At 45.6% G+C, this 57,671-nt stretch carries 53 protein-coding genes and 1 tRNA gene (2 of these 54 running past the window's edge); 33 read left to right on the top strand and 21 right to left on the bottom strand.

Annotated features, from left to right (window positions below; all coding sequences use genetic code 11):
* On the top strand, positions 1–1,165 hold the 3' portion of the coding sequence (locus HWN40_RS09320; RefSeq protein WP_176966363.1) for a type I restriction-modification system subunit M. 335 nt of this gene lie to the left of the window's left edge; the window shows 1,165 of its 1,500 coding nt (coding positions 336–1,500); its start codon lies beyond the left edge, outside the window; its stop codon occupies positions 1,163–1,165.
* A 634-nt stretch (positions 1,166–1,799) separates the two neighbouring features.
* Positions 1,800–2,744 (top strand): NADP-dependent oxidoreductase, encoded by a 945-nt coding sequence (locus HWN40_RS09315; protein WP_176965477.1) that lies wholly within the window; start codon positions 1,800–1,802, stop codon positions 2,742–2,744.
* Between the two features lie 58 nt (positions 2,745–2,802).
* On the opposite strand, the gene HWN40_RS09310 is transcribed toward HWN40_RS09315, so the two are convergent.
* On the bottom strand, positions 2,803–4,311 hold the full coding sequence (locus tag HWN40_RS09310; protein WP_176966362.1) for a serine--tRNA ligase: 1,509 nt from the start codon (positions 4,309–4,311) through the stop codon (positions 2,803–2,805).
* Positions 4,312–4,603: 292 nt separating this feature from the next.
* On the opposite strand from HWN40_RS09310, the gene HWN40_RS09305 reads away from it, so the two are divergent.
* Entirely contained in the window at positions 4,604–5,212 is a 609-nt protein-coding gene (locus tag HWN40_RS09305; protein ID WP_343044081.1) for a uracil-DNA glycosylase, read from the top strand.
* A 2-nt stretch (positions 5,213–5,214) separates the two neighbouring features.
* Here the strand turns inward: HWN40_RS09305 and HWN40_RS09300 are convergent, their stop codons facing one another.
* The 12 genes from HWN40_RS09300 to hisS all read right to left on the bottom strand — a co-directional run bounded on the left by HWN40_RS09300 (position 5,215) and on the right by hisS (position 17,326).
* On the bottom strand, positions 5,215–5,448 hold the full coding sequence (locus HWN40_RS09300; protein ID WP_176965476.1) for a KEOPS complex subunit Pcc1: 234 nt from the start codon (positions 5,446–5,448) through the stop codon (positions 5,215–5,217).
* A 1-nt stretch (position 5,449) separates the two neighbouring features.
* Positions 5,450–6,784 (bottom strand): RecJ family nuclease, encoded by a 1,335-nt coding sequence (gene recJ, locus HWN40_RS09295; RefSeq protein ID WP_246275886.1) that lies wholly within the window; start codon positions 6,782–6,784, stop codon positions 5,450–5,452.
* 40 nt (positions 6,785–6,824) lie between these two features.
* Complete coding sequence (glmU, locus tag HWN40_RS09290) at positions 6,825–8,027, bottom strand: bifunctional sugar-1-phosphate nucleotidylyltransferase/acetyltransferase (RefSeq protein WP_176965475.1); 1,203 nt, start codon at positions 8,025–8,027, stop codon at positions 6,825–6,827.
* Complete coding sequence (gene glmM, locus HWN40_RS09285; protein ID WP_176965474.1) at positions 8,024–9,325, bottom strand: phosphoglucosamine mutase; 1,302 nt, start codon at positions 9,323–9,325, stop codon at positions 8,024–8,026. Before glmM ends, glmU (HWN40_RS09290) begins: the two co-directional genes overlap by 4 nt.
* 35 nt (positions 9,326–9,360) lie before the next feature.
* On the bottom strand, positions 9,361–11,193 hold the full coding sequence (glmS, locus tag HWN40_RS09280) for a glutamine--fructose-6-phosphate transaminase (isomerizing) (protein ID WP_176965473.1): 1,833 nt from the start codon (positions 11,191–11,193) through the stop codon (positions 9,361–9,363).
* Positions 11,194–11,205: 12 nt separating this feature from the next.
* Positions 11,206–12,423 carry a bifunctional sugar-1-phosphate nucleotidylyltransferase/acetyltransferase gene (gene glmU, locus HWN40_RS09275; RefSeq protein WP_176965472.1) on the bottom strand — a complete coding sequence of 406 codons (1,218 nt, stop codon included), beginning with the start codon at positions 12,421–12,423 and terminating at the stop codon, positions 11,206–11,208.
* A 161-nt stretch (positions 12,424–12,584) separates the two neighbouring features.
* On the bottom strand, positions 12,585–13,043 hold the full coding sequence (locus tag HWN40_RS09270; RefSeq protein WP_176965471.1) for a 30S ribosomal protein S15: 459 nt from the start codon (positions 13,041–13,043) through the stop codon (positions 12,585–12,587).
* Between the two features lie 202 nt (positions 13,044–13,245).
* Positions 13,246–14,424 (bottom strand): DUF7284 family protein, encoded by a 1,179-nt coding sequence (locus HWN40_RS09265; RefSeq protein WP_176965470.1) that lies wholly within the window; start codon positions 14,422–14,424, stop codon positions 13,246–13,248.
* A gap of 25 nt (positions 14,425–14,449) precedes the next feature.
* Positions 14,450–14,956, bottom strand: coding sequence for a hypothetical protein (locus HWN40_RS09260; protein ID WP_176965469.1), 507 nt, complete (start codon positions 14,954–14,956; stop codon positions 14,450–14,452).
* Positions 14,931–15,593: a hypothetical protein gene (locus HWN40_RS09255; protein ID WP_176965468.1), complete on the bottom strand. Its 663-nt coding sequence runs from the start codon at positions 15,591–15,593 to the stop codon at positions 14,931–14,933. Before HWN40_RS09255 ends, HWN40_RS09260 begins: the two co-directional genes overlap by 26 nt.
* Positions 15,583–16,083: a hypothetical protein gene (locus HWN40_RS09250; protein WP_176965467.1), complete on the bottom strand. Its 501-nt coding sequence runs from the start codon at positions 16,081–16,083 to the stop codon at positions 15,583–15,585. The genes HWN40_RS09255 and HWN40_RS09250 overlap by 11 nt, the downstream gene beginning before the upstream one ends.
* Before the next feature lie 10 nt (positions 16,084–16,093).
* A complete protein-coding gene (hisS, locus tag HWN40_RS09245; RefSeq protein ID WP_176965466.1) occupies positions 16,094–17,326 on the bottom strand; it encodes a histidine--tRNA ligase in 1,233 nt (410 codons plus the stop codon).
* Between the two features lie 283 nt (positions 17,327–17,609).
* Between hisS and HWN40_RS09240 the strand changes: the two genes are divergently transcribed.
* From HWN40_RS09240 to HWN40_RS09230, 3 genes are all read left to right on the top strand, one after another.
* Positions 17,610–21,668, top strand: a complete 4,059-nt coding sequence (locus HWN40_RS09240) for a DUF7286 family protein (protein ID WP_176965465.1) — start codon at positions 17,610–17,612, stop codon at positions 21,666–21,668.
* A gap of 9 nt (positions 21,669–21,677) precedes the next feature.
* Positions 21,678–22,289, top strand: a complete 612-nt coding sequence (locus HWN40_RS09235) for a sarcinarray family MAST domain-containing protein (protein ID WP_176965464.1) — start codon at positions 21,678–21,680, stop codon at positions 22,287–22,289.
* 187 nt (positions 22,290–22,476) lie between these two features.
* Positions 22,477–23,775, top strand: coding sequence for a TrpB-like pyridoxal phosphate-dependent enzyme (locus HWN40_RS09230; RefSeq protein WP_176965463.1), 1,299 nt, complete (start codon positions 22,477–22,479; stop codon positions 23,773–23,775).
* Positions 23,776–23,869: 94 nt separating this feature from the next.
* Here HWN40_RS09230 and HWN40_RS09225 read toward each other — a convergent pair whose 3' ends face one another.
* The 3 genes from HWN40_RS09225 to mpgP form a co-directional block, all read right to left on the bottom strand.
* A complete protein-coding gene (locus HWN40_RS09225) occupies positions 23,870–25,093 on the bottom strand; it encodes a glycoside hydrolase family 15 protein (protein WP_176965462.1) in 1,224 nt (407 codons plus the stop codon).
* 5 nt (positions 25,094–25,098) lie between these two features.
* Positions 25,099–25,626 (bottom strand): hypothetical protein, encoded by a 528-nt coding sequence (locus HWN40_RS09220; protein ID WP_176965461.1) that lies wholly within the window; start codon positions 25,624–25,626, stop codon positions 25,099–25,101.
* A 186-nt stretch (positions 25,627–25,812) separates the two neighbouring features.
* On the bottom strand, positions 25,813–26,616 hold the full coding sequence (gene mpgP / locus HWN40_RS09215; RefSeq protein WP_176965460.1) for a mannosyl-3-phosphoglycerate phosphatase: 804 nt from the start codon (positions 26,614–26,616) through the stop codon (positions 25,813–25,815).
* Between the two features lie 465 nt (positions 26,617–27,081).
* On the opposite strand from mpgP, the gene HWN40_RS09210 reads away from it, so the two are divergent.
* The gene (locus tag HWN40_RS09210) at positions 27,082–28,557 is read left to right on the top strand and encodes a DUF2193 domain-containing protein (protein WP_176965459.1); all 1,476 of its coding nucleotides are present in this window, start codon (positions 27,082–27,084) and stop codon (positions 28,555–28,557) included.
* 49 nt (positions 28,558–28,606) lie between these two features.
* Complete coding sequence (locus tag HWN40_RS09205; RefSeq protein WP_176965458.1) at positions 28,607–29,356, top strand: MIP/aquaporin family protein; 750 nt, start codon at positions 28,607–28,609, stop codon at positions 29,354–29,356.
* Positions 29,357–29,424: 68 nt separating this feature from the next.
* Here HWN40_RS09205 and HWN40_RS09200 read toward each other — a convergent pair whose 3' ends face one another.
* Positions 29,425–29,913: an AraC family transcriptional regulator gene (locus tag HWN40_RS09200; protein ID WP_176965457.1), complete on the bottom strand. Its 489-nt coding sequence runs from the start codon at positions 29,911–29,913 to the stop codon at positions 29,425–29,427.
* A gap of 174 nt (positions 29,914–30,087) precedes the next feature.
* Here HWN40_RS09200 and HWN40_RS09195 point away from each other — a divergent pair, with 174 nt between their 5' ends.
* From HWN40_RS09195 to HWN40_RS09180, 4 genes are all read left to right on the top strand, one after another.
* A complete protein-coding gene (locus tag HWN40_RS09195) occupies positions 30,088–32,319 on the top strand; it encodes an ATP-dependent DNA helicase (RefSeq protein WP_176965456.1) in 2,232 nt (743 codons plus the stop codon).
* A gap of 155 nt (positions 32,320–32,474) precedes the next feature.
* On the top strand, positions 32,475–33,755 hold the full coding sequence (gene hisD / locus HWN40_RS09190; RefSeq protein ID WP_176965455.1) for a histidinol dehydrogenase: 1,281 nt from the start codon (positions 32,475–32,477) through the stop codon (positions 33,753–33,755).
* Between the two features lie 104 nt (positions 33,756–33,859).
* Positions 33,860–34,258 carry a DUF1699 family protein gene (locus HWN40_RS09185; RefSeq protein ID WP_176965454.1) on the top strand — a complete coding sequence of 133 codons (399 nt, stop codon included), beginning with the start codon at positions 33,860–33,862 and terminating at the stop codon, positions 34,256–34,258.
* Positions 34,259–34,592: 334 nt separating this feature from the next.
* Positions 34,593–35,840 (top strand): cation:proton antiporter, encoded by a 1,248-nt coding sequence (locus HWN40_RS09180; protein ID WP_176965453.1) that lies wholly within the window; start codon positions 34,593–34,595, stop codon positions 35,838–35,840.
* A 17-nt stretch (positions 35,841–35,857) separates the two neighbouring features.
* Here the strand turns inward: HWN40_RS09180 and gpgS are convergent, their stop codons facing one another.
* Positions 35,858–37,069, bottom strand: coding sequence for a glucosyl-3-phosphoglycerate synthase (gene gpgS, locus HWN40_RS09175; RefSeq protein WP_176965452.1), 1,212 nt, complete (start codon positions 37,067–37,069; stop codon positions 35,858–35,860).
* Between the two features lie 167 nt (positions 37,070–37,236).
* Here gpgS and cobA point away from each other — a divergent pair, with 167 nt between their 5' ends.
* The 3 genes from cobA to ahbC all read left to right on the top strand — a co-directional run bounded on the left by cobA (position 37,237) and on the right by ahbC (position 40,174).
* Entirely contained in the window at positions 37,237–38,007 is a 771-nt protein-coding gene (cobA, locus tag HWN40_RS09170) for a uroporphyrinogen-III C-methyltransferase (protein WP_176965451.1), read from the top strand.
* A gap of 18 nt (positions 38,008–38,025) precedes the next feature.
* A complete protein-coding gene (locus tag HWN40_RS09165) occupies positions 38,026–38,814 on the top strand; it encodes a uroporphyrinogen-III synthase (protein WP_176966359.1) in 789 nt (262 codons plus the stop codon).
* A 157-nt stretch (positions 38,815–38,971) separates the two neighbouring features.
* On the top strand, positions 38,972–40,174 hold the full coding sequence (gene ahbC, locus HWN40_RS09160; RefSeq protein WP_176965450.1) for a 12,18-didecarboxysiroheme deacetylase: 1,203 nt from the start codon (positions 38,972–38,974) through the stop codon (positions 40,172–40,174).
* A gap of 233 nt (positions 40,175–40,407) precedes the next feature.
* Here ahbC and HWN40_RS09155 read toward each other — a convergent pair whose 3' ends face one another.
* On the bottom strand, positions 40,408–40,758 hold the full coding sequence (locus HWN40_RS09155) for a desulfoferrodoxin family protein (protein ID WP_176965449.1): 351 nt from the start codon (positions 40,756–40,758) through the stop codon (positions 40,408–40,410).
* An 18-nt stretch (positions 40,759–40,776) separates the two neighbouring features.
* Positions 40,777–41,289, bottom strand: coding sequence for a ferritin (locus tag HWN40_RS09150; RefSeq protein WP_176965448.1), 513 nt, complete (start codon positions 41,287–41,289; stop codon positions 40,777–40,779).
* Between the two features lie 766 nt (positions 41,290–42,055).
* On the opposite strand from HWN40_RS09150, the gene HWN40_RS09145 reads away from it, so the two are divergent.
* The 9 genes from HWN40_RS09145 to HWN40_RS09105 all read left to right on the top strand — a co-directional run bounded on the left by HWN40_RS09145 (position 42,056) and on the right by HWN40_RS09105 (position 51,227).
* Positions 42,056–44,647, top strand: a complete 2,592-nt coding sequence (locus tag HWN40_RS09145; protein ID WP_176965447.1) for a valine--tRNA ligase — start codon at positions 42,056–42,058, stop codon at positions 44,645–44,647.
* Positions 44,648–44,760: 113 nt separating this feature from the next.
* Complete coding sequence (locus HWN40_RS09140; RefSeq protein ID WP_176965446.1) at positions 44,761–45,243, top strand: RNA-binding protein; 483 nt, start codon at positions 44,761–44,763, stop codon at positions 45,241–45,243.
* 130 nt (positions 45,244–45,373) lie between these two features.
* Positions 45,374–45,754 (top strand): cell division protein SepF, encoded by a 381-nt coding sequence (locus tag HWN40_RS09135; RefSeq protein WP_176965445.1) that lies wholly within the window; start codon positions 45,374–45,376, stop codon positions 45,752–45,754.
* Entirely contained in the window at positions 45,751–46,395 is a 645-nt protein-coding gene (locus HWN40_RS09130; RefSeq protein WP_176965444.1) for a ZPR1 zinc finger domain-containing protein, read from the top strand. The genes HWN40_RS09135 and HWN40_RS09130 overlap by 4 nt, the downstream gene beginning before the upstream one ends.
* Positions 46,396–46,572: 177 nt before the next feature.
* Entirely contained in the window at positions 46,573–47,298 is a 726-nt protein-coding gene (locus HWN40_RS09125) for a redoxin domain-containing protein (RefSeq protein WP_176966358.1), read from the top strand.
* 118 nt (positions 47,299–47,416) lie between these two features.
* Positions 47,417–48,850 carry a proline--tRNA ligase gene (gene proS, locus HWN40_RS09120; protein WP_176965443.1) on the top strand — a complete coding sequence of 478 codons (1,434 nt, stop codon included), beginning with the start codon at positions 47,417–47,419 and terminating at the stop codon, positions 48,848–48,850.
* Positions 48,851–48,911: 61 nt separating this feature from the next.
* The gene (gene cobT, locus HWN40_RS09115; protein ID WP_176965442.1) at positions 48,912–49,988 is read left to right on the top strand and encodes a nicotinate mononucleotide-dependent phosphoribosyltransferase CobT; all 1,077 of its coding nucleotides are present in this window, start codon (positions 48,912–48,914) and stop codon (positions 49,986–49,988) included.
* Positions 49,989–50,080: 92 nt separating this feature from the next.
* Positions 50,081–50,275 (top strand) — tRNA-Trp (locus HWN40_RS09110).
* 190 nt (positions 50,276–50,465) lie between these two features.
* Positions 50,466–51,227, top strand: coding sequence for a response regulator (locus tag HWN40_RS09105; protein WP_176965441.1), 762 nt, complete (start codon positions 50,466–50,468; stop codon positions 51,225–51,227).
* 34 nt (positions 51,228–51,261) lie between these two features.
* Here the strand turns inward: HWN40_RS09105 and HWN40_RS09100 are convergent, their stop codons facing one another.
* The gene (locus HWN40_RS09100; protein WP_176965440.1) at positions 51,262–51,564 is read right to left on the bottom strand and encodes a DUF4405 domain-containing protein; all 303 of its coding nucleotides are present in this window, start codon (positions 51,562–51,564) and stop codon (positions 51,262–51,264) included.
* 173 nt (positions 51,565–51,737) lie between these two features.
* Between HWN40_RS09100 and HWN40_RS09095 the strand changes: the two genes are divergently transcribed.
* The 9 genes from HWN40_RS09095 to rrp42 all read left to right on the top strand — a co-directional run.
* Positions 51,738–52,328 (top strand): 50S ribosomal protein L15e, encoded by a 591-nt coding sequence (locus tag HWN40_RS09095; protein WP_176965439.1) that lies wholly within the window; start codon positions 51,738–51,740, stop codon positions 52,326–52,328.
* Positions 52,325–52,780, top strand: a complete 456-nt coding sequence (locus tag HWN40_RS09090) for an RNA-binding protein (RefSeq protein WP_176965438.1) — start codon at positions 52,325–52,327, stop codon at positions 52,778–52,780. Before HWN40_RS09095 ends, HWN40_RS09090 begins: the two co-directional genes overlap by 4 nt.
* Positions 52,773–53,513, top strand: a complete 741-nt coding sequence (gene rnp3, locus HWN40_RS09085) for a ribonuclease P protein component 3 (RefSeq protein WP_176965437.1) — start codon at positions 52,773–52,775, stop codon at positions 53,511–53,513. Before HWN40_RS09090 ends, rnp3 begins: the two co-directional genes overlap by 8 nt.
* Positions 53,510–53,884, top strand: a complete 375-nt coding sequence (locus tag HWN40_RS09080) for an Rpp14/Pop5 family protein (protein ID WP_176965436.1) — start codon at positions 53,510–53,512, stop codon at positions 53,882–53,884. The genes rnp3 and HWN40_RS09080 overlap by 4 nt, the downstream gene beginning before the upstream one ends.
* A 68-nt stretch (positions 53,885–53,952) precedes the next feature.
* Positions 53,953–54,753, top strand: coding sequence for an archaeal proteasome endopeptidase complex subunit alpha (gene psmA, locus HWN40_RS09075; RefSeq protein ID WP_176965435.1), 801 nt, complete (start codon positions 53,953–53,955; stop codon positions 54,751–54,753).
* A gap of 33 nt (positions 54,754–54,786) precedes the next feature.
* Entirely contained in the window at positions 54,787–55,479 is a 693-nt protein-coding gene (locus HWN40_RS09070) for a ribosome assembly factor SBDS (protein ID WP_176965434.1), read from the top strand.
* A 9-nt stretch (positions 55,480–55,488) separates the two neighbouring features.
* Positions 55,489–56,253 carry an exosome complex RNA-binding protein Rrp4 gene (rrp4, locus tag HWN40_RS09065; RefSeq protein WP_176965433.1) on the top strand — a complete coding sequence of 255 codons (765 nt, stop codon included), beginning with the start codon at positions 55,489–55,491 and terminating at the stop codon, positions 56,251–56,253.
* A gap of 60 nt (positions 56,254–56,313) precedes the next feature.
* A complete protein-coding gene (rrp41, locus tag HWN40_RS09060; protein ID WP_176965432.1) occupies positions 56,314–57,270 on the top strand; it encodes an exosome complex exonuclease Rrp41 in 957 nt (318 codons plus the stop codon).
* Between the two features lie 4 nt (positions 57,271–57,274).
* Positions 57,275–57,671, top strand: partial view of an exosome complex protein Rrp42 gene (rrp42, locus tag HWN40_RS09055; RefSeq protein WP_246276024.1) — the 5' portion only. Its footprint extends 377 nt past the window's final position; only the first 397 of its 774 coding nucleotides appear in the window; it begins with the start codon at positions 57,275–57,277; the stop codon falls past the right edge of the window.

The raw sequence follows: 57,671 nt of genomic DNA, 5'->3' as shown, positions 1-57,671 counted from the left end.
TGACATGATCGATAAGGAAAGCTGGGTCATGATGGGTGTTGATACCAAGGGCGAGATATACGAAGGACTCCTGCAGAAGAACGCCGAGGACACAAAAAGCGGAGCAGGGCAGTATTTCACACCCCGACCGCTCATCAAGGTCATGGTCGAATGTGTGCGTCCCGAACCCATGAAGACCATAGGCGACCCCTGTTGTGGTACAGGCGGTTTCTTCCTTGCAGCCTATGATTTCCTGACATCCCCGGAATCAGGTTACCAGCTTGACAAAGAGCAGAATCGTTTCCTGAAAGACAAGACATTCGGAGGTAACGAGATAGTTCCGGGAACCCGCAGGCTGGCTCTTATGAACCTCTTTTTGCATAACATCGGAGAGATCGATGGCGAACCGCTCATATCCATTTCGGATGCCCTCATAGCCGACCCCGGAGACCGATATGACTACGTGCTCACCAACCCGCCTTTCGGTAAAAAGAGCAGCATGACCTTCACCAACGAGAAAGGTGAGATCGAAAAAGAGGACCTGACATACAACCGTCAGGACTTCTGGGTAACTACCAGCAACAAACAGCTCAACTTCGTTCAGCACATCCATACCATTCTCAGAACAGGTGGTCAGGCTGCTGTGGTGCTGCCTGATAATGTCCTCTTTGAAGGTGGAGCCGGGGAGACCGTGCGTAAAAAGCTCCTTGAGACCACCGATCTGCACACCATACTTAGGCTTCCAACAGGCATATTCTATGCTCATGGTGTAAAGGCTAACGTGCTGTTCTTCGAGGCAAAAGAAGCATCAAAAGATCCCTGGACAAAAGAAGTCTGGATATATGATTATCGTACCAACGTTCACCATACCCTCAAGAAAAATCCCCTGAAATATGCCGATCTTGAGGATTTCATAAAATGCTACAATCCTGAAGATCGGCACAACCGTAAAGAAACCTGGAGCGAAGATAATCCTGACGGAAGGTTCCGCAAATTCAGCTATGAGGAAATTGTGGCACGGGACAAGACCAACCTTGATATTTTCTGGCTCAAAGATGCAAGTCTTGCTGATCTCGATAACTTGCCTGATCCTGATGTTTTAGCAAATGAGATCGTGGAAAATATCGAAGCTTCACTGGAGAGTTTCAGGGAAGTTTTGGGAATTATCAACGGAAATGGTGAATAGGATGCCCATAAGCAATAATATTGAAAAAAACCCTCGGCTATCATTTCCAGAACAAAGATCTACTGGAACAGGCACTTAAATACAAAGGCTATTCCAATGAGCATCATTGCAAGGGACAGAATGAGTTTCACACTCTTGTGACGCTGTTCTAAATTTTTTTAACAAAATTGCTGATTGGAGATTACCACAAAACGGGAGCTGAAACCACCCCTGAAAGGGTTGAAATAGAAAAAAGGGCTTGCCAACACTGCCAGATAAATTGGATTGAATCTTTCATAAAGCCTGGAAACGGGCAAATAATACAAAATCACTGAATAGTGACCATGTGCTTGCTGAAACGCTGTAAGCGATTGCCGGTATTATGTAACATGAAAGAGGATTTGATGATACTAAGAACGTGCTGAAAAAGTGATTTGAAGATTATACAAGTCTTCTTAACCAGATACTTCTAAGATATCTCTATCTATTTGGGTAATTTTAGCCTTCAGCTTATTTTAGTCACCTTATAGAAGCCGTCCTTTATAGTTTGTCCACAAAAAAACATATAAGCTCCGATAACTTAGTTTTCTAAGTTGATATATACTGAAATGTCAATATGAAAAATAATCATTGTTCATGAGTGGAGGGAATAATCATGAAAGCTGTCAGGCTTAAAGAATATGGTGACGACATTAATAAAGTAGTAGGGATAGACCAGGATGTTGAGGTACCTGAACTTTCTCCGGGCAAGGTTCTGGTAAAGGTGCATGCTGCAGCCGTAAATCCTATAGACTGGAAGATCACGCAAGGTTACACCAGTCAGGGAAAAGACCTTGAATCTCCTGTGACACTGGGTGGTGATTTCACAGGTACGGTCGCAGATATTGGTGAATGTGTAACAGAATATGGAAAAGGTGATGATGTCTATGGCACTGCCATTTTCCTGGCCGGAGGATCCGGGGCCTATGCACAATATCTGTCCACCGATACTAAGATGATAGCAAAGAAACCTGAAAATGCAAACAATCTTGAAGCTGCCGCTCTGCCTCTTGTGGGTGTGAGTGCACTGGATGTGATCACCAAAAAGATAAAGCTTCAGGAGGGTCAGAAGATTCTCATACACGGTGGTTCGGGTGGTATCGGTTCCATGGCAATCCAGATCGCAAAACATCTAGGTGCATATGTTGCGACCACTGCCAGAGCTGACAAGACCGACTACCTCAGGGAGCTCGGGGCAGACAAGATAATAGACTACAAAAATGAGAAATTTGAGGATAAACTGAGCGATTATGATGCAGTTTTTGATACGGTAGGCGGAGATACCTACAAAAGATCCTACCAGGTGCTTAAAAAAGGAGGTATCATCGTATCAATGCTCGAGAGTCCTGATGAGGAACTTATGAACAAATATCAGGTAAATGCCGAGGGTCAGTTCACACAGATCAGTACCGATAGCCTGCAGAAGCTTGCAGAACTTTATGATAGAGGTGTTGTTACAGTAAATGTTGACAGGGCCTTTCCCATGGATAAGGCAGTGGATGCCATGGCCTATCAGCGTGATAGCAGTGTGAAGGGCAAAGTTGTGATAGAAATAGATTAAGGAAACCCCTTTTCTGAATTTCAGGTTTCCTTGGAAAAAATAATATTGCAGGGCAGCTTCAGAGGAAGCTGATTCCCTGTGGTATTTCCCCTGCTCTTTTTCTGAATTCCTCAGGCCAGTTTTCAGGGTCCAGTCCCTTCTGTGCAAAGAAAGCTGATGCCCATCTCTCAAGTCCCACGCCTGAACATCCGGACCAGAGTTCCTCACCGGACTGGCATTTGACGTTGAAGCCGGATGGATACTTGTTTCCGTTTACACTGACATTCTGGAATTCCAGCCATTCGCCGTCCTCTCCGCGGTATGGCAGAACTGCTTCATAGTCGGTGGTCCCGGCCTCGGTCTGTTCGGAAACACCGGTAAGTCCTTCCTGTGCCATGAACCATGGTGTGACCCATGCCTTTCTCCATTCAAGGTCGAGTATCTCGTTGAAAATGTGCATGTATCTGTCATGCAGCCTTGAAGCAGCATCAAGTACCTGTTGCTTGGTTCCAACCCAGAGAATCTCTATCCTGTGGAACTCGTCCACACGTTCCATACCATGGATTCCTCCACTCTCATACCTGTGTGAGGTTCCCGACCTGTCGAATACCTTGAGGGGGAATTCATCTGTGGGTATGGTTTCACCCTGAAGATAGGTCCAGAAAGGAGGACACTGTGCATAGCACATTCCGCCTATGGGATCACCGATCTTCTCCTTGATCAGTGATGTCGGGACCTCATGTGTGACCTTGTAATGGTCGATGACCTCTTCCCAGAATTCGGGATCACGGGTCTTTGGAGGACACACATAGTAGATCTCAGGATAAACACCCTTTGCATGTCCGGATTTCTGCCATACTTCCCATGGGACAAGTTTCGGGAATATCATTTCCCTGTATCCAAGAGGCTCAAGCAGTTCTTCAAGCACAATTTTCTCAAAGGTCCTGAACATCCTGGTAGACTGCGGACCATGTATCCACTGACCCCTGCTGGCACCTCTTTTCAGCCAGCCTGCTTCCATCATAGCCTTGGTGGGATCTTCGGTGAACTTGTGCTCCTTTGGTTCGCTCTGCCAGAGAATATGCCAGTGCTCGGTCTTTCCGCCATAAGACTGCTGCTCTATCTTGTCCTCCATCAGGGAAAGTATCCTGTCAGGCACACGGTTTGACATGGCCGCTTCATCCACATCCAGCTCAAGTCTGATGGTACAGTCCTCATATTTCATTTCACTGACATAGGGAATCTTCATCTGTGGAAGTTCCTTCTCGGATGGTACTTCAATCGTATATGAATCGACTTCTATTCCGCGAATTCCGATCTTGAACCCTTTACCGAGCTTCCCTGCAAGAGGTTTTCTCATACGGAGCAGAGCATCATGTACACGAACGTGCCTTCCTGATTCAATGGTGAGCTTTATCCTGTCTCCCTCGACATTCCATGCAGTGACCTTTGCTCCCTGTCCCTCAGGTGCGCCCTTTGTGAGTATGGTATTGTTTGCCTCATCGATATATTCGCCAATGACATCTTCCGCTTTTGTGGCATCGGCACTGGTCTTTAGTGAACATTCCAGTTTGAACTTGAAATCTATCAATTCTCCGTTTCCTGGCTTATCGTCTGAAGGGCAACATCCGGCACTTTTCTTCGAATTCATTGTAACTTCATTCCTGTTATTATGATATGGGTATGTAAGTAGCGATAGATTGTTTCACAAATACTTTTCTTTGTCAGGTTACTTTATGCTTGATGTACTTTTTGCTAATTAAGGCCTTCTCTTTTCACAATGGCCTTGAGGCTCTGTTCCTGTAGTTAGCCTTTTATCGGGAAAACCAGTATTATTCCACAGATTCAGGAAAGAAGTTAAGAAAAGATGGTGAATGATCTTGGCAAAGGATAGAGACCGGAAAATAGAAAAAAACCCGGACCACGAGTCCATGATACAGGAACTGATCAACGGAGGATTCGAACATATCGAAAAGGAGATCAGGCAATGTGCCAACTGCTCCCTCCACGAGGGTGCTACAAACCCTGTCATCATGAAGGGCTCCCGTGACCCGAAGGTCCTTTTTATCGGAGAGGCTCCCGGTAAGACCGAAGATATGACCGGCATTCCCTTTAGCGGCAGGGCCGGAAAGAAACTCGATGAGATGATCGAATATATGGATCTCTCAGACAAAGATTACGCTGTGATCAATGTTCTCAAATGCCGTCCCCCGAACAATCGCAAACCCCGCAAAACTGAGGTCGAGCAATGCAAGCCTTTCCTGATGGCACAGATCGAGTTTCTGGATCCGAAAGTGATCATACTGTTGGGAAATACTGCAGATGAAGCTTTCTGGGGTCGGAAAAATATGCAGTGGGGTGTCCCGGTAGTAGATGAGGATGGCAGAAATATTCTGAAGATATACCATCCTGCAGCTATGATCTACCAGAGATCAAGGATTGAAGAACAGAAGGAACTGATAGACAAGAACAGGAATCTCTGGGAGTAAGCTCACTCTTCAAGTTCCTCAAGCACCTCTTCTGCCACCTTTGCATTCATTAGCAGGTCGTCAAGGGTGGCTATAAGTGAAGTGATCTTTTCCGTGGAGATATGTATCTTTGCACTTTTCTTTGTTATCTCAGTATGCATGCTGGTAAGGTTATCCGGTGCAAGTGACCTTGCAACTCTTTCGGCAATCTCTCCCGCATCCTCGTCCCTGAACTCCACGGTGGTCTTAATCTTCATTTCAATCCTCACCGCTTTCAAGCTGGGAACCCACTATCTCATCCACCTTGCTGATGAACTCTTCTGCAGTTCCGGGAGGTATGGAAGCTCCTGATGCTACATTGTGTCCTCCTCCCTGACCTCCTACCTCTGCTGAAGCTTCCCGGAGTGCAAATGCAAGGTCCAGTCCCTTTGCGACCAGTGCCCTTGTACCTCTTGCAGAGACTTTCACAAGCTCATCCACCTGATTGACAGCTATAAAGGGCATATCCGGATTGATGAAGCGGACCATGGTGCTTGCAACCATTCCGGTGGATTCCATGTCCTGCGTGATAAGATAGCCGATATTGTTTCCTATCTGTAGTTCGTCAAGTGCTTTGTTTATGTTTTCAACAATCGAGCGCTGGTACTCGATGGCCATTTCTTTTGCTTCTTCAAGATGTTCCCGGTCATGCATGCATATGGAAAGTGCCATACCGGCCTTTTCCATACGGCCACATGTATTGAGTATGGCTACCATATCGTAAACATTGTTGACGATTTCCCGGTCCAGATGGTATACATCACCAATGGACGCATCGATTGCTTCGGGACTTGCCTTTTTAGCAAGTTTGAGGGCTATGGCCGATGTAAGCTTTTTCAGTTCTTCGGCAGAAAGCTCGCTGATGCTTCCTTTAAGGTCCAGGATATCAAGGAAATCCTCTATTTTTTCCCTGTCACCGGTAATATCAAGATATGGTTCGGGTGTGTATTCAAGCACATCGGCGATATCACCGTCTCCTATCTTCAGACCTTTGCGTGTGGATATGACACCTGCTTCCTCAGCTTCTTCCAGGATCGTACCATTGACGGTGTCCATGAGTTGTTTATCACCTACGGCTCCTGCAATTGCCAGTCCTGCAAGTTCTACATTGCTCTCATCCAGCGCCTTTGCCACAAGATATGTGGTCCCGGAAGCCGACAGGTGCATTGCTCCGTCGATCCCTACAAGATGAGGATTTACAAGTACCTTTGCAGGAGATTCTCCCACAGGTACATGGTGATCCAGGACAACGATATCCTGGCTGATACGTGAGATCATATCAGACTGCCCGCTTCCCATATCGCAGAAGAGGACAAGGTCATCTTCTCCTGCACTCTCGATGACAGTGTCCACTACAGTCTCATCCAGCCTTGGTACTATTGTGGTGTGAAAACGAATTCCTTTTTTCATGAGTGCACGGCATATGATGCCTGCCGATGTCAGTCCGTCTGCATCGTTATGTGATATCACCCGGACATAATCCTGCTCATCTATGACATCAGCTGCCTGCCGTGCCAGATCTTTAAGTTTTTGGATCTCGACATTGAAGTTCAATTATATCACTCGACAATGGAAAAAGGCTAAAGTGCTTTAATTAGTTTTTCTTTTGTGGCATGACAACTTCTCCCGGAAGGCTATAGCTTCCGGCCTCCATGACCGTGCCTACATTTATGCTTGTATTGATACCGGTATGTACATCGTCGCCCATAATGACACCAAGTTTCCTCCTGCCGGAATCAACGACTTCTCCTTTTACAGGACACTTGATGTTCTTCCCATCATGACGCAGGTTGGCAACCTTTGTACCCGCACCGAAATTACAGTTAAAACCAATAATACTGTCTCCAAGGTAGCTGAGATGTCCGATCTTGGTACCATCCATTATGATGCTGTTCTTCACTTCAACAGCATTGCCGATATGTACACTATCACCTATTGCAGTGGATGGTCGGATAAAGCAATTTGGGCCGATATCACAATGATCTCCGATGGTCACGGGCCCTATAATATATGCTCCGTTGCGTATTATAGTACCTTTGCCTACAGTGACATCACCTTTAAGGGTTGCATAAGGCTCCACAGTGCCATATATCTCTCCTTTCATCTTTCCCAGAAGTACCTTGTTGGCATCAAGCAGGTCCCAGGGTCTGCCTATGTCTATCCACTCGCTCTTTAGCACCTGATAGCCGACATTGCCTCCTGCCTCGATCAACATCTGCAGGGAGTCGGTTATTTCCAGCTCACCTCTTGGGGAAAGCTCGGTCCGGTCAATGAAATCAAAAATGGTGTCTCTGAAAAGATATATTCCAGCATTGGCAAGATTGCTTGGAGGGTTTGCCGGTTTTTCTATGATCTTTGTAACCCTGTCTTCGTCGGTCTCTATCACCCCGAAATGGGAAGGATCGTCAACTTCCTTTACGGTGATCACAGCATCCCTGTCAGAGGATATGAGCTCTCTGATGTGTTCCGCACTTATCAGCATGTCTCCGTTGAGCACTACGAAACTGCCCTCAACATGGCCTTTTGCACAACCTATGGCATCGGCGGTACCAAGTTGCTGTTCTTGGTGTACGTACTCTATGCTGATACCATTGTCACAGTTTCCGAAATAGTCTTTGAGTGCATCTTCATGATATCCGGTTATAAGTACGAAATCCCTGATGCCGGCGGCAACTGCAGCATCAATGGTATGCTCTATCATTGGTTTGTTGGCTATGGGAAGCATCACCTTTGGTCTTGATTCCGTAAGAGGACGCATCCGTGTGCCTTCACCTGCGGCAAGAATTACGGCTTTCATTGAAGGCACTCCTTTACAAGAGCTTCTGTAGTTTCATAGAGCTCTTCTACGTTTTCACCGGACTGGGCCGTAATGCGTATCTTTGGCTCGGTTCCCGATGGGCGTACAAGTACCCATCCATTTTCCATCTCGACCCTTATGCCATCGATATCTGAGACCGTTCCCATGGATCCAAGTTTTTCCTTTACATCTTCCATCAGCTTTTCCTTGGCTGAGTCGTCACATGCAAGTGTACCGCGGAGGGTCGGGTATTGAGGCAGGCTTTCCTTTAATTCTGATAATGGAGTTTCTTTAACAATATCCACAAGCCTTGCAGCCGCATAGATGCCGTCCGGGCAATATGAGATTCTCGGGAATATCCAGCTTCCTGATGGTTCCCCTCCGAAATCCGCTCCCTGCTCTTTCATCTTTTCAGCCACATAGACATCTCCTACCCGTGTCCTGATGATCTCGGCCTCCGGCAGGGCATCATCCACGATCATTGAAGTGTCCACAGGCACGGCGATCTTTGATCTGCCCTCGCACTCGCCGGATGCGAATATGGCAAGCATTTCATCGCCAGTTACGAAATTTCCCTTCTCATCAACCGCCATCATCCTGTCAGCATCACCGTCATGTGCTATGCCAAGGCTGGCATCGAGCTCTTTCACCACTTTCATCAGCATTCCGAGATTCTTTTCATTGGGCTCGGGATTCCTTGCCGGAAAATGTCCGTCAAGCTGGGCGTTCAGTGTTATTACCTCGCATCCCATTTTCCGTAAAAGGGTCGGAGTAATAGTACCTCCCGCACCACATCCGCAGTCAAGGACCACCCGCATGGATGATTTTCCTGAGTTTTTAAGGATCATATCGGTATGGTCCCGTACGGCACCGTCGTAGGAACCTATCTCACCGACATTGTCCCATTGAACGTGTTTGAAATCTTCCTTTTCGATTATAGACTCTATTTCTTCCTGTTGCTGTGAGTCAAAGGCCATACCGTCAGGGTTCCATAGTTTAATCCCGACGTATTCTGCAGGGTTGTGGGATGCCGTTATCATGACTCCGCAATCATAATGCCTTGCTGAATATGCAAGCGTGGGTGTTGTCACAAGTCCGACACGGACAACATCGCAACCAGCAGAAACCAGACCTGAGATAAGCGCATGCTCTATCATCTCACCTGCAACCCTTGGGTCCCTTCCTATGACAGCTGTCTTCTTTGACTTTCCAAGTGCAAGCCCGACTTTCAGGGCAAGGTCCACGGTTATGTCCCTGTTAGCTATTCCTCTTATGCCTGATGAACCGAACAGTTTCATTTAATGCCTCTGTAATTGATTTTCATTAGTGATGCTCACTCCACTGTCACGCTTTTTGCAAGGTTTCTGGGTTTGTCGATAGAGCAATCATTGGCAAGTGCCGTATAGTATGCGAGAAGTTGTAGTACCACCGAAGTAAGTATCGGTGCCGTCATCTCGTGTGACTGAGGGATCCTGAGCACTTCATCCACGTATTTCTCGATCTCGGTATCATCCTCGTTTGCAACTGCTATCACGGTTGCATCCCGGGCCTTTACTTCCTTGATATTGCTGAGTATTTTGTCATAGGTGTGACCCTTGGTGGCAATGGCCACAACCGGAGTCTCATCGGTAAGCAGGGCAAGCGGTCCGTGTTTGAGCTCACCAGCAGCATATCCTTCAGCATGTATGTATGATATTTCCTTAAGCTTCAGCGCACCTTCCAGTGCAATGGGGAAGTTCAGGTAACGCCCGATAAAGAAATAATCCCTCTTGTCGGCAAACTGCTCCGCACATTCTTTTATCTTATCTTTTCTGTTCAGGATCTTCTGTATCTGTCCCGGAAGACGCTTTATGTTGACTATCAGGTTCTTTGCCTCTTCGGCGGACAGTACTCCCCTTACCCTTCCCAGATAAATGGCAAGCATGTAAAGTGTGATAAGCTGTGCAGTGAATGTCTTTGTTGCAGCAACTCCTATCTCCGGCCCTGCCCGTGTATAGACCACGCTGCTGGATTCTCTGGTAATGGTACTTCCGACAACGTTGGTAATGGCAACGGTCCTGCATCCGTAGGATTGTGAGCTTCTCACGGCTGCCAGGGTGTCTGCAGTCTCTCCTGACTGTGTAATGGCAATTGTCAGTTCCTCACCGCACAGCACGGGATTGCCGTACCTGAATTCCGATGCTGTCTCGATATCCGTGTGTATGCCGGCGAGTTTCTCAAAAAGGTATTTTCCGAGTATTCCTGCATTCCAGGATGTTCCGCAGGCGATGATTGTAGCTCTGCGCAGGTGTTTGATCTGTTCGGGTGTGAGGTACAGCTCATCCATTTTGATAGTACCTTCGAGCTCCATGAGCTTTCCTGCAAAAGTCTTCTGGATAGCTGTCGGCTGTTCATGTATCTCCTTTAACATGAAATGGTCATACCCTGCCTTCTCAGCCGCTTCCAGATCCCACTCAATGGTATGAGTCTCCTTGGATACGAGATTGCCTTTCGGATCGAATATCTCTATGCAATCCGGTCGAACAGCACCGATCTCGTGATCATCAACATAGATCACTTTCTTGGTATATTTCAGAAAAGCCGTCACATCAGAGGCCGCATAATATCCGTCATCACCGATTCCAAGTACCAGGGGACTGTTCTTGCGGGCAAACACAAGGCAGCCTTTTTCGTCTGAGCATAGAGCTGCTATTGCAAAAGAACCCTCAAGCTCTCTTGTTGTTTCACGGATAGCCGTCAGCAGATCGATCTTTTTCTTTCCGTTATACATCTTGTAGTTCAGCATATGTGCAATGACTTCGGTATCAGTATCCGATTCAAAGACATAGCCAAGATCTATGAGCTTTTCCTTGAGCTGAAGATAGTTCTCAATGATTCCGTTATGCACTACCGATATACTGGATGACATATGCGGATGCGCATTTCTGGTTTCCGGTTTTCCATGGGTGGCCCATCTTGTATGGCCGATTCCCACATTTGCAACAATCTCTTCCGGAAGGATAGACTCAAGATCCGCAATCTTACCGACGGTCTTGTAAGTTTCAAGAGATTTGTTAAGAACGGTTATCCCCGCAGAATCATATCCTCTGTACTCGAGCCTTTTAAGCGACTCTATTAAAACGGGTGCGGCAGGTTCTCTGCCCACGTACCCTACAATTCCACACATATCCCCCTCACCTCAAATAACAATTGAATTTACCGGAAGTGCTTCTGTCACAACCTTCCCGGAATTGACCCGACAGTTCGGACCGATCATCATCCCTGCTTTCACAAGTACATCACTGCCAATTTCGGCGTCATCACCTATAATTGTTCCCAGCCTGTCGGTTGAATAGAGCCCTCCTTCGACCTCTATCAACATCTTTTCCTTTTCTTCTGTGATAAAATGTGATCCAATGGCTGTATTACTTCCTATTATCGAGTTTGAGATCATGGAATGTGTACTTATCCTGCCATCATTCATGATTATACTGTTCTGTATCGTGGTAAAGGAAGCAATGGATACATTATTCCCTATACTCGTGGAAGGCAGTATGACCACATTCGGACCAATGTCGCAATTATCCCCTATTATCACAGGACCCACGATGTAGCATCCTGAACGTATGGTCGTGTTTGCTCCGATGGATACATTTCCTTTTATCACTGCCCCTTCTTCTACCGTCCCCTCTTTCAGATCGGTTTCGAATTCTCCGAGAACAATCGGATTGGCTTTGAGAAGATCCCATGAATAGGCTGCATCAAGCCAGTCAGAAAATGTTGTTGTCATTGTGACCTTCATTCCCTCATCGATCATTATCTGAAGCGTATCGGTTATGGCATATTCTCCGCTTGGTGCAAGTGGTGTTCTTTCTATCACATCGAATATCTGAGGTTTGAAAAGGTAGGTACCAGTATTGATGAGGTGACTTACCATCGATTGGGGTTTTTCTACGATCTTCCTGACATTCTGCCCCTCTGCAACAATAACGCCGTATCCGGTTGCATCTTCCTTTTTGCATGCAAGTACTGTCGCATCCCCGCTTGAACCCTTTATGAGGTCACTGATGGTTTCAGCTTCGATGATATTATCCCCGTTCACAACCAGAAAAGCCTGATCTTCCTCGCCTATCGTTCTCCTGGCCTGCAGTACCGCATGGGCCGTACCTATCTGAGCCTTCTGCTCGATATATTGTATCTTTACCCCGAAATCGATTCCATCCTCAAAATAGTCCATGATACGTTCCTTTTCATATCCGACTATCAGGACTATATCTTTGACATCGTTTTTTGCAAGAGCGTTTATTACATGTTCCAAAATCGGTTTGTTTGCCACGGGTAGCATTACCTTTGACCTGGTAAGTGTCAGTGGCCTGCACCTTCTCCCTTCTCCGGCTGCAAGAACGATAGCTTTCATGGAGTATTATATGCTCTTTATAACAATTTATATCTTGCCTTATTGGTTCAGAAAAAGATTCAGTATAAAAATAGAGTATTTATACTATTATTAGGCCGTAAAATAAAAAAGATACAGGATCTGGACAGTTGCCAGGCCCTGAGAAATATGTAGTATTTTGATTATCTTGTGAGCAGCATTTCTGCTGTCTCTGGCTTGTATCTCCAGTCTGCAGGCAGGACCTTTGTGGACTGGTAGTACTTAACAAGCCTTCTGATCTTGGATTCGGTATTCTGGAGTGAACGCTTGTTGTGAACGTCCTTCTTGTTTTCCTTAATGTGCTTCCTGATCCCGATAGCCTTTACAATGAGGTTGTAGAGGTCTTCTGGTACTGCAGGTGCTTCATTCTTCTCCTTGAGAATACCGGTGATCTTCTTGCCGGTTACGAGTTTGACATCAGGCACACCGTATTTGTCCCTGAGTATCATTCCTATCTCACTGGTACTTATTCCCTGCTTCCACAGGTCGATAACGACATCTGTTACTTCCTCTTCACTCATAGTGGACCATGCAGGTGGTTCACTGCGAAGTGGTCTTGTTGACCCGGCTTGTCCTTTTCTCCGGGTGTGCATCTTTGCCATGCAATTCCTCCTGATAATTATGATATTTGATTTATTAGTTTATAGTTGACCGTACTCTTCCAGGCTGTTTGAACGAACAGGAGAACCTTGATCGTACGGCAGTCAGTTCTATGATTGGCGAAGTGTTCTCTACAAAAAGCATTATCAAATATATATGTTGTGATTGAAGGACATTGCTGTGTCTGATCGATAAAAGAGAACTTTATTGCCACAAATACAGGATAATATCCGCTCCTCCCTGATTGACCCTTCCGTAGACAGATTCCATCTGTTCTTCATGTAATGCTATTTTTGTATCGTTGTCTGTAGCATTGATAATGCTTGCAACAGTCTGGTCTATCTCGTCGGACATGTTCTCTTTCAGGTATGCGGATATCATATCATTATTCGAATCTACCAGTTCGTCATTTATCTCGTTTACAAGATTTAGCGACATACTTTCGCTTTCAAGAGGAATTGATTTATTAAGGCCAAATACTTCGTTTGTTGTGTAGTTGATGCTGTGCAAAGCAATAACAAGTTCAGGGTTTGCAATGTCCATGTTGTCGGGACTCGATATAAGGGACAATTGTTCACCTTTGAGGCTGACGTCCGTGGTATTGAGACTTTCCAGATACTCCGCAGGGAAGATAATTGTCGTTATTGCCTCTGCTGCTCCCCGGGAGGCGGTTTCGATGCTATGGTTGTATCCGTCATGTATCTCCTTTGAAGGGTCAGGTGAACTGGCAGCAGCCAAGAGGGCAGAATTGTTCATGGAGTCAAAGAACTCTTCCCTTGAAGGTGAATAGCCCAGAGGTAGTGATACTTTGGCACGCTGCCGGAACGAATCAACAGGAGCTGCATCTCCTATTTCGATCTCGCTTCCGATTCCATATCCGCTGACCAGATGCCAGCGCGCTTCGAATCTGTATTTGTAACGTTCACCTATCATGGAATCAAGGAATTCTTCAATCGAATCTTCCGTACTTACAGGATGGATCTTTGCCATTGGATTGAGATATACGGTATTGCTGTTGTTCTCAAATGTAATTCCAAGGACCAGGTCCTCGGCTATGATATCAGCAAATGTCCTGTGTTTCTGTTCCCTTCCATAAAGTGTCTCTTCGGAGCTTTCTAGCATGGACCCCTCTGGAAATGTCACATTAAGGCCTGCGATCTCTGTTGGTTTGAGTGTGTATTCGAATTCGTCTGTCCTGGTGCTCAAAATCGTACCAAGCAGGTGGGTATCCATATCCTGTGCAGACACATATCCTGCTGACCTGTATTGTTCCTCTGCCATGAGTGACGGCATAAGGATAACTGCAGATATTGAAATGAGTATGAGAAAGAAAATGGAATCAAGGCTTGACGAGAATGCTTTTTCATCCTGAATGGATCTCATTTAAATTTCCTCTTTTCTCTTATAGTTATATCCAGCTGTTCTTCCACATCCTTACTGTGAGAGTGCCGGGTACGCAGTTGGCACTATTGCCAAGTTCGATTACCACAGGAACGGATGCTGCAATTATGTCCCGATGACTGCTTCCACTGCTGCCTTGTTGAATTGTCCATTGGTAGTTTCCATCATTGGTAGCAACCTCTACATAAAAATCAAGATTTGAGGAAAAACGCTGGAAGAACATCTCATGCATTTGATGATCTTTTACCGGAACACATATATGATCCAGTGCATCTGCGGAAATAAGGTCTGTACGGCTTCCCTGTATCCCGGGATACTCTGCTATGTCTTTTGCTATCATGGAAGCCTGTTTGTAGTTCTCAAGTGCATACGAGTTGTCATCAAAGGTGAGGTACGTCTGTGAAACAATGGCCGCAAACACGACAAACCCGATAACGACCAGAGCTGTTGATATTATGTCGTTGTGTGGTTCCAGAAAGGCGTCATCGTTATTGATAAACAAGCACATACTCAAGTTCTCTGACCTCTGTTCCATTTTGGACATGTATCAATGTCTTAACAATGTGAACTTTTGTGCTTGTATTTAAATTTTTTTCTTTTGTTCCGAGAGTTGTGAGAAAGTCTGAAACATTCAGGTAATTGAATGGTGATACTATGGGATCTGCCAATTCTCCGCTGGCTGAAAATCGGTTAAGAAGTTTGTTACGCATTATAGTTTCATTGTATGGCAGAGTTTTGTAAGTAAGCGGTTTTACGGCATATATGGTTCTGTTGTTCTCTCCATATGAAATGCCTACATATTCACCCGATACCCATGCATCCAGCTGGCCGGTGAACTGTCCTTCCGGTCCGTAAGCGTCAAAAGAATAACTGATATTTGAAGATGATGTGCCATGGGGGCTCTGACCTGCCGAATCGATTGCAGATCTGAAGTCCTGCGCGATTGCGTCAAGTTGCCTTTGTTTATCAGCCTGCTGGAAATCTGCGCTCAGGTGATAAAGTGCAGCCAGTATGATGATGCTTGCAAAGATCAGGGCAGTCTTTGAAAGGATCAGGTCGATCCATGCTCTGTCATTATTTCTGAAGTATTGAAAATTGTTGTATGGAAGACTATTGCACGATAAAATTGTGTTCTTCTCTCTAATTTTCATATATCTTCACAAAAATTCTATTGTCAGTGGTCCTTTTAACACTTTCTAAAACGATCCTGTGATTTCCTGGACCAAAGACTGCCGTGCCGTTAAGATACTCATTGGAATACGCAGCCGGGGATTCTCCCATTAATTGCTTGCTGTCGGTTATTATATAATAGTTCCGTGCATCTCCGGGCCATTTATCTTCCCTGCCCGGAACTGCGCCCAATACCAGAGTCACCTTTTCAGGTACGTCTATATCGAGTGTGATCCGGTTGCCCGCACCGTTTGCGGAAATCATTTCAGCATTCGATTCGATGGTCGAAACCACCGCTTCAGCATCATGGAGGCTCTTTTTTTCCATGATACCGGAAAAGGCTGTTCCTGAAAGGAAAGTAAGAACAAGAAGTATGATGGCGGCGGCTGTGAATCTCATTGGCAGGGCATCCGCAGCCTGCTCATCACAAATAATATTGTCTCGAATATTTTTCTTCTGGCCCTGCACCATTTTATCCTGCTCAGTTGCCTATTCTCTGTATGACTTCTTCGAGTTCCAGAAGCTCCTGTTCACCACTGTCCATATCCTTGAGGGTCACTTTTCCGGCCTCTACTTCATTCTCGCCGATTATCACTACATGGTGGGCACCGATATTGTTCGCATAGGAGAATTGGGCTTTGAAGTTTCGTTTCATCAGGTCAACATACACAGGCATATGCTCACGTAATCTGGTGGCAACTTTGACTGCTTCCAGACGTGTAGAATCCTTGGCTATGATAACAACCGGCTTTTCATCATCCGGCTCGATTTCACATACTTCCATTATCCTGTCAAAACCAAGCCCGAAACCTGTGGATGGAACGTCTCCTCCTCCGAATAGTTTGATGAGCTGGTAGGATCCGCCTCCACAGACCTGGTTCTGTGCACCGAGACCCTCTGCATAAATCTCGAAGACCATTCCTGTATAGTAATCCAGACCTCTTGCAATGCCGAAGTCTATGATATATTCCACACCGTAGGCATCGAGCAGGTCCAGTAGTTCCTGGTATTCATCGAGTTCGGGTATGTCTCCTACAATCTGGCGTGCCCTTTCAATGGCTTCATCTCCTGTAAGGGATATCAGTTCCATGAGTTCAAGACGCAGATGCCCGGGAGCGTCTATGTCTTCCAGGTAGTCCACAAGTCCGGTGTCATCTTTCTTGTCCACAAGTCTCATTATTTTGCTTTGATGCTCGGGTTCGAGGATGCTCAGAAGATTTCTGATCACACCAAGATGGTTCACATGAAGACTACCTTTAATGCCTACTGCACTGAGCATCTCGCTTGCAAGGGCTATTACTTCCGCATCTGCATCTGGTTTATTGCTGCCGATCAGCTCCACGCCGAACTGCCAGAATTCCCTGAAGCGACCCTTTTGCGGCCGTTCATACCTGAAACAGTTCTCGAAATAGAAAAGTTTGAGAGGCCGCTGGTTTGCCTGCATCTCATTGACATACATCCTCATTACAGGAGCCGTGAGTTCCGGACGCAAGGTCATCTCCCTATCTCCTTTGTCTGTGAAATTATAGAGCTCTCCTACAATCCCTTCTCCTGACTTTAAGGTAAAGAGATCCAGCTTCTCAAAGGTTGGAGTGATTATCTCTGAAAATCCCCAGTTCCTGACGACATTGCGCAATATGTTCTCTACATTCCTTCTTCGCCTGGTATCTTCCGGAAGGAAATCCCTTGTGCCACGTGGCCTGCTTATCTTCATTATAGATCAACCTGATAGAATAATTATTGGATTCTTGATAATTATGATACATTCACAGTTTTGCTTGGATAGTATAAGGTGGCCTATTTTAGATTTTCGATTAGTTCTGTTTCCATCAGTATATTCGTTGATAGTTTTTCGCTGACATATTTATTAAATCATCACAGCTTGTTTATATCTTATTTTTATTTTTTTGTTTAATATTAGAACAAAATAACAATGTTTAAATATTCTCTTTCCCTGACTCCTTCAAAACTTAATTAAGTAAAAAGGTATGATCGTGATGCCCGGAAAAGGAAAAACAACAGCTTCATTTTTTCAGGATACCAGAGCCTATATTCCTTTTGCGGTGATCGGAGTCTTCGTACTTCTGTCCTCTGTCTTTGTTTCTTTCAATATGGCAAAAACCGATTATGAGCTTGCAGAGACCATATACGAGACAGATGGCACCGATATGGGAAAAACAGCCGCCGATATGGCTGCTGCCGATCTTTCAAGATGTCTGAACTATGCAGGTATGGAAGCCTTGCAATGGCAGGGAGAACATCCTGTTATCAAGTCTGAAGACGCAGCCTATGAGGAATGGGGTGATGATGGTTTCTCTGCTGATCCTGCTACAAGGGATGTTGAGCCAGGAAGCAGTTTAGTTGTTGATGTGAAATTGCCTTCCAATGTCTTTGAAGCCATATACTGCGTGTTTGCCGACAAACCACGGGCTTTGATCGTGAAGGGTCCTTCAGGGATAGAGTACCAGAATATCTCCTATGATGAATCACATTCTTTCTGGACCAGTTCAAAGTTCGAAGAAGAGATAACCATACCAGAGAATGCAGAGGATGGGTATGCTTACCTAATCTTCATGTATGGGGATGAGACCAAGGCCACCAACTGGTTCCATGTAGGCAGCAATCCACTGAAGGATATTGCAGCTTCACACTTCAATGAATTCCTAGAGGATAATTATCAGGGGAATCTGCATACTTTCAATAACTATGCGATAAATGTGGAGCAGAACATATCCGCTTCCAGAATTAAGATTGGTACTATCAACGGCACGTTGAAGCGTGAGATCGAGCGTTCTGCAGGTGATGACACGGATTATATTCTCTACTATACTATGTCCATTGATAACCTGAACTATACGCTTGTTGACCTGAGTACAGGTGAAAGTTACAACCGCAGCATGGATGTGTCGACGGTGATAACTTCCAGGGAACCCCTGCTTGCAGAGCTGACATCCGAGTACGAGCGGGCCTTAAGCAGTGGCACAACATCGGATATCGTGCTCGGAGCAACCAATATCAGAACATTCACCTATGGCCCGTGGCAGCACTACCTGAATGGTCCTCTTAACATCGTTACAGGACCCTCGCTCACTTCCTCGGTGAACGCAGGTACACTCTATACCCAGAAACGAGTCTTCGATTCCGTGGACCCATGGGCTCTCACATATACTACCTATTACAGCGGAAAGGTGCTCTACAATGATATCAAACAGGACACAAGTTCCTATGAGGAGAAAAAGGGAAGCAACCTGAGCACCACCTATGATAACCTGTCAGATGGTGACACATTCAATATGAGTGTTTCAGACGGGATCAACGAGTCCATGATGGATGCGAACACCAGCATAGAAGAAGTTGAGAACAATTCCCGGATAGTCGTCTCGGTCTCCAATTTCACAGATGAGGTTTACAGTAACTGGGTCTACAACGATGTCGATGTCTGGACAGATGATGCATATCCGGACCTGATACATGATGTGACTAATGATGTCTATAGTGGAACTATACAGGGTCAGGTTTTCAGGGATGGTTTTAACGAAATAACTCCTTACAATTTACAGGTAGGCCCCACCAGTTATGATTCTGTTTCGTATGAGACAGGAGAGTCGAAAGACGGTAAAGATGTCAAGTGGAAAGGGCACTATCCAGTCATTATTTCACATACATGTGCTCTGACACCGGATTATAACTTTGCAGGTACGTTAAATGTAAATCATGAAGTCAATATCGATGCCTCATCACACAAATGGTATTTCACTTCCGTGCAAGTGGAGCATGTGTCTACTGATGTAGTCTGTGAAGGAGTGGATGTCACTTATAAGTATCTTGGGAATGACAGTTTGATCGATTCTGAACGGGTAGATGGTTATCTTTCAAAGGAAAACCACTCATTTGACTGGCAGGTTAAATACAATTTAAAGTTCAAAGTTAAAACCCGCTGGAATATTAATTATAATTATCACTGGTCTTACAAAACCTACAGTCCCGGTGTCGATGGTACGGGAAGCTGGAATTTTTATTCCGGTGATTCTTCCGGTTCACTTAAGAATGAGCCTCTTGAAAATATTGTTTCTGTTTCTCATACCCAAACGGAAAGCGAGAACATAAGTATTGTCTATCATCAGGTTCTGCCATCAGGAGGTTACACAGGAATCAATTCTCATGATTCCGGCAGTGCCAATGATTATAGAAAAACAACAGTCATAGTAGATGGTATTCCCAGAGAAGATAAAGACTGCAGTGATGCAGCTGATAATTATCGTGATGAGTTTGTAGATATATACAGCATAGAGAAACATCATCTTTTGTATCCAGATGGAAAGAACCTCTCAACTGAAAAGGTCTACTGCGATGTTCCCTACTGGCTTCACAAGAACATGACACAGGAAATGGAGAACATGTTCGCTGCCATCAACGAAGACAATCCCACAAGGGACGTCTCCTTGCTCGGCAAGAACCTTGGTAAGAACCCGACCACGCTCATCAAGGAAGCATCACTGGACCTCGCCACAGAGATGGCAGGCGGAACAAAACGCGATTCATTCATCGATGAGTCACAATACATGAACGCAGGACAGTATAACACGAGCAGTGATGCCTGCCGTCTCATAGCAAAGAATGAAGCTTACGACCGCCTGCTCATAGAGCTTGAGGAAAGGAACAAGAACGTAGAAGGTTCGTTTGAGAGCTACATCGATAATTCCTTCTCCAACGAGCAGGGGCACTCTCTCCTTGATCTTGTGAAGAATGCGGTCTCCACTGATATAATCTTCAACAACCCTGCGATGGAAAAAGCATCCACAGCCCTTGCCAACGAGGTGGGCATCATAGAGACTATGGAAATCACCGGTGAGCCCCAGAGCAAGTACAACTGGACCGAGAACATGACACTTCTGGTGGATCAGTATCCCGATTATCTCTACCATGACCCGGATTTTGATATGCAGAGCCAGTATGAGTGGACTGATGAATTTTCAGGAGCTACAATTTATCCATTAGGCGTACGCAATGTCTGTGTTTTCTCTACGGGAATAGGTGATGATATTGCAGGAATGTTAGAGGCTGCCTCATCACCTTTGAAGGATGCTGTTTCCCAGTCAATGAGCCAGAGTCTTGCAGAAGCAAACGCAGAGATCGATTCTCTGCTTGAAGATGTCGAAAGTAATAGTGTAGGGCTTGCAATGAACGGCGTGTCAACAGATACTACATTCATTGAAGAGAACCGCACCAAAATGATGGATGCATACAGTGACAGCATAAGAGAACAGGTTCCGAAGGCTATAGCAGTTGAAGTTGCAAAAGACCCGGTTCTAAGAACGTTAATCAGTGAATCTGATGTAACAGAGATAACTAGCAACTATCTTAATTCTCTTTCCGATGCTGAACTTGTGAACATGACTGCCAACAACACTCTTCAGGAAGAGATATTTTCCAGGGTTAGTGATGAGGTAAGTAGTAACAGTGCAGCATCATCTGATGAGACCGAAGTAGCTCTATACCGTCTGGAAGCAGACATGCGTATAGGTGTTGCAGATGGAGTATGTGTAGCCATACAGGACTGTCAGGAAGTAATTGATGAGTGTTTTGCAAACATCAACAGTGAGTTAGAGAAAAAACTGGACGAATCTTCAGAAAAACTGACAGGTGAATTTGCTGAGAAGATTGAGAAAAGGTTGCAGAAGTCCATGAAACTTGTGCCATGTGGTCTTCCGGTTATTCCTCCTCATTGGGTGTGTACTGTGAATGTGTGGGAGTATGATGTCAAGGGTGCATACAGAGAGTTTGAAGTTATTGATAACGATAATGAGTGCATGTTCAATCCTTATTTTGGACATAATGCACAGGTTTATGTTCGCAAAGATGAGGAAATTTTTCATCCAACAAAAAATGATAACATTGGATCTCCTATTTATTTGGGGGACAACCATCCTATCGAATTTAAATTCTCAGGTTATGCTGCTACAATTGTGGGCCCTGGTCCAAAAGGTGTTGGAGATAAAGTAGGAGATAGGGATGAAAAATCTATTTTTTATGATGATTTTGAATCGCAATTTTGAGGGAAATGTATGAGTTGTAAAATTTATTTAGTATATATTGTGTGTTTATTAGCGATGTTTTCATCGCCTGCATCATCAAAAAGCCCCTTTGGAAATATTGAATACTATTATAATGGTCATTTGGTCACAGATTCCGATTCTCCAGAAACTCCAAAACCGCTAGTAAAAATAGGTGAACCCTTTACTCTTAGGTTTGAAGTGACTTGTTACAGAAAAAATTACTTGTCTGCGAAGTTATTGTCTATTGGTAATGATGACTTTGACATACTAGAAGGGCCAACATCAAGTCTGGGAACTGGTACTCGTGGAACTATAGAAGCGAATGAAACAAGAGTTTTTGAATGGACTGTGGCTCCAAATGAAGAGTGGGCTGGTGGTAGTGCGCCAATTGATTTTTACTATCAACTTACGGATTTGGAAACCAAAAGAACAATTGCCAGTGGTAGATTCACCGCCGCCTACGTCACCATTTCCAACGAATACTACGATGATCCAGAGGCTACAGAAGTCACAGCCTCAGAAGCTTCATCTAACGAAAGCAGTTCTCCTACAACTCCTGCATTTACAGTGTTGTGTACTATTTTTGCTCTGACTTTAGTTGTTGCCCTGAGGAAAAAGTAATTTCTATGAATCCATTAATCACTTTTTTCTTAACAATCAATTTTATGCACATGTTTTTCCTTTTTGACTTTTGAACTGTCAATATGAAGTTAGACTTACCTGTATCTCAAAAATCAAAAACATTAAATACCCCCTCCAATGTACTCAGTTATACATCATTGATTCACTTTTTTACAGAGGTATAATCATGGACCATACAAAAATACTACTCGATGAAAACGAAATGCCAAAACAGTGGTATAACATCCTTGCTGACCTTCCTGTGGAGCCACCACTCAATCCTGCAACCAATGAGCCAATGAATCCAAAGGACCTTGAGCCTATATTTGCAAAGGAGCTCATTCAGCAGGAGATAAGCTCTGAGAGGTATATTGACATTCCTGAGGAGATCAGGGAAATATACACTCTCTGGAGACCATCACCTCTTTACAGGGCACACAGGCTTGAAAAGGCTCTGGGCACACCTGCAAAGATATATTATAAGAACGAGAGTGTCAGTCCTGCGGGAAGCCACAAGCCAAACACTGCCATTGCACAGGCATACTACAATATGAAGGAAGGCACCGAAAGGATCACCACCGAGACCGGTGCGGGTCAGTGGGGTAGTGCATTATCACTCTGCTGTAACTATTTCGACATCGAATGTAAGGTTTACATGGTACGTTCAAGCTTCTACCAGAAACCATACCGTAAGTCCCTTATCAACCTCTGGGGAGCAAACGTTATACCTTCCCCGAGCACAGAGACGCAGTTCGGAAGAAAGGTACTCGAGATGTACCCCGAAACAACAGGTAGTCTTGGTATTGCGATAAGTGAGGCACTTGAGGAAGCTGCTCTCAATGACAATACAAGGTATGCACTTGGAAGTGTACTCAACCATACCAGTCTGCACCAGACCGTTGTAGGTCTTGAGACCCAGGCACAGTTCGATAAGACCGAGGATTACCCTGACATCGTTATTGGATGTTGTGGTGGTGGAAGTAACCTTGCAGGTGTGAGCCTGCCGTATATCAGGGACAACATTGCAGGCAAGACCAACACCAGATTCATAGCAGTAGAGCCTTCCGCATGTCCAACCCTGACCTCAGGAGAGTTCAAGTATGACTTCGGCGACATGGCACAGATGACACCTCTGCTTAAGATGTACACTCTTGGTTCAGAGTTCATACCACCGGCAATCCATGCAGGCGGTCTGAGATATCATGGAGCCTCACCAATTGTCAGTAAACTCGTTGCAGACGGCATCATGGAAGCGACCTCCTATCATCAGGTGGAAGTATTCGATGCTGCGGTGAAATTTGCACGCAGTGAGGGAATAGCACCGGCTCCCGAGTCATCACATGCAATCAAATGTGCTATTGATGAAGCTCTCAAGTGCAAGCAGACAGGTGAGGAGAAAACAATACTTTTCAACCTGAGCGGTCATGGACATTTCGACATGAGTTCATATGACAAGTACTTCTCAGGCGAGCTCAGTAATGACTGAGAACTTGAACAATTGAGATTAAAAATTAAAATCTATGTGTGGCATGGATACATGTCACACATCTATTCTTGTTTTCTTGTTTTTCTAATTCCGTTTAATGGAACTTATCACTGTATTTCTTGTAGGATATAACGAACTCTGCATGAGGCCATATAAGCGGTATCGTGACATATGCAAGCCCGTCCTTCCACTTTGGATGACTTCTTACATCATCGATTAGCTTGACCTTGCTATCCCTTAGAATTTTGGCGTTGGTATAATCCTCAAGCCATAGTTCGAATCTCTCGATGGTTGAGATGTGTTCCGGGAGGGTATAGTTATGCGCCATATCCACGACCCAGTCCAGATACATTTCTGCCTGATCCTGGTCATCGGTCTCAATATAGTGGTTTGCAAGCTCACATGTGAAGTGACACCATGGCCCGTAACCGCCATTGTTACGTCCCCAATACTCAGGATAACGGTTCAGTCCACCTATTTCCTTGTCCCATAGATGTTTATGTATACGCTTCACAGTAGTGATCATCTTCACATCACTGTCCTTGATCAGTTCGAAGTAGGCAGGTGCATATTCCGCTGCATCGATATCAAGTACAGTGGAGGCAAAAGGATCGTAACCGATAGGTTTGCTGTTCTTATCCTTAACACGGATACATTTGATGAAAGAACGTCTTCTGGGACTGTACAGGCGGGTGAGTATTGCTTCCTTGACAATATCTGCCTGTTCTTCCCACTCGGAAACATCTTTTCCGAGAACTTTTCCCATACTGACGGCGGCATATATTCCCGCACAACATGCACAGTTGGCGTATATCTCAAAACCATGCTCATAGGCGGGATATTCATGAATACTGTTGATCGTGTGTATCAAGTCAACTTCTTCGTTCTTGTTAAGGAGTATGAAGCTTACGGCTTTTTCGATAGTTTCCCAGTATTTCTCTACAAAGGCTGTGTCAGCCATTTCCTTAAAGAACGAACCGCCGGTTGCCTGGAAATACTTGCCGAGCACAAATAGTACGAGTCCGTTACCGTCTATCTGCAGGTCCTTATAACTGGCATCATTACCATCGATGTCGTATCTCTGAGAGAATTCCCCCAGTGGTTTCTGGGAGTTAAGTATAAACTCCAGTCCTTTTCTGGCTTCATCCATCAGTCCTGCATAAACGCAACCAAGGATTGCTATTGAATGGTCCCTCGGGTAGATAAAGGGGTAACGTGTTCCGGGAGGACTTGCATAGAACCCTCCGTTCTCGTGTTGATTATTTTTAAGTATGCGGACACTGTTCTCGTATAATTTCTCCGCTTCTATCCGATTCAAATAACTCACTCCTTATCCGGATATACTATTTTATAAACGTAGAACGCTCTATCAAGCATCTCCCCAACAGTTTCCTTTGATATTCCCACCTTTTCAATGGCTTCTTCATTGAACTGCTTGAAATCTCCCTTCGGGGATTTTGAACCCAGGCTGTATAGTTCTGCTCCTGCAAGTTCTGCCCTTTTTGTACTGTAACTATGCTGCAATACTCCCAGTGCATGTGTCAGTGCAGGATATTCCCAGGGTTTGTCAGAGGCCTTTTTCATTTCATATACCTTTTTGACAATATCGTCAAATTCGGCAGGGTGTCCGTATATTTCATTGAATTCAGTAATTTCGCTACCAAACGGACATATGGGCAGGTAATTGATGCTATCCTCCCTTGCACCCTCAAATCCGGGTCCCTCAAGGGTTGCAAGTTCTTCGCCTATTTCCTGTAACCACTGTATAGTTTCAAGTGTTCCGTCTTTATCCACCATTTTTGTCACACCGACCAAAAATGCCTGTGGAAACATATTTTCCAGTCTTATCATTTGATCACCCCTTCTCCGATGACAGTTAATTGTTACTTAATATTCTATAACAGATATGCCTGACGTGTAATTAATTGATTTTTATCTTATAATAGAATATTGATTTCCGGGACTATAAATACCTGTTCTCATTTTCTTCAGCTAAAGTCTCCGTAAACAGATACAATTAGCATCCTGTTCACTTGTTCAGGATACTATTTCCTGTACGGCCATATTCCATCCTATAGGACCGATGCCTTCCACCCTCCTTATTTCAGAGTCCTCTATCTTAGGATCGTGTTTCCCATCCTGCTTCTGGACAAGTACGGGAATGTCCACAGCCTTAAGCATGGGAAAGTCGTTCAGACTGTCTCCAAGTCCTATTGTCTTAACGTCACCGTACTCTTTTTTGTAAAGTCCGGTCAGGATATTGACAGCTTTTCCCTTATCGTTATCTCCCATGATATGCCAGTACCGTCCACCTCTTGTGTAGTTCAGGCCTTCTGATTTTATATACTCTTTTAGTCGTTCTGCTGTTTCCTCATCACCATTGAGCTTGAAAGCTTCGTCATATTCACGCATTTTTGCAAGCCTTGAAGATTCGATATCAAGTCCTGTATCCTTGCTCACGCCTTTATCATCCATGTCTCCAAAACCAATGATATCCATTTTTTCATGACTACGAATATCTGTGAGTACATGCCTGAGAGTGTTATAGGAAGTTCCCAGTTCGATAACATTATAGTTACCTTCTGTTTTTGATACCGGATAATCCACGCTGAAATAGTCCTTCGGAATGAATATTGCTCCTCCGTTCTCGGATATGAACGGGTGTGAGGATTTGAGTTCTCTGACATAGACTTCAATTTCCGCACGTGTCTTACTCGTACAGAAAATGAGCGGTATGTCTTTTTCTTTCAGCCTCTCTATGGCTGGTTTTGCAGCTTTATAGGAGTAGGTGTTATGGTCTATCAGGGTACCGTCAAGGTCGGTGAATACAACATATCTCATTCTTTGATCTCCATTGGGGAGGATACAACCTGAGCAGTAAGATTGCAAGATAATCCTTCCTTATTGCATAAGGAGCAAGCTTGTGCCACAGGAATAACCCCCTTCCTATATCCTTATTCAATTCTGTATAGTCTGTTTGTCTGATAGTCAATATAACTTTTCATAATAACTTTATTAATAGCTTATTGAACCGTGGGTATGTAATGTCAGAAATTCGGAAGATATGCTGTAAATTATCTTTTGATGATAACAATCCTGGATAAAAAATAGAATTTCGTTAACTTTATTTTGCAGGTGGATTATATTAATTATGGGGTTACTGGAAATTATGTTGGAGGGAGTAAATTTGGAGGCTTTTCTTACCTGGTGATTAGAGTACTTATTTGATGACCTTAGGTCATGATCCTTGTATTGAGGCCTGCTTCCTTTGTTTTTTGGTAACTACCAATAAAACAAGGGGTTAGTATGAAAGAGATATATGACAAGATGGCTACTGAAGCCGTAAATGCCCAGAAGGCAGTTGTTAGCACAATAAACAATAAAAGAGGCACATCTTTCAAGGTGAAAGATGCACAACCTTATGTCGATGCAGTCAATCGCATGAAACCCGAGGGTGAACAAAGTAAAGAAGTCTTCGATCTTCATGTTGATTCAGTGAATGCTCATTTTGATGTTCTTACCGGGTTAACGGAAACCGTAAGGCCGGAAGATGATCCTTTCGTTGAACATTATCAAACCCCTCCTATACTGGAGATCCTGTATGAGGAAGATCCTTCTTTCCGTACATCGGTTGAGAAGTTCATTGAAGAGATAGGAAAGTCCGAAGCCCTTATCGGCAAGGAATCAATTCGCAGATATGCAGGCTTTTATGGTCCTACCTGCGTGGTTGATTTTGCATTCGTTCCCGGCAGCACAAGCAATGTCGTAAACAGGATCCTTCAGGATATGGATATTCCTCTTCAGCATAAAAGAGCCATACTTGCTTCTAAATCCTGGGGTATGAACACATCCTACGGAGTCGGAGCAAAATTCCAGATCGCGATAGAGGATGGTAAGACTCCATCTGAGGCTCTGAAAGAAGAGATAGACATGCTCAAAATGGTTTATGATACACCTGTGGAGGCTCAGTTCAAACTGATGGAAGAAGCAGGTCACAGCTCCTTTGATGTCAGGAAGTACATGGACCAGTACAAGCAGAAGATGAAAAAGACGGTCCGAGCTGCGATGGATGAGGAAGTTTTCTACGGAAACATAGTAACAGTTCCTGCCTATGGTGTGGGGGACGTAGCACATCACATCTCCCAGTCCATGTTCAATATGACAAAGGATGATGTCGTAATGGAAGCCATCAATGTTGTCTCGAACGTTCTCGAGGGCACCATGAACAATGCCATGGGTAATTTCAGGGACGAGTACTCTCCGTTGACCATTGCAACGGATGCTACAGCAGCTGCAACTACCAAGATTCTCTGGATGGACGGCTTTACCACAATGATGGTGCTGGATCTGCTTGTGAAAAGATTCCACAACCTGGTACTCACCAATCCAAGAAGAGGTGCCGCGGCCGAGCTTCACAATGTGGATTTCATTGATCTTATTGAGAAAGGTGAGCGTATAATCGACCACAAGCCAAGGGGTGCAGGCGGAATGGTACAGGGTATTAATATTGACCTGAGTCCTATCGAAAAAAGTGAGATCCTGAATAACCCGCAACGCTACACTTATCCTGCATGTGCTATTACTGTCAGGTTCTCGGCACTCATGCGTCTTGCGGATTTCCCATGCCTGCTGACAAGTGAACCTGTGACTGCGACCATGATGACCAATATCATCGCACTTCACAAGGAAGAGGCACATTCACCTGCACGTGTATGTAAGTTCTGTTCAGCCAACTACTTCGACTACAAGTGCGGATACTGCAACTGGACGGAGGCAGTTTGATCGAAGTTGTGCCTGAAACAGGCACATTTCGGTTTTTGGGAGGTGAAGTATGGTGGAGATCAGTTTGCTCAGGAGGTCGATCGCAGAGCTCATAGGAACCTATGTCCTTGTGTTCCTGGGTACGGGGTCCGTAGTTACGGCAGTGTTGCTGATCGAGGGAGCAGAACTACTGCCAGGTAATACTTTTAGTATCGGCCTGGATATTGCAGCTTGGTTTGCAATCGGTATGGCCTTTGCGATCGCTATTGTGGCTATGATATATGCTTTCGGACATATTTCGGGAACACACATCAATCCGGCTGTCAGCATCGCATTGTGGGCTACAGGAAGATTCCCCACTAAAGACATGGTCGGATACATTGTTGCCCAGCTTATTGGTGCAAGTCTTGCTTCCTTCAGCATAGTTGCTATACTTGGTTCACGTGCGGTCGCAACAGGTCTTGGCGCGACAGCCATGTTCGCCGGTGTAAGTTACGGCCAGGCTATATTATGTGAAACGATTGCAACGTTCTTTTTAATGCTGACAATAATGGGAACTGCGGTTGATAACAGGGCTCCGGCTGGTTTTGCAGGTCTGGCAGTGGGCCTTGTGGTTGCCGCAGATGTGACGGTTGTGGGTAACATCACAGGCTCGTCGCTTAATCCTGCGCGCACCTTCGGCCCTTATCTGGCGGATTTCCTGCTGGGAGGTGAAAATTTCTGGTGGCAGTTCCCGATTTACATTATCGGACCGATTGCAGGTGCCCTGATTGCGGCTTTTGTATATGATTATGTATCAGGGGTAAAAGAACTTGAATGAAAAGAGCAGCAATCTGCTCTTTTGTTTTTATCATTTATTATTTATTATTTATTATTCACCAGATCTTTTCACTTGACCGGCATACAGATATCGAGTATATGATGCTTTTCCGGATGTTCTTCCGGCGAATTCAGATATATCTCATAGCTTGCCCGGGACAGATCAATTTTAAGGTCATTTTGTACCACCCACTCAACTATCTTTTCCCAGGCAGGAGCATATTCATGAGGGCCTGTCAGTTCCACACGCATCATCACGTACTTACCTCCGGGAAGTTTTTTCTTTTTTATGTCTCCTTCAACCTGCACATCGTCTGCAATGGTCATGCATACATCCAGTTTGAGCTCTTCAGGAGCTGTGGTACCCGGGTCATCATAGTATGCAGAAATCAAAAGAGTGTCCGGTCCCATCAATTGCTTCGGACCTGCCCAGCTGAAAAGCCTGCCGAACAGTTCTTCGAAGACACCGGCATTTCCCAGATAGTTACCGACAAATGAAACACATGCTGCATTCCTTTCTTCCAGTTCTGTTATTTCCGGATCGTTTATTATTTCCAAACTTATCACCAATCTTTAACTTCAAACATTCTCTGCCATATGGCTATAAAAGCACATGCCAAGGTGGGTGAAAGTAATTTCTATTTGGCCAGAGGCGAAAAGATATGCAGTAAATTACACTTTCACCCTGCTAGGGTAATTTTATTAGTTATTATCCACCTTCTATCCGATAATATGGAAATAAGATCCCTTGATATTCCGGAAGAGGTCCTTCAATTCTATCTGGATTCCGGGATTGAGAAACTGTACCCTCCCCAGGCAGAAGCTATCGAGAAAGGCTTACTTGACGGGAAGAACATCCTTGCTGCCATTCCCACCGCATCGGGAAAGACGCTGCTGGCAGAGCTTGCCATGCTCAAGTCCATCTCAAAGGGTGGTAAGGCGTTATACATAGTACCGCTGCGAGCCCTGGCATCGGAGAAGTTCGATCGTTTCAGGGAATTTTCATCCATAGATCTGAAGAACGGAAAGGATAGAGGGGTCAGGGTCGGTATATCCACAGGGGATTTCGAATCAAGGGACGAGTGGCTTGGCTCTAACGATATCATCGTGGCCACATCCGAGAAGACTGATTCTCTCCTGCGTAACGGGACAGCATGGATGGAAGAGATTACCACTATTGTAGTGGATGAGGTACACCTGCTGGATTCTGCTAACAGGGGTCCCACTCTTGAAGTAACGCTCACCAAACTAATGAAGCTCAATCCCGAATGCCAGATCATCGCGCTGTCGGCAACCATCGGAAACGCATATGAAGTTGCGGACTGGCTCGGTGCGGGGCTTGTACGTAGCGAATGGAGGCCTACTGATCTGCGGGAAGGCGTTTATTATGGTGGGAACATAAATTTCAGGGGTTCCCAGAAACTTATCGCAGCTTCCTCCAAGGATGATGCTATCAACATAATTCTTGATACCCTTGAAGATGGGGGACAGTGCCTTGTATTTGAGAGCAGCCGCAGGAACAGTGTCGGATTTGCCAGAAGAGCGGGTGCGAAGGTATCCCAGTTACTTGACAGGCCCACACGTGATGCGCTTGACAGTATCGTCGAGCAGGTTCTTGAAAACGGTGAGACAGAGGCTTCAAAAGTACTGGCCCAGTGTATCAGGAACGGTACGGCCTTCCATCATGCGGGATTGAACTCGGCTCACAGAAGACTCGTGGAGGATGGTTTCCGGGAAAATAAGATTAAGGTCATATGCAGTACACCAACACTTGCGGCGGGTCTTAATCTGCCTGCAAGACGGGTTATCATCAGGAGTTACAAACGTTTCGATTCGAACTTTGGCATGCAGCCAATCCCGGTCCTTGAATACAAACAGATGGCAGGCCGGGCAGGGCGTCCTCACCTTGATCCTTACGGAGAATCGGTACTGGTCGCAAAATCATATGGTGAGATGCAGCAGTTGTTCGACAACTACATCGACGCCGATGCGGAGGACATCTGGTCAAAACTTGGTGCAGAGAATGCTCTGAGGACCCATATACTGTCCACTATCGTTAACGGCTTTGCAAACGCCCGTGACGGCCTGATGGAATTTATCGAAGCCACGTTCTTTGCCCACCAGAACGATACATGGGGACTTATGGAGGTTGTTGATGACTGTATTGATTTCCTGAAAGAACATGATATGCTCAAAGGTGATACACGGCTTGTGGCCACACCCTTTGGAAACCTTGTGTCCATGCTTTACGTTGATCCGCTATCGGCAGCAACTATGCTGGATGGGCTGGACAAAGCGGAAAATATCACCGAACTTACGTTGATGCATCTGGTCTGCAAGACACCTGATATGCGGCAGCTCTACCTGAGGTCCGGTGATTACGAACTGATCAATGATTTTGTCATCACGCACGCGGAGGAGTTTTCCGAGATACCGAATCAGTTCAAGGATACCGATTACGAATGGTTCCTTGCTGAGGTTAAGACTGCTCTTCTTGTGCTGGACTGGATAAACGAGCGGCCAATGGACGACATTAGTAAGAGTTTCAATGTGGGTGAAGGAGACATACATGCCCTCGCGGAGTTATCCGAATGGCTCATGCACTCACTCTCGCGCCTTGCCAGGGTCCGGGGACATCCTGCTGCTGACATGGCGGGCATGCTTGAGAAGAGGATCCACTATGGTGCACGGCCGGAACTTATGGAACTGGTGGGGATACGGGGTATAGGAAGGGTACGTGCCCGCAGGCTCTATGACAGTGGTCTTAAGACGGTTGAAGACATCAGGAAGGCCGATCCTGCCGTAATCGGAAAGCTTATCGGTACGAAGACCGCCGGGAAGCTGCTCAGGGAAATCGGTATGCACATCGATATAGATCCCGGAAACCCCGATGATGTCGGTTCGAAAACAATGGATTCACTTATCGGGAATGAGCAGAGTACTTTCAGCGACTTTGAAAAGTGAATATTCCGGAAATTATTGCTTAAAATTAGCTTTTTTGAAGAATCTATATATAATGAAGCTGTATTAATCTGCACGATATTCTAAATAGTGATCATATTCAAGTAAATCATATTCAAGTAAATCATATTCAAGTAAATCATATTCAAGGGATCATCATGCTTTACAAAAGACTATCAGAACTAAGCGGGGAAGAAAAAGATAAGCTCATCAATCGCGGAGGAGAGCTTGCGGATGTCGGGGAAACAGTAGCTTCCATCATACGGGACGTAAAGGACAACGGAGACGAAGCCCTCCGCAGCTATACGAAGAAGTTTGACAGGGCTGATATCGGGGCAATTGAGGTCTCAAAAGATGAGATTGAGGAAGCTGTCAGCAGTATTGACAAGTCTTTACTCAAACATCTCGAGTTCGCTGCTGAGAATATCCGTAAGTTCCACCAGGCACAGATGCCCGAAAAGATGTGGTTCATGGAGTTATCTCCGGGAATTGAACTCGGGCAGAAGTTCACTCCCCTTGAGAGTGTGGGTGCATACGTGCCCGGAGGCAGGGCTTCCTATCCATCCACTGCACTTATGACAATAATCCCTGCAAGAGTTGCAGGTGTTAAACGCGTGGTCATGTGCACTCCTCCGGGTCCTGACGGTAAGGTGAATCCCCTCACCCTTGCAGCAGCAAAAGTTGCGGGTGCGGACCATGTTTACAGGATAGGCGGGGTCCAGGCTGTAGCTGCAATGGCATATGGTACTGAGAGCGTTGATCAGGTTTCCAAGATAGTCGGTCCCGGAAATGTATTTGTCACCGCTGCAAAGATGCAGGTGCGTGATATGGCCGAGATCGATTTCCCGGCAGGACCCAGTGAAGTACTGATAATTGCCGATGACACGGCCGATGCTGCAATGGCTGCATCCGATATCATTGCACAGGCAGAGCATGACCCGAATTCCGTTTCCGTACTTGTGACATCATCCGAAAAACTGGCAGAAGATGTTCACAGGGAAGTACTGGAACAGGCCTCAAAGGCTGCAAGATCGGATATTGTGAATGCGTCTCTTGAGAATGCTGCAGTACTGGTAGCAGATTCAATGGAGAGCTGTATCGAATTCTCCAATGATTTTGCCCCTGAACATCTGGAGATTATGGTGGAGAACTCCGATTCGGTTCTCAGCGATATTGATAACGCAGGCTCTGTGTTCGTGGGTAACTATGCACCTGTGCCTGTTGGGGATTATGCATCCGGTACCAATCACGTCCTACCGACTGCGGGGTATGCCAAAATGTACTCCGGTCTGAATATATTACATTTCCTGAAGTGTGCCAGTATACAGAGGATAAGTAAAGAAGGTCTTGAAACTTTGAAAGATTCTGTAATCTCAATTGCCGAGGAGGAAGGTCTCATGGCACACGCAGAGTCAATAAGAACTAGGTTCAGGAACTAACAATCCTTTTTTTTTGTCCTGTAAATCGGTAATTATTTAATAGGTAAGCACATACACTAATTTAGTAAGTTCTTCACCTGAAGGACTTTAAGTGAGGAAGTTTCATGAAGATCAGAGTTGTAAGTTCGCGAGAGGAGATACCAAATCTGAATCCAAACGAGAAGGTAATTCATCTTGCTTTCAGACCATCAAACAAAGATATTTTTTCCTTGGTACAGACATGTCCCAAAGTAGAGGTCATACAGATACCAAGTTCATATCGCCGTACGGTTTCCAAATCGATCGAGATGTTTCTGGAAATGCAGGGAATAAAACTGATCGAAGGGGATGTATGGGGTCACAGAAAGGATATCAATGAGTACTACAGCGTATCTCCGGCGCTTCTTGATAAGATCAAGGAGCTCAAATCCGAGGGTATGTCGGATGAAGAGATAGTAAACAAGCTGGAACGTGAGGGCAAGCTGAACAGGGATATGCTCTTTTACATACTGAGCAAGAAATAACCCTGACTCGGTGACCACTTAATTTAAACGGTACTGTCTTGCATACCTGTCTTACCGGTGGATGGTCATCGATGGTGGAATCTAGAGAACAGTTCTGGAAATCAGGGACGGGGATATAAAGGAATTTCACAATTTATTTTCAGAAACACTCTTTTAACCTTTTTATTCAATGATTTTATGAATCATCCATATTGACTTTTAAATTGGATTTTTCAGATGATTCTTTTTAAATCTATTTCAAGCGTATGAATTAACAATAATTGTTCTCATCGTAATAGCTCACCGATGTTTGTGTACAAAACTTTGATTTTATGATGGAGGCAGTCAATTAAATATGGGATTGATCGAGGTATTTTCGCCTGATATATATGATGTCATTCTGTTCTATCTTGGAATTGTAATTCTGATCGCAGTGTTGTTTCCAAGATTCCTGTCAGACTATATAATCACCGAACCTGTTGTCTATCTTTTAATAGCAGTGGCTGTATTCTCCATTTTCCCTGTAAGTCCGCTTCCCCATCTGGGAGAAGCTCCTGTCCTTGGCAAAAGACTTACCGAAATGGGTGTGATTATCTCACTTACAGCTGCGGGACTCAAACTTACGCGACCTTTCTCCTGGCATAGCTGGCGCTATGCAGCAAGGCTTCTGATCATAACCATGCCTCTGACAATCGCTTTGATAGCTTTATTAGGATGGAGATTCCTTGGACTTGCACCTGCCACCGCAGTACTTCTGGGGGCTGTGCTTGCTCCAACTGACCCGGTACTGGCTTCGGACATTCAGACCACACCTCCGCAAAGCGAAGATCATTCAAATACAAGACTTGCACTGACCACTGAAGCCGGATTAAACGACGGTCTTGCCTTCCCTTTTACCAATATGGCAATTGCCATGGTGCTGGTGGGGAGTAGTCCCTCACTCTGGTTCGCTGACTGGCTGATAATGGATTTCTTTTACAGGATTATCGTAGCCACTCTCATAGGTCTGGCTACGGGCTGGCTTCTGGCCAAAATAATATTTAACTGTCCAAAACCCGAATGTCACAGTTCAGCCATATCTGTAGGTCTGTTGACAATAAGCCTTACACTGCTGCCTTATGGCCTGGCTGAGATTTTTAATTCATACGGTTTTATCACGGTTTTTGTAGCAGCCTGCGCTTTCAGATATCAGGAAACCACCCATGAACATCTTAACGTCCTGCATGATTTCTCGGAAGAGATAGAAAGAACTCTTATAGTCATCCTTTTTACAATACTGGGGATATATATCAGCCACGGCTTCATAAATGATTTCCAGTGGTACATGCTCCCGGCCGCATTATTGATAATAATGGTCATACGGCCGCTGACAGGCCTTATAGGCCTTGCAGGAACAGAGCTTCGCAGATCCAGAAAATATATAATTTCATTCTATGGTATCCGTGGGATCGGGTCCATATACTATCTGCTCTATGCCTTTGACCATGCAGGGTTCGAACAAAGCAGGGAAGCCCTTGCCATTGTCACCACGGTGATCGTACTGTCAGTGTTCATACACGGACTGTCCGCCAGGCCTGTTATGGACAGATGGGCTCCCGAATAAAGTTCAAAAAAAATGGGTCATTTGATCTCGTTCAGATCCGCATTTACAGCATCCCGTAATCGTTCGCGAAGGTCCGGGATTGCAGACAGAGCACGCTCCCAGTCTGGAAGAAGTTCATCTGAAGGATTTTCCAGATAATGGTCTCCTGCGCCCATCAGTATGTCGGCAAACAGATCCACGTATTTCTCTTCCAGGTGCCTGCTGTAGTGAAGACCGTTACAGATGGCATCGGCATTGTATTGCCTGATGAGGTCCTGGGCGGATCTCCTGTATTTTACCTGGACCCCTCTTAAGAAGGTATCAGATACGTTTGTGCTTGTGGTCTCGTTCACAATACGCAGGAAGGTGACCATAATATCGTTTACCATCTTGCCAAGTCCTTCGGAGGGACTGCTTCCCATTTCCTTGTGCTTGTGATCGTAGAATCCAAGATCTGTCTGGCATACCTTCTTCATGGTCGTGTTCCTGTATATCTCAGCAAGCAAACCGACTTCAAGTCCCCAGTCTGAAGGTACCCTGATGTTAAGAGCCAGGTCCCTTGTAAAGGCAAATTCGCCAGAAAGTGTGTACCTGAAGGCCTGCAGGAATTCAAGCGTTTCTGATTCATACTCCACGTCCTTGGCAAGTGTATCCAGGAGAGGACGCACGAAGAGACGGTAGACCCGCCCGTGCATGGTCTTCTCGTCAAGCTTAATCCTGGCGTAATATCCTTTATTGAAATAGAAGTTGAGCTGCGGGTTCATTATCGGGTAAAGCATCTTGGCAGGAAAGTCCTTGTTGTATGTCACGATGTCAGCATCGTGCAGCACAATCGCATAAGCATAGAGACTTGCAATCCCAATTGCTATCCATGCATCCTTTCCCTTGCCGCTGAAAGCCGTGATGTCCAGTTCGTTATCCTTCATCTCATTGATGACATTGGAGATACGAGGTCCGTTGCACCAGACGATCATGTTGTCCAGTTCCAGTCTATTGAAAAATTCCACCGTGGTCCTGTACTGTTCCTGATCATCAGCCGCAAGTGCCACAACTACTTTTTTAATGTATGCACATTTGTTCAGCTCGTTTATGATGTGTGTCAGGGGTGGATTCTCTATCTCCTGATACAACATCGGTATTACCACGACTGCAGGCCGTATAAAGGACAGGTCATGCAGGTGTTGTGATATTCTCTCGGTATCGCTGTAGAAATTATGTATCGTTGTGATCTTTTCCTGATAGAAGTCCATTATTCTCCCACCCAATATCAGTTGAATATGGATAAAACGCTCTTACTGTAATTAATATTGTTGTTTAAGAACATAAAAGATACCTATGTTCAATCTTTACCGGAACAACGAATATATAAGTTGAAGTTTCATTAGAATCAAAATAAGACAGACAGGATTTCACTAACATGACCCGATATGGAAAAGTTTATTTGGTTGGCTCAGGGCCCGGAGACCCCGAGCTTATGACACTGAAAGCCCGCAGATTGCTGGACTCTGTTGATGTTGTGGTCTATGACCAGCTTCCTGGAAAGGCGATAATTGATTCCATCCCTGAAAAGACGGAGAAGATCAACGCAGGAAAGCATGCAGGAAATCATACCTTAAAACAGGATGAGATCAATGCGCTGATAATCGAGAAAGCAAAGGAAGGAAAGAGTGTTGTGCGCCTGAAGGGAGGAGATCCCTACATGTTCGGACGAGGTGGAGAGGAAGCCCAAGAACTCATCGAAGCGGGAATTGAATTCGAAGTAGTGCCCGGTATCACATCTGCAGTAGCCGTTCCTGCATATGCTGGTATACCAGTCACTCACAGGGATCATGCTTCCATGGTAACCTTTGTTACGGGTCATGAGGATCCGACAAAGGATGAGAGCGCCCTCGACTGGGAAACCCTTGCAAAGTTCCAGGGTACACTGGTTATCTTTATGGGTGTAAAGATGCTTGAAAGAAATGTCAACGAACTGATGAAATACGGCAAGGACCCGAAAACCCCTGTGGCACTTATAGAAAAGGGAACACGCCCGGACCAGAGGGTCACCGTGGGTGTACTGGAAAATATAGCCAACCTTGCAAAAGAGAGAGGCGTCAAGGCCCCTGCCATCACAGTGGTAGGCGATGTCGTACAACTTCACGGGGAACTTGGCGAGCAGATACTTCCGGCTTCGGCCTTTGAGTGAGGTGTGCCTGTGAGTGAAATGTCCGGGAAACCAAAAGTGGCTATCATGAGACCCGAGAGGTACATGGCAAAATCAAAGGAGCTTGCAGAATCCATGGGATTTGAAGCTGTCATGGTGCCAATGGTCGAGATCACGGAAATGAAGGATGAAGGGTTCGACGGTTTTGTGGAAAGAGTACTCGAGGGCAGCTCTGATTATGTCATCTTCACCAGTGCCAATGGTATAGATTTCACTCTGAAAAAGATTCAGTCGGAGTCCGTAGATAAGTTCATAGGAGCTTTGAATTCCACAAATGTCGTGGCCATAGGTCCCACAACCCGCAAGGCACTTGAAGAGATGGGAATTGCTGTCATGGGAATGCCGGGAGTATTTAGTTCAGAGGGCATTGTCGACTATCTCTGTGATGATGTGAAAGGTAAAGTGATAGATACCGCCAGGAGTTTCTATGGCTCGACACTGCTCACAGAAGGTCTGCGCAAATGCGGTGCTACGGTCTATGAGACCAATGTCTACACTCTTGAAAAACCGGAAGGTGCTGAGCAGGACAAGCTCATCGAGTCTGCGTTGAATGGCGAAATAAGGGTGTTCGCCTTCACGAGTTCCATGATGGTGCGCAACTTCATAGAACATGCCAGAAACCGTGGTCAGGAAGAAGAGACTATCCGGGCGCTTAACAGGTCCCTGGTGGCTGCCATAGGTGGTCCCACTGGAAATACGCTTGAAGATTACGGTATAAATGTATCAGTTATCCCCGATAGGTTCACTTTTAAGGATGTATTGAAAAAGGTTCAGGAAGAACTTTCCTGAATTAAATTTTACTGCTGTTCAGCTCTTTTTATATTTTTATTTCTCCAGCAAAATATCCGGAAGTATACCACAGATATAATATAGTATGACTATATAGGTGATCGCATATCACATATATCTGGCCGGTTTTTATTATTCCAGTTCAGGGAGCGTTATAATGATAGGCATTTCAAAACTATACTGCAGAACCGTAGAACCTTCTGACGCGTTGCGCTACGGCCGTGAATCAAAAAAACTTCCCTCCCACCTGCTCCAGTTTTCCAAAGATAAGAAACCCGTTGTCGTTTGGAACGTGACCAGACGCTGCAACTTAAAATGTGTTCACTGCTATGCCCACTCTAAGGATATTGAGTACCAGGATGAGCTCAGCACCGAACAGGGAAAGGAACTCATAGATGACCTTGCGGAATTTGGCAGCCCCGTAATCCTTTTCTCAGGAGGAGAGCCCCTGATGCGCAAGGACCTTACCGAACTTGCAGCCTATGCGACCTCAAAGGGTATCCGTGCGGTCATTTCAACCAACGGTACTCTAATAAGCGAGGAAAAAGCCCGCGAGCTCAAGGAAATAGGTCTCTCCTATGTAGGGATATCCCTGGATGGTATGAGAGAGACGAATGATAAGTTCAGGGGAGTAGAGGGAGCCTTCGATAAAGCCCTGCAGGGGGTACGTAACTGTCAGGCAGCGGGTATCAAGGTGGGCTTGCGTTTTACCATTAACCGGCACAATGTAGAGGATATTCCCGAGATATTCGATCTGCTTGAAAAGGAGAACATTCCTCGTATCTGTTTCTACCATCTGGTATACTCAGGCAGGGGCTCTGATATGAGAGAAGAAGACCTTTCCCTTGAAGAATCCAGGGAGACCGTCGACCTGCTTATAGACAGGACTCGGGAGCTTCATGCAAAGGGTAAGATGGTCGAGGTACTCACAGTTGACAATCATTGTGACGGTCCATATATCTACCTGCGCCTCTTGAAAGAAGATCCTGAGCGTGCGGCAGAGGTACTTGAGCTGCTTCAGATGAATCGTGGCAATTCCACTGGAATCGGTATAGGCTGCGTTTCATGGGACGGTTCAGTTCATCCGGACCAGTTCTGGAGACATTACAGTTTTGGAAATGTCAAAGAAAGAAAGTTCAGTGAGATATGGACCGATACGTCCGATCCCCTGATGGCAGGTCTGAAAGACCGCAAGCCTCTGATCAAAGCCAATGCTGACAGATGCGCAAACTGTAAATGGTTTGACGTCTGCAACGGAAACTTCCGTGTCAGAGCCGAGGCTGTGCACAATAACATCTGGGCTGATGACCCTGCATGTTATCTGAGCGATGAAGAGATCGGGTATAGTGAAAATAAATAACCCCTTTTTCTTTTTTTCACTTTTCTTAATTCACATATATGGTGCCATGTAGCTGAGATACACGTATGTCAGCGTACCGGCTATCATAGCAAGCAGCGCCAGTTTCATGGCGAGTTGTACCAGCATTGCGTTCACTTCCTGTTGTGGTTTTAGTAAACTACAATAGTAACGCTGGCCTGTCCAAATATAAAAGGGATATGGCACCGATCGTGCCATATAGAAGAGAATCCTGTTCAGACTTCAATGCAGTTCTGCCATACACCGTGTATGTTACAGTATTCCAGTGCACAGAATGCCTTGAAATCATCAATGTTGTTCACGTGGAATGTACCTACAGGCTCTGTGTGCACAGGTTCGAAATTCATCCTGCCAAAGTCAATTGTCTGACCCTTCTTTGTGATACCGTAAAGCTCGACCCATTCGATATGGTGCTCAACGGTATTCGGGTGCGGGACCTCTTTGCCGACTACCACGCGTACAAAATCAGCGTTTGCTTTTCCATGTCCTCTGATAATCTCTATTTCAGGGACATGTTTCTCTTTACCTTCTTCTTCCTTTCCTTTGAGTATTTCTCCGAAATTCATTGTTTTACCTCTATGTGTTTATTCTTCTGATGTTGGTTCGTTGAATGTTCTTGCTGCCATTTCCCTGTCAAGCATGAAAAGCCCGTTGCCTTCGTTTCCTACAAGTTTCAACTTGGCTATGATCTCATTATCGTTTCCTTCTTCTTCTATCTGTTCTGTTACGAACCACTGAAGGAAGATCTGTGTAGCATAATCCTTTTCCTCATTTGCAAGGTCTACGAGTTCGTGTATGGACCTGGTGATGAACTGCTCATGCTTAAGGGTAGCTTCGAACATCTCCAGCACAGTTCCAAACTCGGATGGCGGTTTCTCGATAGCTTCGAGTATTACCTTTTCTCCCTGTTCGTTAAGATAATCGTATATCTTCATTGCATGTGTCATCTCTTCCTGGTATTGCACCATGAACCAGTTTGCAAATCCGTCAAGTCCGACATTGCTACAGTGTGCGGACATGGACATGTACAGATATGCCGAATACATTTCTTTATTGATCTGTTCATTCAAAGCACTGGTCATTTTTTCACTTATCATTTCACTCCTCCTTTGAAACTGTTTTACAATAATAGGTCGTTTGTAGATCGTCTGGCGGATTGTTCCATGATAGAAGCTGTAATATTCTTATGGCATAATCTTCCGGACACTATACATAATAAGAGGTTCAGTATCCGTGTCTATCCAATGCCACTGTCGTATATTCAACAATCCGTCACCTGTGGACTTAAAATCCAGAACGCCCCTGTCTTCAATTAGATAGATTTACATAAAGTGTTTTCGGTGTCTGACTTTATTGTAGAAGTCTTCTTTTAGTCTTCTTTTCTTGCAGTTTCCCTGTTAATTAAAGTAAGATTCGCAAAATTAATATAGCATGGCGTATGACCCACAAATAGGCACATGCCTGCCTGTGTCAGGATTACAGTAGTTAAATGTCAGTATCTGTTTGCCATCCAATTCAGCATGCTTCATTCGTACACCAATTGCTTGCTATTGACTCCACCGGGGCAAAGCTCCTGGAAAAGGTACAAAAGCTGTAGTTCCTGGCCACAATCTTTCGTACAGGCATGTGTTCTCTGTAGCCCGTAGCTGGGACTTTTTAATGGTGGCTGCCCTGAGCCGTTTAACTGAAATATATATGTTCTATACAGGATATGATGAGCTGTGCAGTCCTGTGTAAAAGGACTACCAGTTTGGTATCCTGCTAGCAAAATAGCTGCAAACATTTAACTATATGTTTAAATAATCTTAGACCACTGTAGGATAAAAAACACTATCACAATATAATATTTATCGGAGAGTTCTAATGACGGTTCCCAAAGAATATATTCCCCATGAGATCGAGCCAAAATGGAAAAAGGCATGGGATATGTCTATGTACCATTTCGACTGGAATGACAGTACAAGACCCCAGTACATTATAGATACACCTCCTCCATACCCGACCGGTAATTTCCATATCGGAAACTCCCTGAACTGGTGCTATATCGATTTTGTTGCACGCTATAAAAGAATGTGCGGCTACAATGTTATGTTCCCCCAGGGCTGGGACTGCCATGGTCTTCCCACTGAGGTAAAGGTTGAGGAGATTCATGGCATAACCAAAAATGCAGTTCCAAGGGAAGAGTTCAGGCGTATGTGCCGGGAACTTACCAGAGGAAACATAGAGAAGATGCGTGAGACCATGCTGAATCTCGGCTTCTCCACCGACTGGAGCAACGAGTTTGTCACAATGGAGCCTGAGTACTATTCCAAGACCCAGAGGTCTTTCAGGAAGATGTATGATATGGGTCGTGTGTATCAGGCGGAGCATCCTGTCAACTGGTGTCCCAGATGTGAAACGGCAATCGCCTTTGCAGAGGTCGAGTATGAAGCAAGGGATACTAAACTGAATTTCCTGAATTTCGATAAAGTCAAAATAGCAACAACAAGACCGGAACTGCTTGCTGCATGTGTGGCGGTCGCAATCAACCCTGAGGATGAGCGCTACAGCGGACATGTGGGTAGCAATGTCAAAGTGCCGATCTTTGGCCATGAGGTTCCTGTAATCGGTGATAAGGAAGTCGATCCTGCCTTTGGTACCGGTGTTGTCATGATCTGTACTTTCGGTGACAAGCAGGATGTTCGCTGGTGGATGGAACACGAACTCCCGCTTCGTAAGGCTATTGATAAGAACGGTCTGATGACCTCCATAGCCGGAAAGTACGAGGGAATGACCATTCCCGAGTGTAAGGATGCGATTATCCGGGATCTCGAGGCAGAAGGCTATCTCTTCGAGCAGAAGACACTTGACCAGAATGTTGGTATGTGCTGGCGCTGTGATACTCCTATCGAGATACTTTCCGAAAGACAGTGGTTTGTCAAGATCGATACCGATGCAGTGGCAGAGGCTGCGGATGAGGTCAAGTGGCTTCCGGAATACATGAAGGTAAGACTTGAGAACTGGATCGGGACCATGGAATGGGACTGGTGTATCTCACGCCAGAGACTTTTTGCAACACCGATACCCGTATGGTACTGTAAGGAATGTGGCGAGACCGTTGTTGCAAAGGAAGAATGGATGCCTATCGACCCGACCCAGCAACAGCCTCCGGTAGCATGTAGTTGTGGATGTAAGGATTTCGAAGCCGAGGAAGACGTACTGGATACCTGGATGGATTCTTCGATCACCGCACTGCACGTATCCGGATGGCTCTCTGATCACGGAATGAGACTGCCCACACAGCTGCGTCCGCAGGGCCACGATATCATACGTACATGGGCATTCTATTCACTATTGCGTTCCATGGCACTTACAGGCAAGAGGCCGTGGGACTCGATCCTCATCAATGGTATGGTTCTGGGTGAGGATGGTCATAAGATGAGCAAATCTCTTGGCAATGTCATCTCTCCTGAAGAGGTCATCAAGGATTACAGTGCCGATTCATTCAGGCAGTGGGCTGCAATAGGCGGTTCTCCCGGATCCGATGTCATGTTCCGCTGGAAGGATGTGGTTTCAGCATCAAGATACTTTACCAAGACCTGGAGTATCTACAGGTTCGCAATGAGTCATCTTGAGGATTATAAACACTCTGAAATGGATATCAATGAACTGAAAGTCGTTGACAGATGGCTCCTGAGCAATCTCAACAGGCTTATCAGATCTGTAACCGACAGCATGGATGATTACCAGTTCGATGAGGCCTTCAAGGCAATACGTGGATTCACATGGGATATCCTTGCGGACAACTATATCGAACTTATCAAGGCTCGTTTGTACGGGGATGATGAAGAGGCAAAGAAGGCTGCAAAGTACACTCTCTTTGTGACCATGGATTCCCTTGCAAAGATGCTGGCGCCCTTTGCTCCGTTCTTCTCCGAAGAGATGTTCTCAAGACTGGGTGAAGGAAGCGTACATGTCCAGTCATGGCCTAAGGTCCGGGAGGAGCTTATTGATAAGGACATCGAGCTTTCCGGTGATTTCATAAAAGACGTTGCAAGCAATGTCAGAAGATACAAGTCCGAGAAAGGTATGGCATTGAACACAGCCCTTGAGAAGATAGAGATCTACGGTGTCAGTATGGACACAAGCGATCTTACAGGTGTGACTAATTCCCCGATAGAGATGATCGAGGGAGAGCCTGACTTCGAGCACGTACCGGTCAATGTTAAACCCAACATGGGCAAGATCGGTCCTCTTTTCAGAGGAAAGGCCAAGGCCATCATCGATGCTCTGGCAGATGAGAATCCGAGGAAGATCGCCGATGAGGTTGCAAAGGGTAAGATCACTGTGAATGTTGACGGTGAGCTCGTCGAGCTTGAACCGGATCATGTAGAGATCGAGAAGGAAGTTGTCTCCGCGGGAAGATCCGTTGATGTGCTTGATGTCAGCGGTGTCCCTGTAGTGATCGTAAGATAATATTTTTGAATATGGAAGGTCACGGAATTGATCCGTGTCTCTTCCGCGCAAACTTTAAAACTCACGCGATCATAGTCAATTTCAGTTACAATATCCTGCTTCCAGGTGATTAGTTGAAAGTAAAATCCAGGGTGCAAATAAGGAAATCAGAAAAGAACAAATTGTTAAAGGAATTGAGATCCACTTTCGGTGATGCGGTAGATACGTTTGCTGACAAGAGGTTTGAAACGGCTACAGCTGACGATATACCTATTGTTATGATAGAAGGGGAAGTGGTTCTCTTTAAAATAGGAGATAATTATTTCCCGACTGTTAAGGGAGTACTCCAGCTCGGTCTCAGGAGCAACCTTGTTACTGTGGATGCCGGAGCCGTACGCTTTGTTGTCAATGGTGCCGATGTCATGTGTCCGGGAATCGTTTCTGCGGATGATGACATAGAGCCCGACGATCCTGTGATAATAATAGAAGAAACCCACAAGAAGCCACTTGCGATCGGTACCGCCCTGATGCCGGGAGATCAGATGAATGCAAGTTCCGGTAAGGCTGTAAAATCTGTTCACTATGTGGGTGACAAGTTGTGGAACCTTGACATCTGAAAGAAATAATTAATATACAATGACAGGGAATATAATTAAAGCAAGAGTCTGAAGCACCTGTCCGGTAACAATTTAAGTAGTATCGATATTATTATAAGCATCAATGTTTTTGAATACATGAGGGCGCATTATGGCAAAGATCATGAATAAAATATTTGGCGGCAGTGCTAAACCCACAACCGTTGAGGATGAATACACGGAACTGGATCTCACCAAGTATGAAGAAGTGCTTGATGAAGAACCTGCAGAAACCTATATCAGGGTAGCAGAGCTGACAAACCTGAATGAGCTGACATCACTTAAAAGAGAGATATATGACGGTAACATCGTGATGATAGATATCTCAAACATAAAAGCTGATAAACTTCTGCTTGACCGTGCATTAAAGGACCTCAAGGAAGTAGTCACTGACGTTCACGGCGATATTGCAGGAATTAAGGATGACCAGGTTCTTGTAACGCCAACAGGCATCAAGATCGATAGATCAAAGATTCTTGGTGGAAGATATTGAGTGAAGAGAGTTCCTGCCGCAATTTTGTAACCACCATTTCCTGTCCGCTTTGTCATGAGGAGCTGATCATCAACTGGCAGGGTGATGATATTCCTTATTTTGGTGAGATAATGTACATTACCGCAAGGTGTGACTGTAGTTTCAGGTTTGCCGATACAATGATCCTGACACAGCGCGACCCGGTACATTATGAGCTAAAGGTGGAAGGGCTAGGAGATCTCAGCAGCAGGGTTGTTCGATCCACTTCAGGGACAATCCGCATACCTGAGCTGGGCATTGATGTGGAACCCGGTTCGGTATCCGAGTCATATGTGACCAATATAGAAGGTATAATGGACAGGATACTGGATGTGGTTATCACCGCAACCAAGTGGGCTAAGGAAGATGGAGACGAGGACAGAACTGCCAAGGGTCTTGAGATCCAGCAGATGCTCAGGGATGCGATGGACGGAAAACAGGAACTGACCGTTGTCATCGAGGATCCCATGGGTAACAGCGCTATTATCTCGGACAGGGCGGTATCAAGGACCCTGGATCCGGAGGAAGCTGCGGAGCTCAAGACCGGGATGATAGTCTTTGACACATCCTCATCCGAGATGGAAATGGATGCCTGCGCCCCCGATCATTCTATCACCGATTAAAGTTCCTTTTATTCTTCTTTTTTGATACTTTTGTTTTGATATCCATACTTATCAATCTATTTTTTGATGAAGGCCGAAACCTTAAATTATATTGCTGCCCGATACCTGACAATTAGTAATTTTAATTAACTGTGGGAGAAGTCAGATTTGCCAGAGGACGAATGTCAGTCGGTACAGATGCCATTGATCGGGGATGATGCTCCCTCTTTCAGAGCCAGGACAACCCTGGGGATGGTGGATTTCCCGGATGACTACAGGGGAAAATGGGTGATCTTCTTCAGCCATCCCGGAGATTTTACTCCGGTCTGTACCACCGAATTCGTAAGATTTGCCAGCATGCAGCAGGAATTTAAGGAACTCAATGCAGAGTTGCTCGGACTCTCGGTTGACAGCAATCAGTCTCATATCGCATGGCTTGAGGCTATCCGGGAAAAGGTGGTATACAAGGGACTTAAGAACGTTGATGTTATGTTCCCTGTTATCGAGGATCTTAGCCTGGAAGTCTCTAAAAAATATGGGATGATCCATCCTCACTCTAATTATACCCCGGACGAACTGCTTGAGAAGTTCGAGAGATCAGGCGGAAAACTGGATTTCCAGCAGTTCAGCACTGAGACCGTGCGTGCAACTTTTCTTATCGATCCGCAGGCCAAGATACGTGCAATGTTCTATTACCCGTTCTCCAACGGAAGGAATATGGACGAGATAAAGAGATTACTTCAGGCCATGCAAAAGTCCGATAGTGAGCACGTATATACTCCCGAGAACTGGCATCCCGGTGAGGACGTGATAGTTCCGAATCCACCTACATGGGTAGGGGCAAAAGAAAGGCAACAACAGGCAAAAGAAGACAAAAAATGCAATCCTTGGTTCCTGTGTCTGAAAGAAGATGAACAGGAATGAATTCTTTTTTCGATGATTTTACTCGCAGACTTTTCTCTGTCTTAAGTTCCGAAGGAAACGGCTATAAGCAATGTACTTGTTTATGTAGCCAAAATCAAGTTCATATCAGGTGACTTATATGGCAGAACAAGAGAAAGAGGCTGCACTGCCTTCAAAAGAAAATTTCAGCGAATGGTATAACGACATCCTGCAGAAAGGAGAGATCATGGATGTCCGCTATCCTGTAAAGGGATTATACGTTTGGTATCCTTTTGGTTTCAACCTCAGAAGAAACGTCTATGATCTGATCAGGCAACTCCTGGATGAGAATCACCAGGAAACAATGTTCCCTCTTCTGATCCCGGAAAACGAATTCATGAAAGAGGCGGAACACATCAAGGGTTTTGAGGACGAGGTCTACTGGGTTACCCACGGGGGTATGTCCCCGCTAGATGTAAAACTCGCACTGCGTCCGACCAGTGAGACTGCCATTTATCCGATGTACAAGCTGTGGGTCCGCTCCCATGCCGACCTCCCTCTCAGGCTATACCAGATTGTCAATACCTTCAGATATGAGACAAAGCACACACGTCCTCTTATCAGGCTGCGTGAGATCACATCCTTCAAGGAAGCTCACACGGTCCATGCCACATGGGACGATGCTGCGGCACAGGTTGATGAAGCTATCAGGCTGTATACTGAGTTCTATCGCAAGCTTGCGATTCCTGTTCTTGCTTCCAAAAGGCCTGACTGGGATAAGTTCCCGGGTGCGGATTATACCATAGCCACGGATGCGCTCATGCCCGATGGCAGGACTCTCCAGGTAGGCACAGCCCATCACCTGGGCGATAATTTTGCGAAGACCTTCGATATCCAGTACGAGGATGCCGAAGGTGAGCAGGTCTATGCTCATCAGACATGTTATGGCATTTCCGAGCGTTCCGTAGCAGCACTGATATCCATACACGGTGATGACAAGGGTCTTATGATGCCTCCTGAGGTAGCTCCGGTGCAGGTTGCGATCATTCCTATCATCTTCAAGAAAGCTGAGGATGTCCTCCAGGCCTGTGAAAAGGTAAAGGAGGAACTTGAAGCTGCAGGCATACGTGTTAAGCTGGATGCAAGTGACAACCGTCCGGGTGCCAAGTATTACAAATGGGAAATGAAAGGTGTGCCCGTAAGGCTTGAGCTCGGACCAAGGGACCTTAAGAAGAATGCGGCAATGCTTGTTCGCCGTGATACCGGAGAAAAACAGCAGGTGCCTTTGGACAATATAAAAGAGGAGGTCCTTTCGCTGTTCTCTGCCATCCAGGATAATCTCTATAAAACTGCTGAACAGGGACTTGAGAAGCGTATTATCAAATGCGAGAGCGTACCTGAGATCAAGAAGAACCTTGCCAGTGGTATTGCAAAGGTGTTCTGGTGTGGTGACAAGGAATGCGGACTCAAGCTCGAGGATGAGGTCGGTGCGGGAATCCTTGGAATTCCTTCTTCAGAGGATAAATGTCAGGGTAAATGTGTCGTATGTGATGGCGATGCTGACACCATGGTCTATGTTGCGAGGACCTACTGAGCCTCGCATACTTGTCTGGAAAATATCATATATACCCTCTAAAATAGGTTAGGTGATAAACATGGACTCCCTATCACCCGAGAATGCAAGGTTACCTGAGAACCCACTTTTCGTATGTGTTCTTGCCAACACCGAAACAGCCTATATAGAGGGTCTTTCGGCGGCAGGAAAAACTGCAAAGCTTACAGACTACACTCCGGCAGGAGATGCGGAAGTATTGTACAAGGGGACTATAATTGATATTCCCATCCTGCCAATGACACCTCCCTATGACACTCCCACTCCCGCACTCATAACAAGGGCTGCACTGCAGCTTACAGGTGTGCCTCACTTACTTGTGAACGCAGGCCTGAGGGTAATGCCTGCAAAGGAGGTTCCGCTTGTGGATATAGGGGGTCAGCCGGGTCTGGATATAAGGGGGCCTGTTGCGGTCATGGATGTTGAAAAGGCCTTTAATAATGCATTCAAACTGGGTCAGGAGCTTGCTGAGAAGCATGATTTTGTAATGATCGGTGAGAGTATACCCGCGGGTACAACAACGGCCAATGCGGTGTTGCAGTCTCTGGGTTATGACGGTAATGTAAGCAGCAGCTCATCCTCAAATCCTCTGCAGCTCAAAAGAGAGGTAGTTGAAGCCGCACTTAAGTCCTCGGGCATTACATTCGGTTCTCTCCGTGATGATCCGTTCAAAGCCATAAGCTGTGTGGGTGATCCCATGATGGTGGCGGTTGCGGGCATTGCCGCAGGTCTTGGTGATACGCGCGTGATTCTTGCAGGTGGCACTCAGATGGAATCCATATATGCGGTGATCAAACACCTGGGATACCCCACTGACAGCATAAGCATCGTCACGACAAGTTATGTTGCAGGTGACGAGTCCGCCAGTTTTGCTGATATATCCAGAGAGCTTGGTGCAAGTTGCTATGGTGTGGATCCGTGCTTTGGTGATTCCTGTTCAGAGGGTTTGAGGCAGTATGAGCTCGGTTTTGTCAAAGAAGGCGTTGGTGCCGGAGGTGCGATATGCCTCGCGCTCATGCATGGTAAGACCAGGGAGGACATCCGCCGGGAGATCGAAGGGCTCTGTAATGAGCTGTGCAAACTAGGCAATCTTGAAGGTGTGATGTGTGAGGAAAGCTGATCCTGGGGATCGGATATCATTCACATAAGCGGTCTGGTACCGCCAAATATATCATAGATAAGATTTATTCAGGGGATACTGCCTGAATTTAAGGGGCTGTGGCCTAGTCCGGCATGGCGACGGGCTCCAGCGGATAAATGATGAACAACGGGTCTACTGAGGCTTGCCCGACGGGGTCGGCCTGTGAGGAACCGTTGGAGCACTGATAAAGGCTCTTAAAATGATGCTGTGTTTTGCAGCAGTTCGGAGAGACCCGTCGATCGTGAGTTCAAATCTCACCAGCCCCATCTAATTTTCTTCTCTTTCTGACTTATTGTATCTCTTTCGCCTAAAATTTTATATGCTGACAGTTCAATATCTATGGATTAAGCACGGTTTTTGTCAGCAAATTAAATGCAGGAAAGATTAAATAACCATCATATTTATATTGAGACGCATTTAATAATCTGAGATGTGCAGTAAAATGGAGTATCGGTGATGCAGAAAAGGGACAAAGTACTCATAGTTGATGATGAACAGGCCATCGTGGAATTGATGGGACTCTATCTGAAATCGGATTATGAGGTCATCAATGCATATAATGGCAGAGAAGCACTGGAAAGAGTAAAAACTGACAAACCTGATATAGTCCTTCTCGATGTAATGATGCCTGACATGAATGGCTATGAGGTCTGCAGGATCCTGAAAACCTCTGTTGAGACCCAGTTCCTGCCCGTGATCATGGTGACTGCATTATCAGGCAAGGATGACCGTATAAAAGGGATTGAGGTCGGTGCTGACGAATTCCTTGGTAAGCCCGTGAACAGACTGGAGCTTGTAACCAGGGTGAAGTCACTGCTGCGCATAAAACATCTTCAGGACAAGATACTGGCTGAAAGGAACGACGCCATGAGCTATTTTGAAGAAGCGGGATTCATTGCTGTTGTCATCGATCCTGACCTGAAGATAAACCAGATCAACAAAAAGGGTAATGAAACCTTCGGATATGAGGAGTTTGAACTGATAGGTCAGGATTTTGTGGATACGCTTATTCAGGAGGATATGAGGGCTGAAGTAAGAGCTTCTCTTAAGAAAGCTGTTGGAGGTAACTCTGACCTTCCGGATTTTTCCGAAGTAAAGGCAGAATGCAAGGATGGCAGTGAAGTTTTGATTCGCTGGTATGATTCCCTGCTCACCGACGATGAAGGTAATGTAACGGGAATGATGTGTTCAGGTGAAGATCTGAGTATGCTGGAATGATCTGGCTGAACTGAACTGCATTTATAAACCTGGTTCATTCCTGGTCTGCTAATTCACATTTTTTGTTATTATTCCTGGTTAAGATATTGCGTGTCGCACAGACTATCCATTTTTTGTGCAGGGCCAGGTGTAATCCGACCATTGCTGTCATAAGGATTGCTGAGCGGTTATGGGTAAGTGTCCAGCTTGCCTTGGTCAGTCCAAGATACTCCTGATATCTGCCATGTCTTACTCCACCGGGTATGAGAAGATACATAACAAGGCCTGTGATGAGGACCATAATGAACAGCAGTGTGAGGATTAGATCGACATAATAATTTGCCTTTGTTCTATTCATTGCAGTCTGATTGTGTCTTACTTATAAAATGATTTTGTTTTCAAATTGGCAAAAAACTTTAAATCATATCAGGTTGGTACTAGTCCTGTTTCATTGTCGGGATCTGTCCCGTGGGAATGTAGCTTTGATATAAGCTGAACCGTGAAACAAGAAGATGAAACAAGGTGAATATATTGTCCAGATCATTTTACGCATACATAAAGGATGCATGGAAGAATCCTGACGAGAATTACGTCAGCGAGCTCAGATGGGAAAGGCTCCAGGAATGGAGAAAGGAAGGCTCTGTCACAAAGGTCAGGCGTCCTACAAGAATTGACCGTGCTCGCTCACTCGGATACAAGGCAAAACAGGGAATAGTAGTTGCCCGCGTAAAGGTACGCAGGGGAGGTCTTAGAAGACCCAGGTACATGCGTGGAAGACGTACACACAACATGGGTAAGAACAAGATAACTGCAGGCAAGAGCATCCAGAGGATTGCAGAAGAGCGTGCAGGAAGAAAGTTCCCCAACCTGGAAGTACTGAACTCTTACTGGGTAGGAGAGGACGGTAAGCTCAAGTGGTACGAAGTTATCCTCGTAGACCCAAACCATCCTGTTATCAAGAGCGACAGGAATCTCAACTGGATCTGCAACAGTACTCACAAAGGCCGTGCCCAGCGCGGTAAGACCAGTGCAGGCCGCAAGGGCAGAGGTATGATGGGACGCGGTACCGGTACTGAGAAGACCAGACCAAGTATCAGGTCAAACGAAAACAAAGGAAAGTGATCCATTATATCGGCTTGCGTGTGATCGCGCATTCGACTGAAGATCCCGCCAGGGTCAGAAAGGCCCTGGACTTATTTTTACTGAATTCCACTGACAGAGCTGACGACGATAAGCTTTCTGAATCCGTGGAAATTATTGATGCTGAAGGCCACTATGGCAATTCCATCAAGATCTTCAGTGCACAGGTTTCACGCAAACAGGAATCTAAAGCTCTTGCCCGATTTATCAGGCAGAATATGTCAGATGAGGATGTAGAGCTCCTCAGGTCTGAGATGCCGGATCGTCTTGATGATGCGCAGGTATTTCACATGAGGTTTGACAAGCAGGCTGCCTTTGAGGGGCAGGTTGAGATGACGTCCTCCTCGGATGCCATAGCGATCCGTGTAAAGATAGCCACATATCCCAAAAACCGTGAGAAGGCCGGAAGGATTGTGGAGGAATTGTTTGGTTGAATCCGGATACTACGACCTCAATGTTAGTTTTGTTCCAGAGAGCAGCAACCGGGTCGAAGAGCTAGCTGCAACTGCAGGTCATCTGGGATACAGTGGCATTGCCATAAACTATCCTGCCAATTCTAAGATATCCGTAGGTGATCTTGACTCTGAGGATATAGAGATCTTCTCAGCTGTGGCGATCAGGCCTAAAAATGCCTCGAAGATCCACAGTATTGTTGACAGGTACCGGGACAGAGTTGACCTTATTACGGTATGTGGTGGAATTGAAAGTATTAACCGGGCTGCCATCGAGAATCCAAGGGTTGACATTCTTACGGATATGAATATGGGCCGGGAAAGTGGTTTTAATCACGTGCTTGCAAAGGCAGCCAGTGATAATAATGTAGCTGTTGCCTTTGACCTTGGGAGTCTTATCAGGCTGAGGGGAGGTAACAGGGTACATGCGTTAAGCAATTTCAGAAAGAATCTGCAACTTGTACGAAAATACGATGTCCCTTATCTGCTGACCAGCAGTCCTCAATCGGTCTATGATATGCGTGCACCCAGGGAACTCATCGCCCTTGCTGCATTGTTCGGGATGTCCCGTGAGGAAGCGATACGGGGCCTGAGCACAATTCCTGAAGCGATCATTTCCGGGAACCGCCCTCCAGAGGGATATCTCTGTGAAGGTGTCGAGATAATCGGAACGGACATCGAGGATGAATGCTCCCGGGGAGATGATATCGTATGAAGATATTACCTCCGACGTTGCGTGATGGCAGGAGATATCTGGCTTTCGAGCTCATTGCTGAAGGACCTGTGAAAAGAGATGACCTGATAAGGGAGATATTCTCGGCCGCCGGTTCACTTCTTGGCGATGTGGGTGCAAGTGAATGTGCTATCAGGTTGCTCGCCTTTGAAGACATGAAGGGAGTGGTTCGCTGCTCACCTGAAAGGACGAGCAATACCCGTGCAGTTCTTGCAACCATCAGGGATGTCAGGGGTACCAGAGTTCTCTTCCATGTCCTGGGAATATCGGGCACCGTTCGGGCTGCAACAAAAAAGTATTTAGCGGGTGTGGATGTATTTAACCCGGTAGAACAGTCACATATAAATGAGTAGAATGCATATTTCAGCTAGTAAGACTACAGATTACTATTCACTATTTTAATACAGGAGATGAAGTTAAGATGCAAATGACACCACAAATGGGTTATGATCGTGCAATTACTGTTTTCAGTCCCGATGGGCGTCTTTTTCAGGTAGAGTATGCCAGGGAGGCAGTTAAGAGGGGTACAACTGCAGCGGGTGTAAAAGCAAAGGACGGAGTAGTTCTTCTTGTAGATAAAAGGATCACAAGCAGACTCATCGAAGCAGAATCCATTGAAAAGATATTCCAGATCGACGATCACATAGGTGCAGCCACATCAGGTCTTGTGGCCGACGCCCGTGCACTGGTTGACAGGGCAAGGGTGGAAGCCCAGATCAATAAGGTCTCTTATGACGAGCAGGTAGGCGTAGAGGTACTTGCAAAGAAAATATGCGACCACAAACAGAGCTACACCCAGTACGGTGGTGCCCGTCCCTATGGTACCGCTCTGCTGATAGCAGGTGTTGACGACTCAAGACCACGCCTTTTCGAAACCGATCCGAGCGGTGCACTGCTTGAGTACAAGGCAACCGCAATCGGTGCAGGCAGAAATTCATTCATGGAGATCTTCGAATCTGACTACAAGGACGACATGGATATGGAAGATGCGATCATGCTCGGCATGAAGGCACTTTACAGGTCCACAGAAGGCAAGCTCAATGCAGCTACCCTGGAGGTAGGACTTGTAACACTCGAACAGAGACAGTTTATAAAGCTCTCCGAGGAAGAGGTCGAAAAGTACGTAGACCGTATCCAGGAAGAACTCAAGGACGAGTTCGCAGAAGGAGAGGAAGAAGAGGAAGAGAGTTCCGAGAATCCTGAAGAAGGACCCGACGAATAAGTGATAAATTACAGGAATAAGGGGTGAAAGAAAATGGTATCACTTGATGAGGCAGTAATTGCAAGGCTCAAGAAAGGTAAACATCAGTTCGAGGTATTGGTAGATCCCGATGGAGCGTTTGCACTGAACAGGGGCGAAGATGTTAAGATTGAAGATATACTCGCAGTCGAATCTATTTTCACCGACGCTCATCAAGGAGACCATGCAGCCGAATCCGACATCGAGAACACCTTTGATACTACCGATGTAATTGAGGCCGCCCGTCAGATACTGGAACACGGTGAACTCCAGCTTACAACCGAGCAGAGAAAGTTCCTGCTTGAGGAAAAGACCAAGCAGGTTGTAACCGTCATTGTACAGAATGCGATCAACCCCCAGACAAAGACCCCGCATCCACGGGCAAGGATCGAGGCTGCCATGGAAGAGGCAAAGGTCCATATAGATCTTTTCAAGGGCGTGGATGAGCAGGTCAATATTGTTATGAAGGCCATCCGTCCTATCATCCCCATCAGGTTCGAAGAGGTCGATATAGCTGTGAAGATACCTGCGGAATATGCTGCCAAATCCTATGGAGATGTCTCCAAGTTTGGAAACCTTGTGAAGAACGAGTGGCAGAATGACGGATCCTGGGTTGCGGTTGTAAGAATGCCTGCGGGTCTGCAGAATGACTTCTACGGACTGGTGAACCACCTGACCAAAGGGGATGTTGAAACTAAACTTTTATGAGGATGGATAATGGAACGAGAAATAGTGTTTCCGGGCCAGCTCCTGTCTGAGAACAAGGCAGACTCGGGCTCCGGTACTTATGTGAAAGACGGAAAGGTCTATTCTCTTTTATACGGGGTCAAGAATACAAGAAACAAGATATCCGTGATCCCGTTCTCTGGAAAATACATTCCTTCAAGTAAGGATTTTGTAATTGGTACTGTTATTGAGGTAACTCCTTCAAACTGGATATTTGACATCGGTTCTCCCTATGATGGTCTGCTGCATGTCTCCGAGTATCCTAAAAGAGTTGACTCCGACAAAATGCCAGGTATAATGGATGTTGGTGATTCAGCACTGTTACGTGTTAAAGATGTGAATCCTTCCATGAAGGTGGAACTTTCCATGCGTGAGAGGGGCTTGAAGCCTCTTAAAGTGGGCAGGATAATCGAAGTTGTACCTGCAAAGGTCCCCCGGGTCATAGGACACGGCGGCTCGATGGTCTCGATGCTTAAAAAAGAAGCAGACAGCGAGATCTTCGTGGGCCAGAACGGAAGGATCTGGATCAACGGAAAAGAAAATGATATGGATCGTCTTACCGAAGCTATAGACATGATCATGAAGCAGTCCCATACAAGCGGACTGACGGACAGGGTCTGTCAGTTCCTGAGAGATGAGGGAGATGTTGATGCTGAGGAAGACCTTGCTGAGGCCGAAGAAGTAGAAGATGAAAGCGAAATTCCTGAAGATACCTACAGAAAGGTAGACGCACTTCTGGATGAAACGGACGATTGATCCGGATATACCCTTTTTGCAAAAGTTAGCGGCCGATTGCGTGAAAGTTGGAGAATTAGTATGAATGATAAACCTGAAAAGTTCATTGATGAGAATGGTTTACGCCTGGACGGCAGGCAAATTGATGAAATAAGACCGATGACGATCAAGATAGGAGTGCTGTCACGTGCTGACGGTTCCTGTTATCTGGAATGGGGCAACAATAAGATACTTGCAGCAGTTTACGGCCCCAGGGAACTTCATCCCAGAAGACTGCAGAAAGCCGATTCTGCACTGATCAGATACAGATATAACATGGCGGCTTTCTCAGTAGAGGACCGTGCAAGACCTGGTCCGAGCAGGAGAAGTATCGAGATATCAAAGGTAAGTCGTGAAGCCTTCGAACCTGTTGTGATGACACATCTTTATCCAAGTGCTGTTATCGATGTCTTTGCAGAGGTTCTGCAGGCAGATGCCGGTACAAGGACCGCTGCTATCAACGCAGCTTCAATTGCCCTGGCAGATGCCGGAATCCCCATGAAAGGTCTTGTAGCTGCCTGTGCGGTAGGGAAGGTTGACGGAAAACTTGTCCTCGATCTTAACAAGCCCGAAGATAACTATGGTGAGGCAGACCTGCCCATAGCAATTACCCAGGACGGGGAGATCACACTTTTGCAGATGGACGGCGACCTGACACAGGAAGAGTTCAAGGAAGCTATCAAGCTGTGTAAGGAAGGTTGCTACCAGATCCTTGAGATGCAGAAAGAGGCTTTAAAGACCAAGTTCTCAGATGATGCTGATATAGACATACCCGATGACATCGACGAAGATGTAGATGTTGAAGCATTGGAAAAATGTGATACAGAGGATTCCGGGGAAGAAGACGTTTCCGATGAATCGGAAGAGGATGAAGGATCCGAGGACGTGGATGACGAAGAAGAGCCGGAGGATGTAGAAGAGGATTTCGTCGATACTGTTGAAGAGAAGACAGACGATGAAGAGGATACTACCGAGGGAGGTGAGGTCCGTGAGCAATGAAGTAATGTCTGTGTTGAAAAGGGATTATATTTACAACCTTATGCTCAAGGGAAAACGTACCGATGGTCGTGCTTTTGATGAAGTAAGGGATATTGAAGTTAAGACAAATGTTATCGATAAAGCCGAGGGCTCCGCATGGGTCAAGTATGGCGATACTGAAGTACTCGTCGGAGTAAAAATGCAGGTCGGAACTCCGTTCCCGGATTCAGCCGGTGAAGGTGTCATTATAACGAGTCTCGAACTCAATCCGATCGCTTCTCCTGATTTTGAGGCAGGTCCTCCAAGGGAGAATGCCATTGAGATGGCCAGGGTGACCGATCGTGGTGTCCGTGAATCAGGCGCAATTGATTTAAGTAAGTTGTGTATTACGGAGGGAGAAGAAGTATGGATGGTCTTTATCG

Source organism: Methanolobus zinderi (assembly GCF_013388255.1).
GTDB classification, from domain to species: domain Archaea; phylum Halobacteriota; class Methanosarcinia; order Methanosarcinales; family Methanosarcinaceae; genus Methanolobus; species Methanolobus zinderi.
Note: the sequence above shows the minus strand (reverse complement) of the source record. Positions and strands in the feature narration are given on the sequence as shown.

What these genes read in the sequence shown, in the direction of transcription:
- HWN40_RS09150 (WP_176965448.1), bottom strand. Translation starts at nt 41,289, where the DNA reads ATGATAAGTGAAAAAATGACCAGTGCTTTGAATGAACAGATCAATAAA.
- glmU (WP_176965475.1), bottom strand. Translation starts at nt 8,027, where the DNA reads ATGAAAGCCGTAATTCTTGCCGCAGGTGAAGGCACACGGATGCGTCCT.
- HWN40_RS09230 (WP_176965463.1), top strand. Translation starts at nt 22,477, where the DNA reads ATGGACCATACAAAAATACTACTCGATGAAAACGAAATGCCAAAACAG.
- glmS (WP_176965473.1), bottom strand. Translation starts at nt 11,193, where the DNA reads ATGTGTGGAATTGTAGGGTACGTGGGCAGAGAACCTGCCGCACCCGTT.
- HWN40_RS09210 (WP_176965459.1), top strand. Translation starts at nt 27,082, where the DNA reads ATGAAAGAGATATATGACAAGATGGCTACTGAAGCCGTAAATGCCCAG.
- HWN40_RS09165 (WP_176966359.1), top strand. Translation starts at nt 38,026, where the DNA reads ATGTCCGGGAAACCAAAAGTGGCTATCATGAGACCCGAGAGGTACATG.
- HWN40_RS09270 (WP_176965471.1), bottom strand. Translation starts at nt 13,043, where the DNA reads ATGGCAAAGATGCACACCCGGAGAAAAGGACAAGCCGGGTCAACAAGA.
- HWN40_RS09195 (WP_176965456.1), top strand. Translation starts at nt 30,088, where the DNA reads ATGGAAATAAGATCCCTTGATATTCCGGAAGAGGTCCTTCAATTCTAT.
- HWN40_RS09205 (WP_176965458.1), top strand. Translation starts at nt 28,607, where the DNA reads ATGGTGGAGATCAGTTTGCTCAGGAGGTCGATCGCAGAGCTCATAGGA.
- HWN40_RS09070 (WP_176965434.1), top strand. Translation starts at nt 54,787, where the DNA reads ATGGTATCACTTGATGAGGCAGTAATTGCAAGGCTCAAGAAAGGTAAA.
- mpgP (WP_176965460.1), bottom strand. Translation starts at nt 26,616, where the DNA reads ATGAGATATGTTGTATTCACCGACCTTGACGGTACCCTGATAGACCAT.
- ahbC (WP_176965450.1), top strand. Translation starts at nt 38,972, where the DNA reads ATGATAGGCATTTCAAAACTATACTGCAGAACCGTAGAACCTTCTGAC.
- HWN40_RS09235 (WP_176965464.1), top strand. Translation starts at nt 21,678, where the DNA reads ATGAGTTGTAAAATTTATTTAGTATATATTGTGTGTTTATTAGCGATG.
- HWN40_RS09185 (WP_176965454.1), top strand. Translation starts at nt 33,860, where the DNA reads ATGAAGATCAGAGTTGTAAGTTCGCGAGAGGAGATACCAAATCTGAAT.
- hisS (WP_176965466.1), bottom strand. Translation starts at nt 17,326, where the DNA reads ATGAAGATAAGCAGGCCACGTGGCACAAGGGATTTCCTTCCGGAAGAT.
- HWN40_RS09220 (WP_176965461.1), bottom strand. Translation starts at nt 25,626, where the DNA reads ATGATAAGACTGGAAAATATGTTTCCACAGGCATTTTTGGTCGGTGTG.
- HWN40_RS09145 (WP_176965447.1), top strand. Translation starts at nt 42,056, where the DNA reads ATGACGGTTCCCAAAGAATATATTCCCCATGAGATCGAGCCAAAATGG.
- HWN40_RS09255 (WP_176965468.1), bottom strand. Translation starts at nt 15,593, where the DNA reads ATGAAAATTAGAGAGAAGAACACAATTTTATCGTGCAATAGTCTTCCA.
- HWN40_RS09105 (WP_176965441.1), top strand. Translation starts at nt 50,466, where the DNA reads ATGCAGAAAAGGGACAAAGTACTCATAGTTGATGATGAACAGGCCATC.
- cobA (WP_176965451.1), top strand. Translation starts at nt 37,237, where the DNA reads ATGACCCGATATGGAAAAGTTTATTTGGTTGGCTCAGGGCCCGGAGAC.
- HWN40_RS09240 (WP_176965465.1), top strand. Translation starts at nt 17,610, where the DNA reads ATGCCCGGAAAAGGAAAAACAACAGCTTCATTTTTTCAGGATACCAGA.
- psmA (WP_176965435.1), top strand. Translation starts at nt 53,953, where the DNA reads ATGCAAATGACACCACAAATGGGTTATGATCGTGCAATTACTGTTTTC.
- hisD (WP_176965455.1), top strand. Translation starts at nt 32,475, where the DNA reads ATGCTTTACAAAAGACTATCAGAACTAAGCGGGGAAGAAAAAGATAAG.
- HWN40_RS09135 (WP_176965445.1), top strand. Translation starts at nt 45,374, where the DNA reads ATGGCAAAGATCATGAATAAAATATTTGGCGGCAGTGCTAAACCCACA.
- HWN40_RS09100 (WP_176965440.1), bottom strand. Translation starts at nt 51,564, where the DNA reads ATGAATAGAACAAAGGCAAATTATTATGTCGATCTAATCCTCACACTG.
- rrp4 (WP_176965433.1), top strand. Translation starts at nt 55,489, where the DNA reads ATGGAACGAGAAATAGTGTTTCCGGGCCAGCTCCTGTCTGAGAACAAG.
- proS (WP_176965443.1), top strand. Translation starts at nt 47,417, where the DNA reads ATGGCAGAACAAGAGAAAGAGGCTGCACTGCCTTCAAAAGAAAATTTC.
- HWN40_RS09250 (WP_176965467.1), bottom strand. Translation starts at nt 16,083, where the DNA reads ATGGTGCAGGGCCAGAAGAAAAATATTCGAGACAATATTATTTGTGAT.
- rrp41 (WP_176965432.1), top strand. Translation starts at nt 56,314, where the DNA reads ATGAATGATAAACCTGAAAAGTTCATTGATGAGAATGGTTTACGCCTG.
- HWN40_RS09180 (WP_176965453.1), top strand. Translation starts at nt 34,593, where the DNA reads ATGGGATTGATCGAGGTATTTTCGCCTGATATATATGATGTCATTCTG.
- HWN40_RS09315 (WP_176965477.1), top strand. Translation starts at nt 1,800, where the DNA reads ATGAAAGCTGTCAGGCTTAAAGAATATGGTGACGACATTAATAAAGTA.
- HWN40_RS09300 (WP_176965476.1), bottom strand. Translation starts at nt 5,448, where the DNA reads ATGAAGATTAAGACCACCGTGGAGTTCAGGGACGAGGATGCGGGAGAG.
- HWN40_RS09265 (WP_176965470.1), bottom strand. Translation starts at nt 14,424, where the DNA reads ATGAGATCCATTCAGGATGAAAAAGCATTCTCGTCAAGCCTTGATTCC.
- cobT (WP_176965442.1), top strand. Translation starts at nt 48,912, where the DNA reads ATGGACTCCCTATCACCCGAGAATGCAAGGTTACCTGAGAACCCACTT.
- HWN40_RS09155 (WP_176965449.1), bottom strand. Translation starts at nt 40,758, where the DNA reads ATGAATTTCGGAGAAATACTCAAAGGAAAGGAAGAAGAAGGTAAAGAG.
- glmU (WP_176965472.1), bottom strand. Translation starts at nt 12,423, where the DNA reads ATGAAAGCTATCGTTCTTGCAGCCGGAGAAGGGAGAAGGTGCAGGCCA.
- gpgS (WP_176965452.1), bottom strand. Translation starts at nt 37,069, where the DNA reads ATGGACTTCTATCAGGAAAAGATCACAACGATACATAATTTCTACAGC.
- HWN40_RS09125 (WP_176966358.1), top strand. Translation starts at nt 46,573, where the DNA reads ATGCCATTGATCGGGGATGATGCTCCCTCTTTCAGAGCCAGGACAACC.
- HWN40_RS09080 (WP_176965436.1), top strand. Translation starts at nt 53,510, where the DNA reads ATGAAGATATTACCTCCGACGTTGCGTGATGGCAGGAGATATCTGGCT.
- glmM (WP_176965474.1), bottom strand. Translation starts at nt 9,325, where the DNA reads ATGAAACTGTTCGGTTCATCAGGCATAAGAGGAATAGCTAACAGGGAC.